Origin of the sequence: Brevibacterium sp. RIT 803 (assembly GCF_016892625.1) — a bacterium.
GTDB lineage: Bacteria > Actinomycetota > Actinomycetes > Actinomycetales > Brevibacteriaceae > Brevibacterium.
Map to the genome: position 1 here is coordinate 1 of NZ_JAFEMW010000006.1, position 57,671 is coordinate 57,671.

Consider the following 57,671-nt stretch of genomic DNA (forward strand, 5'->3'; position numbering starts at 1 on the left):
CGACGAGCCCGGCTTTGATGCCTGTGCCTCCTACATCGACTCCGATGGCGAAGCGTCCCTGCTGATCGTCTGTCATCTCAGTCCTGTCGGGTCATAGGCCCTGCAGCGATGGCTGCATCGGCATCGGGGAGGGTGAGGATATCGGCACCGGTCTCGGTGACGACAAGTGTGTGTTCGAACTGGGCGGAGCGCTTCCGATCCTTGGTAACCACTGTCCAGGCGTCGTCCCAGACGTCCCAGTCGACAGTCCCGAGGTTGAGCATCGGTTCGATGGTGAAGATCATCCCCGGCTCCATCACCTCGGCGTGGGCGGGTGCGGCGTCGTAGTGGGGAACGATGAGACCGGTATGGAACTCCCGTCCCACCCCGTGTCCGCTGTAGTCACGGACGACTCCGTAGTCGAAGCGCTTGGCATACTTCTCGATGACTCGACCGATGACGTTGATCTCGCGGCCCGGTTTGACGGCTTTGATTCCGCGCATCGTGGCCTCCCACGTCCGCTCCACGAGCAGACGGGACTCATCATCGACCTCGCCGGCAAAGAAGGTGTAGTTCGTGTCTCCGTGCATGCCGTCGATGTAGGCGGTGATGTCGACGTTGACGATGTCCCCGTCCGCGATGACCGTCGAGTCCGGGATGCCGTGACAGATCACCTCGTTGAGCGATGTGCACACGGACTTCGGGAATCCGCGATAGCCCAGTGTCGAAGGATAGGCGCCGTGGTCGCACATGTATTCATGGGCGACTCGGTCGATCGCATCGGTGGTCACTCCGGGTTCGATCATGTCGCCCACCGAGGCCAGAGCGTTCGCCGCGATCCTACCCGCCACGCGGACCTTCTCGATCTCCTCGGCGGAGTAGAAGTTGCTGCCCCTGCCTTCGTCGGCATCGGCGCGACCGACGTATTCGGGTCGGGTGATGTTCTGGGGGACACCCAGTTCAGGAGAGATGGTTCCGGGCGTGAGCAGGCGAGGCATATCAGTCATGGTGACTTCGATTCTAGAGCGGTTGTGTCCCGATATTCCACAATTGCACTGTCTGTCGGTGTGAGGGGGCCATCGGAGAGGAATTAGAGTGGAGACAGATATCGTCGCCTGCGTGTGCGACGACAGGTTGCCACAATTGACGAGATGAAACGGAAGGGGAAATGATGAACGAGCAGACTGCCTCGGTCGGTCCCGAGTTCTCCGGTCTCAGCGATGTAGTGAGTCTCACGAGCGCACCCCAACAGATCGCTGACCATATCCTCTCCGGCATCGCTGTGGGCGCGCTTCCCGAGGGCACACTGCTGCCCGGTGAACGAGCCCTTGCCGCCGATCTTCAGGTCTCACGCTCGAGTGTGCGCGCGGCACTGCTGCGGCTGGAGCGTCTCGGAGTCGTCGAACGGCGGCGTGGGCGCGGGGGCGGAACTTTCGTGTCCAGCGCGGAACCGACGGCTCTGGCCCCGATGGCCGATCGCATCGGCGAATTCCATGCCGAACGCAGAAATCTTCTCGATGCCCGTGCGATCTTCCAGAACAGTCTGGCCGCGACTGCAGCTCTGCGGCGAACCGAGGAAGAGCTCACGGAGCTCCGGGAGTTGGCACAGAGGTATTCTGAACGCGCCGAGGCAGGTGTGGCCAGAACGGCTGATGCGCAGTTCCACTTCGCCATCGCTCGGGCCGGGCACAATCCCGAGCTCGTGCGCATGGCTATCGACATCGACACCAGGATCAACGCAGGCTTCCGCCACGACCCCTTCTCCCACACGCTCTTCGACCATGCAGTGGCCGATCACGCAGCCATCGTCGAAGCGATCGCCGACCAAGATGCGCAGGCCGCCGGCCAGCTGTGCGAGGACCACTTCCGGTCGACGACGATGCCGCCGGCCAGTTGAGCTCATTCCGGCTCCGCCGCGGATTCCGGCGCCCGCCTCCCAGTCTTCCAGGACTGCCCTGGAACAATGCGGAAGGCTGACATCAGGATAATGATGTCAGCCTTCCGGGTATGTGCTTCAGACGAGGTTCACTCGAACTCGTGCGTTCAATTCGCCAGAGCGTGTGCGACAGAGACGGCCTCGAGACCGAAGGCCTCGGCAACGTTGTCGTTGGTGACGTGCCCATTGTGGATATTGAGTCCACGAGCCAGACCCGAATCCTTTGACAGGGCCGCGTGCCATCCCTGGTTGGCGATCTTGACTGCGAACGGCAGAGTCGCGTTCGTCAGTGCGGCCGTGGCCGTATTGGGCACCGCACCGGGCATGTTCGCCACGCAGTAGTAGATCGAGTTGTGCACCTCGAAGGTGGGATCATCGTGAGTGGTGGGCCTCGAGTTCTCGAAGCACCCGCCCTGGTCGATGGCGATGTCGACGAGCACCGAGCCCGGCTTCATCCCCGCGACCATCTCGTCGGTGACGAGCTTCGGCGCCTTCTTGCCGGGGATGAGCACCGAACCGATGACCAGGTCGGCAGAGGCCAGGGACTTCGTGATCTCGTATTTGTTCGAGACCTTCGTAGCGATCGCACCGGCAAAGGCCTCATCGATCTGACGCAGGCGGGGAATGTTGATGTCGATGACCTCGACGGCAGCACCCAGGCCCAGGGCCATACGAGCGGCGTTAGTGCCGGCGACTCCTGCACCGATGACGACGACGTTGGCCCGTTCGACACCGGGGACGCCTGAGAGCAGGATGCCGCGACCGCCCGAAGCCTTGAGCAGACTGTGAGCGCCGACCTGCGTTGACAGCCGCCCAGCGATCTCACTCATCGGAGCCAGCAGCGGCAGGCCTCCGCCGTCGGGCGCAACAGTCTCGTAGGCGATCGCGGTGGTCCCTGCACTCATCAGTGCCTGAGTCAGCGCTTCATCTGCGGCCAGGTGCAGGTAGGTGAAGAGGACCAGGTCCTTGCGCAGGAAACCGTATTCTTCGGCAATGGGTTCTTTGACCTTGAGGACCATGTCCCCGGCGGCCCAGGTGGATGCCGCGTCCGCAGCGATCGCGGCACCAGCATCGGTGTACTCATCGTCGGTGATGAATGACCCGAGTCCGGCACCGGCCTGAACCGTGACTTCATGTCCATGTGAAACGAGCTCGTGGACACCGGCAGCGGTGATGGCGACGCGGAACTCGTTGTTCTTGACCTCGGTGGGCACTGAAATGCGCATAGCTTTCCTTCTCTCATGTTGCCCCATGGGCAGTTCCAGCCAAATCGAACTGTGGCTGAGGATACAACTCACTGTATTCCTTTGAAGGTCTGCAGGGCAAACCTTTATCGCCAGGATTCGTGCGCGTTCCTACGGATTCGGTGGAATATCGACCACACCAGTGCGAAAAAACCATATTCTGTTGCATTCAGACACAGAAGCGGTCCAGTTTTTGGAAGTCACAGACGTGTGCGGGCGAAGTCGTGCGTTGAGGTCCTGGCGGCGACAGGCAGAACCGGTAAGCTGAAATCTGTCAGGGATTCACCACACCCACGATGAAGGGTTCGACATGGGACTGTTCAAAGATATCGACGATGCCGATTCGAAGTACTACTTCAATCTCAAGACCAACTCGGTTGAGCGTGGCCTGGTCAGCGATGCGGACCACCGCATGGGCCCCTACGAGACAGAGGAAGTGGCTCGAGCCGCCCTCGAGCGGGCCCAGGCCCGCAACGAAGAGTGGGAAGAAGACGACAAGAAGTGGAACGGCTGAGGAATGTCGCGTCAGGAAGAATTCGTTCTTCGCACCGTTGAAGACCGTGAAGTCCGCTTCATCCGCCTATGGTTCACCGACGTCCTCGGCGGGCTGAAGTCGGTCGCAGTGGTTCCGGCAGAGCTCGAAGGGGCCTTCTCCGAGGGAATCGGCTTCGACGGATCCGCCGTTGAGGGACTCTCACGGGTCTATGAGGCAGATATGGTCCTCAAACCCGATCCCTCCACGTTCTCGCTGCTGCCGTGGCGTGGCGAGAAGGAACCTACCGGGAGGATGTTCTGCGATATCCACGTGCCCGGGGGAGAGCCTGCGCAGGCTGATCCCCGCAACGTTCTCAAGCGGACGCTGGCGAAGGCCGCGGAGAAGGGTTTCTCCTTCTATGTTCACCCGGAGATCGAGTTCTACCTGTTCAAGACGGACAACCTCGATCCGGGCACCGGAATCCTCGAGGGAACCAGACCCATCCCCGTCGACACTGCCGGCTACTTCGACCATGTCAACGGCGGTACCGCCAACGACTTCCGTCGCTCCGCGGTCACCATGCTTGAAGCCATGGGGCTGTCCGTCGAGTTCTCCCATCATGAAGCCGGTCCTGGGCAGAACGAGATCGACCTGCGCTACGCAGACGCGCTGACCATGGCCGATAACATCATGACCTTCCGATCGGTGATCAAGGAAGTTGCGATCTCTCAGGGCGTCTACGCATCCTTCATGCCCAAGCCGCTCAACGATCATCCGGGCAGCGGAATGCATACACATGTCTCACTCTTCGAAGGTGAGAACAACGCCTTCTTCGAGCCCGGAGCCATGTATCAGTTGTCGAAGACCGGCAAACAGTTCATCGCCGGCCTCCTCACCCACGCAGCAGAGATCACCGCGGTGACGAATCAGCACGTGAACTCGTACAAGCGTCTGTGGACAGGTCACGAAGCCCCGTCATACATCTCGTGGGGACACCGGAATCGTTCGGCTCTGGTCCGCGTGCCGCAGTACAACTCGGGGAAGTCCTCCTCCGCGCGCATCGAATACCGGGCGCTTGATTCCTCAGCCAATCCGTACCTGTCCTATGCCCTCATGCTCGCGGCCGGGCTGAAGGGCATCGAGGAAGACTACGAGCTGCCTGAGGAGGCCGAGGACAACGTGTGGCAGCTCTCGGACACCGAACGCCGGGCGATGGGAATCCAAGCACTGCCTTCGAGTCTGTCCCACGCTCTTGAGATCATGGAGCAGTCCGACCTGGTCGCGGAGACGCTGGGCGAAGAGGTCTTCGACTTCTTCCTGCGCAACAAGCGGCGGGAATGGAACGACTACCGCGCTCAGGTCACTCCGTTCGAGCTCAGCAAACACTTCACCTCGATGTAGTCTCATGGCCCGGATCACTTCGCGCACCTCGGTCGTCACCGAGTCTGCCGCTCGCTTCCTCGACGAGATCAATGAACTCCTCGGCCAGCCTCTGGCCACCGACTCACGCTTCATCGATCTCCTCGAGGCGACACCGGATCCGCACGCGGCCGCCCTGGGTCTGCTGCGGGTCCTGGAGGCCGCAGGTGAGACCGCGCCGCAGTTCCTCGATGCCATCCGTTCGGGGACCGAAGCAGAGCTCGCCGAGGATGAGATCGACCGTGCTCTGCTGCGACGGGTGCTCGCAGTCATGGGCACGTCCGAGGCGATGGTCGACCACCTCGTGCGGCATCCGGAGTCCCTGCCGCAGCTGGTGGAGCGGTCTCCGTTCCTGATGATCTCCACTCCCGCGGCCTCGGCGGCATCGCTGCGCAACGATCTGCTGGCCAGTGTGGGTGCCGATCCTGATGATCCGGCACCCACGGCGGACCACCTCGGCGAGGAGGCGATCAAAGATCTTCGTCGCACCTATCGCGATGCACAGCTGCGGCTGGTCGCCGATGATCTCGTCGCCGAGGCGCCAGAGGAGATCGTCGATCATGTGATGGCCGTGCTCTCGGACCTGGCAGCCGCTGCCATGGATGCAGCTCTGGCCATCGCCAGGGCAGAGCTCGATCCTGAGGGCACGGTGCGCATCGCTGTGATCGCCCTGGGCAAGACCGGGGCGCGCGAGCTCAACTACGTCTCCGACGTCGACGTGGTCTTCGTCCTCGATTCGTCGACGAGTGATGAGCAACGCGATCTGGCCACGGAGGTTGCCCAAAGAATGCGCGGCATCCTCTCCGATGCCGGCGCGGAGCCAGCGCTGTGGGAGGTTGACACGGCACTGCGTCCCGAGGGCAAGGCCGGGGCACTGGTGCGCACGATGTCCGAATTCACCCGCTACTACGCGGACATTGCGAAGAACTGGGAGTTCCAGGCTCTCCTCAAGGCTCGGCCAGTGGCCGGTGACGTCGGGGTGGGCGAAGAGTTCGTCGAGGCGCTCCTGCCGCTTGTGTGGGAGGCCGCCAGCCGTCAGGGGTTCATCGACGGCATCCGCTCGATGCGCCGTCGCGTGGTCGATCTCATCCCTGCAGCCGAGGCGCCTCGACAGATCAAGCTGGGACGTGGAGGCCTGCGCGATGTGGAGTTCTCGGCACAGCTGCTCCAGCTGGTCCACGGGCGCACGGACGAGGAGATCCGCACACCCAACACACTCGTGGCTTTGGAGGAGCTGGGCGAGCATGGGTACATCGGAAAAGAGGATGCCTTCGTCTTCTCCGCCGCCTACCGGTTCATGCGCGTGGTCGAACACAGGGTCCAGATTCCGCGGATGCTGCGCAACGCACTTATTCCCGACGACGATGAGAAGCTGCGCATCCTCGCCCGGTCGGTCTTCACCTCCGGCTCACGAAGTGGATCCCGGCTGGAAGAGACCCGCAAGGACTACGCGAAGCAGGTCACCCGGCTCCACGATCAGATCTTCTACCGACCCATCCTCGACGCGGCAGTCGGAGTGCACGGCGCCGTCGTCGACGCGCACAACCGGGGCAGCAGCATGCAGGCTGCCGCCGACCGACTCCAAGCCTTCGGCTACCGCGACCCACAAGGCGCTTTGTCTCACATCAAGGCGCTGACCTCCGGCATGTCACGCACCGCACTCGTCATCAAACAGGTGCTGCCGGCGCTGCTGGACTGGTTCTCCGACGGAGTCAGCCCCGATGCCGCGCTCCTGGCCTTTCGCCGACTCACGGATTCGCTGTCATCCTCCGGCTGGTTCCTCAAGATGCTCCGTGATTCCGGTCTGGCGGCGAAATCGGTGGCCGATGTCCTCTCGCTGTCCGGCTATGCCAGTGAACTGCTCCTGCGCCAACCCGCCGCGGTCGCCTGGTTGGACAATTTCGACAACCTCACACCCCGTGATCCGAAAGCCCTCGAGGCCGAAGTCGGGGGTCTCCTCAAACGACATGAGGCATCTGCGATCACGCCGATCCGTGAGACGTACAGCCGTGAGCTCCTGCGCATTGCTCTGCGTGACGTCCTCGATGTCGGGGACCGGGCGGAGGTCCCCGGTGACCTCTCGGCACTGATGGATCTGGCAGTCAGCGGCGCACTGCAGGCCGTCCGCATGGACCTCGACCAGCCCGATACCCCGCGGTACGAGTTCGCGATCATCGCAATGGGCCGGTGGGGCGGAAATGAGATCGGCTACTTCTCCGACGCCGACGTGACGTTCGTCTACCGCTCTGTCGGTGAGGAGCTCGGTGCCGAGGATAAGGCGAAGCTGAGCAAACACGTCAACAAGCTCGCTCTCGGTCTCGGCAGCCGACTCAAGGCCAGCGACGCTGCGCAGGGCATCGATCTCGATGCGGATCTGCGACCCGAGGGTAAGAACGGGCCGCTGGTCCGAGCCCTGTCCTCCTACCGGGCCTACTATGCGAAATGGTCTCAGCCATGGGAAGCACAGGCGCTGCTGAGGGCTCGTCCGGTCGCCGGTGACTCCGGCCTCATTGAGGACTTCACCGAACTCATCGATCCGCTGCGGTATCCGGTGGAGATGCCGACGAAGGCGCTGACCCAGGTCCGCACGCTCAAGGCGCGGATGGAGGATGAGCGCCTGCCTCGCAATGCGGACAAACGCCGACATCTCAAACTGGGTCGGGGGAGTCTCTCCGATGTCGAGTGGACGGTCCAGCTCCTGCAGCTGCAGCACGCCCATCAGATTCCCGGCCTGCGGACAACCTCGACATTGGCAGCGCTGAGTATCGCAGCCGGCGAAGGGCTCATCCCCACGGATGATGCCGAAGAGCTCGCGGCCGCATGGCAGTTGGCAACCGATGTTCGATCAGCCGTCATGCTGTATCGGGGACGCACCGCCCAATCGCTGCCGGAGGAGCATTTCGAACTGGAGGCCACGGCCCGACTGCTCGGATATCCGGCGGGCGGCGGGCACGAGCTCGAAGACGACTACCTGCGCACCACCCGCCACGCCAGGAACATCATGGAAGAGCACTTCTACGGCTTCTGAGAAACGCGGTCAGTTCCGATCGAACTCAAGGCCCAAGAGCGCATTCTCAACGACCTCGGGCAGAGCCGGATGAATCCAGTACTGCCGCTTTGCCACCTCGTCTGCGCGCTGTCCGAACGCCATGGCCTGGATCAGTGGTTGGACGATCATCGACGCTTCGTGACCGACGATATGGGCACCCAGGATCTGATGCGTCGTTTTGTCCGCGATGAGCTTCACGATGCCGGGGTCATCGGCCATCGCCCACCCATACGCCACGTCGGAAAACTTCTGCACCTTCACGCTGACATCGTGACCGGCCTGCCGGGCCTCCTCCTCTGTGATGCCGACGTAGGCGACCTGAGGTGAAGTGAAAACGGCCCCGGGAACGGCGTGATGGTTGACCTCCCGCAGATCCGCCTCGGCGGCGCTGCCCGGTTCTCCGGCCGCTACGTCGACGGCGAGATTGTCACCGACGACATCGGCCTCGTGATTGGCCACGTGTTTGAGCTGGTGCGGGGAACTGATGTCGCCGAGGGCGAACACGCCGGGGACCGGCTGTCCGTGGGTGAGGACACGCTGGCGTGAATCGACGCTGAGACGGCCATCATCAAGAACGTCGAAGCCGGTGTCGACCACATTCAGACCTCTGGTGTTCGGCGTCCGTCCGGTGGCGATGAGAACCGCATCCGCGTCGATCTGCGAGGGAAGATCGACTTCGCCGAGGCGGCCGCTTTCCTTCAGCGTCAACGAAACCTGGTCGTCATCGAAACTGTACGAGGCCACCTCGGCTCCGCGGTGGACCGTATGGGTGCGTTCGAAGAGGTCCGTGAACTCCTGTGAGACCTCCTCGTCGATGTTGCCGAGCAGGCGGGGGCCACGTGCGATCACGGTCACCTCGGTGCCGAACCCGGCGAAGACATGGGCGAACTCCATGGCGATGATGCCGGATCCGACGATGACCAGCCGTTCGGGCCTCTCAGGGATGCGCATGATCGAGTTCGACGTGAACACGGGATAGCCATCGGTGTCCACAAGCTGCGGATCCAGGCCTTCGGCGTCGGGGATGACAGGGGAGGCGCCGGCCGCGATGACGATGCGATCGGCAGTGATGTCCTGACCCGAGGCGGTTCGCACCGTCTTGGCCCCTGTGAAGTGAACGTGTTCTGCCACGACAGTGACATTGGGTTGGCGATCACCGCTGCGGTAGCCCCGGCCTCCGGCTTCGATGGCGTCGACACGGTCGAAGATGCGCTTCTGCAGCGCCGGCCAATCGACGCTGTTGAACTCCGTAGAGAGATTGTAGGCCTTCGCGTCGGCCGCCTGTTCGGCGATCGTGGCGGGATAGACGAACATCTTCGTGGGAATGCACCCGACGTTGAGGCAGGTGCCGCCGAAGTGCCACTCCTCAGCAATCGCCACGTTGAGGTCGGAGAATCGGTCGTCGAGGAACATGTTCCCGGAGCCTGTGCCGATCAGAAGGAGATCGAAATGCGTCATTGTCCATCCCTGTATCAGTTGTGGTCGCCATAGAAGGCCGCCCTGCTCAGAAGCACTGAAGGGCGCCACGGGTGACAACCCGTGACGCCCCCACTGTATTCCCAGCAGCTGCGGTCACACATTCCTTGCGGCAATCCGCGGGCCCTGGGGCCGTGGCTCAGAGTCCGTAGTAGAGCTCGAATTCTGTCGGAGTCGGACGCAGACGTGCAACGTCGATCTCGTTCTCCCGTTTGATCCGAATCCACGTCTCGATCAGGTCGGAGGTGAAGACGTCGCCCGCGGTGAGGAAGTCGTGGTCCTTTTCGAGCTCGATGAGCGCCTCATCGAGGGAGCCGGGGACCAGCTTGATGTCCTTGGCTTCCTCTGGTGGGAGCTCGTAGAGGTCCTTGTCGATGGGCTCCGGGGGCTCGATGCGATTGCGGATTCCGTCGAGGCCGGCCATCAGCTGGGCCGAGAAGGCCAAGTAGGGGTTGGTCGACGGGTCCGGCACGCGGAACTCGAGACGCTTGGCCTTCGGCGAGCTGCCGGTGACCGGGATGCGGATCGCGGCGGAGCGGTTGCGAGCCGAGTAGACGAGGTTGACGGGAGCTTCGTATCCGGGCACGAGACGACGGTACGAGTTGATCGTCGGGTTGGTGAAGGCCAGCACTGCGCCTGCGTGTTCGATGAGGCCGCCGATGTACCAGCGAGCCAGATCGGAGAGCCCACCATAGCCGTTCTCGTCGTAGAACAGCGGTTCACCGTTCTTCCACAGCGACTGGTGGCAGTGCATGCCCGAACCGTTGTCATCGAAGAGCGGCTTGGGCATGAAGGTGGCCGACTTGCCGAGTTCGTAGGCGGTGTTCTTGATCACGTACTTGAAGTCGAGGAGCTGATCGCCGGCATGCTGCAGGGTCTTGAACTTGTAGTTGATCTCCTGCTGACCTGCGGTGCCGACCTCATGGTGGGCCCGCTCCATCTCGAAACCGATCTGCTCCAGCGTCAGCGACATCTGATCGCGGATGTCGGCGAACTTATCCTGGGGTGAGACAGGGAAGTATCCGCCCTTGAACGGGGTCTTGTAGCCGAGGTTGCCGCCGGGCTCGTCTTCGCCCGTGTTCCAGGCGGCTTCCTCAGAGTCGATCTTGTAGAAGCTGCTGCCCGGGGTGTTCTGGTAGCGGATGGAGTCGAAGAGGTAGAACTCTGCCTCGGCGCCGAAGAAGACGGTGTCGGCGATGCCGGTGCTCTCGAGGTAGGCCTCAGCCTTGGCCGCAACCTGGCGAGGGTCACGAGAGTAGGGCTCATCGGTGAAGGGATCGACGATCGAGTGCGTGATGACCAAGGTCTTGGCCTCGCGGAAAGGGTCGATGTAAGCCGATGAGACATCGGCGAGCAGCTTCATGTCCGATTCGTGGATGCCCTGGAAGCCCGTGATTGAGGAACCGTCGAAGAGCAGACCTTCGGTGATCTCTTCCGAGCCGTACGAGGCTGCAGGAAGGTTGAAATGCTGGACGACACCGGGGAGGTCGCAGAAACGGACGTCAACGAATTTGACGTCGTTCTCCGAGATGTAGTTGACGAGTTCTTCAGCAGACGAGAACACTTAGTCTCCTAGTTAGATTATGGTGGTCGTTTGTCTTGACCATTGCCAATCTTAGTTGCAAGCAGGTGAAGTGGTGATGACGTCCATGTTTCGGGCATGTTTCCTGAGGGGTCGTCCAGGTTCGATTTGGGTAAGCTGGGTTCGTGATTAATCGTGATGACCTCGGTTCCTGGCTTGAGGGACCCAAGATTGAGCGTGAAGACGGCGATTGGCCGGGCAGGCGCTTGGGTTTGCCGGAGACCGGCTCACATTCGCTCGCTCCCGCCTGGCGCAGACTGCTGGGCCTCCTGGTGGATTGGTTCTTGTGCCTGGCCATCGCCAATCTCATCGGCTCGTCCAATCCGCTTCTGGCTCCGGGCATATTCGCACTGGAGCACTTCCTGCTCGTGTCCACGCTCGGATACACGGTCGGCCACAGGATATTCGGAATCGAGGTCCGTCGCCTTGACGGTCATGTGCCGGGGTTCGCCAAAACACTCATCCGCACTGCTCTGGTCGTCCTCGTCATTCCCGCGCTGATCTTCAACCGCGACAATCGCGGTCTCCATGATCTGGCTGCCGGCACACTCATTCTCAAACGCTGAGGCATGTCCCGGCTGAGGACCGCTCGTCCTGGTTGAGAGCTCTTTGTGCAGAAGCGAAACTGCAGACCAGTGGGGCACCGACTCGATCGAGTCGGTGCCCCACTGGTCTTACTGTGACTGCTAATAGTGCGTCGGTGTGGACCACTGCAGCGCCTCGGTGTGTGAGCGCAGAGATCAGCGTCCGCGCATCGCCTTATGGTTCGGGCGAGCCTTGTTCGGGTCAATGCCCTTCGGGATCGGAGGACGAGTCCCCTGGGTGCCGAGAGCAGCGAGACGATTGCGCACGGCCAGCACTTCGTTCTTATTGAGTTTGCGCGGAAGCTTCTGCACGGCCGGCACAACCTGCTTCATCTTCAGCTGGCCATCCTCGTTGCCTCCCTGGAACGTGTGAACCGGGACATTGGGCAGAATGCGCTCATGGCGTTTGCGCTCTTTGGCCAGCAGCTTCGCACTGCGACCCTTCGGTCCTTCGCTGAGCAGAACGACTCCCGCGCGACCGGTCGAGCGGAACACGAGGTCGCGGCTCTTCGGGTCGATGGCGATGGGCTTGTCGTCCATGAGGTAACCGCGGCGGGCGGTGTTGAGGACGGCACCGAAGGCTCCGGGCTGTCCGTCCATCTGCGCGAAAGCTGCGGTTTCGGCAAACCGACCGAGCATGAACATGCCGAGCAGCAGACCCACCATGAAACCGAGGATCGTTGTGAAGACCGCTCCGCCGAACAGAAGTCCGGCCAACAAGCCGATGAGCGTGCAGCCGAGGATCGCCGCGGCCAACAGCCACGGGGTGGCCTTGTTGTGCCTGGCCGACAGTTCGTAGACCTGCTTCATCTGCGCCAGACGTCCTGGCTTCTTGTTCGGATCCTTGGGCTTCCGGCGGAAAAGTCCCTTGCGCGGTTCTTCGCTCATGCTCTCACTTGCTCTTGAATGGCGTATCGGCGTCGGGGCTGGGCCCCGAGCGCTCTCATTGCTCAGCAGTCAAGTCTACCTCTTCGCCCGGACCGAATGTATCCACAACGGCCTGAGCCTCCTGCTTGGCAGGAGTGTGCTTATCAAGGTGGGACAGGTGGGCGGGGATCTGCTCCCCACGGTGGCGCATAGCGGTCGCCCACAGGCGGCCGGCACGGTATGAGGAACGCACCAGGGGGCCGGACATGACGCCTGAGAATCCGATGTCCTGCGCGGCATCGCGCAGCATCACGAAGTCGGCCGGCTTGACCCACCGGGTGACGGGGTGGTGGCGGGGGGAGGGCCTCAGGTACTGGTTGATCGTGATGAGATCACACCCAGCCGCGTGCAGGTCACGCAGAGTCTCAATGATCTCGTCGTTCGTCTCACCCATGCCCAGCATGAGGTTGGACTTCGTGATGAGTCCGGCCTCGCGTGCCCGGGTGATCACGGACAGTGACCGCTCGTAGCGGAAGGCCGGACGGATCCGCTTGAAAATGCGGGGGACGGTCTCAACATTGTGAGCCAGCACCTCCGGACGTGAGGAGAAGACCTCTGCCAGCTGATCGGGTTCAGCGTTGAAGTCAGGGATGAGGAGTTCGACGCCCGTACCGCTTCCATCGGCGCTGTTGAGATTGTGGATCTGACGCACGGTCTCGGCATACAACCATGCGCCGCCGTCGTCGAGGTCGTCGCGGGCAACTCCGGTGATCGTCGAATAGCGCAGGCCCATCTCTCCGACGGAGGCTGCCACGCGGCGAGGTTCATCGGCATCGAAATCGGCAGGCTTGCCTGTATCGATCTGACAGAAATCACAGCGTCGTGTGCACTGTTCGCCGCCGATGAGGAACGTCGCTTCGCGGTCTTCCCAGCATTCGAAGATATTGGGGCAACCGGCTTCTTCGCAGACAGTGTGCAGCTCCTGCTTGCGAACCAGTGATTTCAGAGACGTGTATTCGGGGCCGATATGGGCCTTTGCCTTGATCCAGGCTGGCTTGTCTTCGATCGGCGTCTCTGAGTTCCGTGCTTCGACACGGAGCATGCGACGGCCTTCTGGCGCTATGGTCACGTCTGATCTCCTAGGCTGTGATGTGGTTGTGCAGGATCTCGTCAAGGCGGTTCGCGACATCCTCAGGTGTCACGCTTCGGCCAAGCTCTGCACTCATGGTGGTGGTGTCGGCGTCCGTGATCCCGCAGGCGATGATCGATTCGTATGCGTCGAGGTCATTGCTGCAGTTCAGTGCCAGACCGTGCATGGTCACGCCTTCGTGGATGCGGATGCCGATTGCGCCGATCTTCCGGTCACGGCGGGTTCCGTCTCCGAGGATCCACACACCCGCGCGCCCCTCGATGGTCGTGGCTTCGATGTCGTATTCAGCGAGAAGTTCGATCATCGAATCCTCGAGCTGAGAGACGAACAGTCTGACCTCTTTGGTGTCGTTGAGCTTGTACACGAGGTAGGCGACGAGCTGACCCGGCCCATGCCAGGTGATCTTCCCTCCACGGTCGACATCGACGACCTCAGTGCCGTCGGTCGGCCGCTCATGGTCTTCTGTGCGTTTTCCGGCAGTGTAGACCGGCGGGTGTTCGAGCAGGAGAATCGTTGATCTGCGATCCCCAGCGAGCACTTCTTCGTGATACTTCTTCTGCAAGTCCCAGGTTCGCAGGTAGTCCGAGTAAACGGGTGCGAAGCCCAGTGTTTCGGTGACCAGAGGCATGCCTCCAGACTATGTCCCTTCACCCGGGGGTTCAATTTCATTGAAGATGAGCCTCAACACCTTTGGGCACTCTGACCCTATTGACATAGATCGGTACATCAAACACTATTAAATAGAATCAAACATACTCATATTGCACTATTAATGCCGCGCAATCCATCGACGGAGATGACGAACAATGACGTGGGAACTCCAAGCCCCGATCTCTGACGACATTCATCGACTGGTGAATGCTCAGGGGCAGACGCTCTGGGGAGTCGCCCATGGCGGCTTCGACGCAGATCATCCGGATGCTCTCGGCATCGCCGAGGTCGATCTTCCTACCGGCCCCACCTCGCTTCTGCTCGTGAAACCACTTGCCGGCGGCCTCGTCCTCGACGCCATACGTTCCTACCAGGGGCTGGTGGAAGGGGAGTTGGCCACGCTCTTCCTCGGCGTCGTCGACGAGCTGCGGGGGAGCAGCCATGCGCAATCCCGTCTCTGCCTCGAGAGCATCGGCCTTGATGCCGATGGCCACCCCCGGATCATTCCCGGAATCAGGCGAACATCGCCGGCTTCGACCCGATTCGCGGTCGGAGAGATGATCTTTCACGCGGCGCACGGTCGTCCGTGGGAGCAGAGTCCCCTTCCGGTCTCCGTCGCCCTGGACGGCTGCTCCCAGCCGCTGCAGACGTTGGTCGCACAGCTGCTTGGCGACCCGCGTGCCGTCTCCGGTCTCAATGACATCCTCGACGAGGTGGGCGCGGCACTACATCGAACCGGGGCCGCCAGTGCGCTCCCGCTGCTGCCTGCTGAAGCCGACCTCGACCCCGGACAGGCCCTGACGGCCCGCTTGCGAGCAGCCAAGTCATCGGTGCCCGGGCGTCGGGCCGATACTGCAACGGCGCCCGGTCGATCCGAGACCACAGGCACTGCGGGTCGGCTGCGGGCAGCCAGCCGCGAAGGTGTTCGCAGGAGGCACCGAGGACTTCACCGAGGCCCAGCGAGTCCGAACTGGTTGACCCGTCTGTCATCAACGTTCGGTGAGGGATGTCGCAGGCTGCTGGATCGGATGCAGACTGTGGAACGACGACCACAGAAGCTGATGACCGGGCCGCGAGCTTGGGCTCTCCTCGCAGTTCTCGTGACGATCCTCGGCGGGTCCGTCATGGTCAGGACGTGGACCACGGAGGGAACCGCCGCCTCGGTGAGTTCGCCGGAGGACTCAGGGCGGACTTCGGCAGAGGGCGCCGTGCCGGGAACGAGTGAGCCGGACGACGACGCCTGGAGGATGTCGGACAGCCAGATCTTTGCCCTGCTGGACGATCTCTGCCGAAAGCGCTCTGATGCGTTGAGTGCCGGCGATGTACAGGCTTTAGCGGCACTGACCGTCCCCGACTCCTCAGCTGCAGCGGCCGATGAGCTGCTCGAACTCCGCGCCTTCGTCGGCCATGACTACACGATCGAGCTGGATGATCCAGTCGTCACAGAGCACACGGACGACCACATATTGGTCCGGGCCCGCATGTCGACGAGCGTCACGGCCGGAGGGAAGGAGTCAGGGTTCGGGCCCACACACGTCGAGTTCGAGTTGGTGCCCCACGGCAGTGCCGTCAAGATTCTCGCAGTCACGGAGATCGACGGCTGATTGGAGGGGAGGTCCGGTTGCTTGGGGATAGGTATGAAGGAATGGGAAAGCCGGCCACATCAGTGACCGGCTTTCCCATCTCCCTGGAGAGTCTGGCGACTCACCTCAGGAACTGCTCCTGGTACATATCAGAGCTCGAGGTCCGCTTCGAAGTTGCCTTCTTCCAGACGCGCCTTGATCGTCTGCAGGAATCGTCCTGCATCCGCACCGTCAACCAACTGGTGGTTGTAGGTCAACGGCAGGTAGACCATGTCGCGGATGGCGATGGACTCTTCCCCGTCTGCAGTCTTGACGACGATCGGACGTCGCACGATCGTACCGGTGCCCAGAATGCCCATCTGCGGCTGATTGATGATCGGAGTATCGAACAGTGCACCCACCGAACCGATATTGGTGATGGTGAACGTTCCACCTGAGAGCTCATCAGGCATGATCTTGTTGTTGCGAGTCCGGTCCGCGACATCGTCGATGGATTTCGAGATCCCGGCGATGCTCAGGTCGCCAGCGTCTTTGATCACCGGCACGAGGAGTCCACGGGGGGTGTCCACCGCGATCGCCAGGTGCTCATGATCGAAGTACGTGATCTGCTGAGATTCCAGATCGTACTGTGCGTTGACCTTCGGGTGCTGCTTGAGCGCCTCGACGACGGCCTTACCGAAGAACGGCAGGTAGGTCAGCTTCGAACCGTGCTTTTCCTGGAAGGCCTCTTTGTTGGCCTTGCGCAGTTTCACGACCTGAGTCATATCGACCTCGACCACCTGGGTCAGCTGAGCCGATACGTCGAGGGACTCGCTCATCCGCTTGGCAATCGTCTGGCGGATGCGCGAAGCCTTCTCCGTGGTGCCACGAAGCTTCGCGGCTTCCTCGGGAATCTCGAGCTTGAACGGTGCCTTCGCACCGCCGGCTGTCGGAGCTGCCGAACTCGTCGCTGCCGAACCACGATTCGCGGCCGCGGCGACGACGTCCTGCTTGCGGATGCGTCCGCCCACACCGGTGCCGGTGACCGAGCTCAGATCGACTCCCTCATCGCGTGCCAGACGGCGCACGAGAGGGGTCACATATGCGGCATTCTCACCAACGGTGTCAGCAGCGGCGGGAGCAGATGCTGAGCTCTCAGAGTTCGCCGCAGCAGGCTTCGAAGCGGCCGGGGCAGAGGTCTCCTGCTTCGGTGCTTCTTCTGCGGGTGCGGACTTCTCGTCTTCGGCAGGTGCTTCTTCCGCTGGCTCCTCAGCAGGGGCTTCCTGAGGCTGTTCGGCCGGAGCTTCCTCTTCAGCGGCGGAGGACTCTGCCTCAGCCTCCTCTGAATCGGAGGGTCCCGAGTCGGAGGAGGCAGGAGCGCCTGAGCCGACGCGAGCCAACGGTGCGCCGACCTCGACGGTCTCGTCCTCTTCGGCCAGGTGTGCCTGGACTGTGCCTGCCACGGGCGAGGGAACCTCGGTGTCGACCTTGTCGGTGGACACCTCAAGCAGAGGTTCGTCGACCTCAACCTCTTCGCCGACCTCTTTGAGCCACCGAGTGACGGTGCCTTCGGTCACGGACTCACCGAGCGCTGGCATGGTGATCTCCGTGCCTTCGCCTTCGGAATCCGACGAGGCCGGTGCTTCAGCTTCTGATTCGTCTGCCGAGTCAGAAGCTTCTTCCTCGGCGTCCTCTGCTGCTGCGGGCTCGGATTCTTCGGCTGCTTCAGAGGAGTCCTCGTCGGAGGAGTCCTCTGCCTCGGTCGAGTCTGCGGAATCGGATCCGCTGCCGTCGCCGATGTAGGCAAGGTCTCCACCGACTTCGACGACATCGTCTTCGTCGGCCAAGATCTTCTCCAGAACACCTGCGTACGGGCTGGGGATCTCCGTGTCGACCTTGTCGGTCGACACCTCGAGCAAGGGCTCGTCTACTTCGATTTCTTCACCGACGGACTTCAGCCAGCGGGTGACTGTTCCTTCGGTCACCGACTCACCGAGAGCCGGCATCTGCACGGAATTCGACATGTCTTTCGTCTCCTCGGATCTTAAGAGTGGAAGTGCAGGGGTTTGCCGGCAAGGGCCAGGTGGGCCTCGCCGAGTGCTTCATTCTGCGTCGGGTGAGCGTGAATGAGTTGCGCAACTTCCTCTGGGAATGCCTCCCAGTTGACGATCAGTTGGGCCTCGCCGGCCTGTTCGCTCAGTCGAGCGCCAATGCCGTGGACGCCGACGACGGGTCCGTCCTTCTCACGGATGACCTTGATCAGACCCGTGGTATTGAGGATCACGGACTTGCCGTTGCCGCCCAGGTTGTATTCGATGGATTCGACGCTGTCGGCTCCATACTGCTCTTCGGCCTGCTTGGACGAGAGTCCGACAGAGAAGATCTCGGGTTCGCAGTAGGTCACGCGAGGAATCCCGGATTCCAATACAGGAACCGGGTTGAGTCCAGCGATCTCCTCGGCGATGAAGATTCCCTGACCGAAGGCACGGTGGGCCAGCTGAAGGCCGGGAACGATGTCGCCGCAGGCGTAGATGTTCCCGACGCCGGTGTGGAGCCGCTCGTTGGCCAGGACGAATCCGCGGTCCATGGGGATGCCCTGCTCTTCGAAGCCGAACCCGTCGGTGACTGGGCCGCGGCCGACAGCGACGAGGAGGTACTCGGCTTCGAGGACCGAACCGTCTTCGAGGGTCACCTTGACTCCGTCGGCGGTCTCTTCGACGCCCTTGAACATGGTGCCGAGCTTGAAGCCGATCTTGCGCTTCTTGAAGGCGCGTTCGAGGTTCTTCGAGATCGTCTCGTCCTCGTTGGCCACGAGGTGCTTGAGTCCCTCGACGATGGTGACCTTTGCGCCGAACGACGACCACACGCTGGCGAACTCGACGCCGATGACGCCGCCGCCGAGGACGATCGCTGAGCCGGGAACCTTGTCGAGCTCGAGAGCCTCGGTGCTCGTGATCACGCGCTCGGTGATGTCGAGGCCGATGGTCTTCGACGTCGACCCTGTCGACAGGAGAACATTGGTGCCGGTGACGGTGTGCTTGCCGTCTTCGCCCTCGACCTCGACCGTATCCTTGCCGACGAGTTTGCCGGTGCCGAAGTACGTGTCGATTCCACGTGCTTTGACCAGACCCTGCAGGCCCTTATAGTTGCGAGAAATGACATTGTTCTTGTAGTCGAGGACTTTCTCGATGTCGATGCCCTTGAATTCGACCTCAATGCCGAAGTTGGACGATTCCTTCGCTGTGTCGGCGACTTCTGCAGCGTGCAGAAGCGCCTTCGTCGGAACACAACCGCGGTGCAAGCATGTGCCGCCAACCTTGTCGCGTTCGATCAAAGCAACCTTCATGTCGAGCTCTGCAGCGCGCAGCGCGGCAGCGTAGCCGCCGGTTCCGCCGCCGAGAACGACAAGGTCGTAGGTCAATGAGTCACTCACGGATTACTCCTCGTAGCTGTGAATAAGCCTGCCTTACGCAGCTTTCCTTCTATCTTTCCACTTTTCTCGCCAAGGGCGAAAGCACACGCTGTCTGTTTGGACACAGGTGGCGATGATCACGTCAAGATCGACAGCGTGTAGAAACTGGTGTGTCAGTTCACCTGCTTCGCTGCTTGGATGAGGGTCCGAACTGCCGCGCCGGTGGCGGCGAGCGGTGTGTAGCCGAATGCGGACCCGGTGTTGAAGCTCGGTCCGGCGATGTCGATGTGCGCCCAGTTCGCGTCCTCGCCGACGAATTCCTGAAGGAATGCGGCGGCGGCGAGCATACCGCCGTGGCGGGGACCGGAGTTCTTCAGGTCCGCGGCGTTGGAGTCGAAACCGGAGAGCATCTCCTCGGGGATGGGCATTGCCCACATCTCTTCGCCGGCTTCAATCGCTGACGCGGTCACCAGCTTGCGTGCAGACTCTGCGCCCATGACGCCTGACGTCCGATTGCCCAAGGCGACGACCTGCGCACCTGTCAGTGTGGCCACGTCGATGAGCAAGTCAGGATTCTCAGCACCGGCGTCTGCCAAGGCGTCGGCGAGGACCAATCGGCCCTCGGCATCGGTATTGGTGACTTCGACGGTCTTGCCGCCGCGCATATGCAGCACGTCGCTGGGACGAGTAGCCGATGATCCGGGCATGTTCTCAGCCAGGGGCAGCCAGGCAGTCGCGCGGACTGGCAGTCCCAGGTCTGCGATGGCGAACAGGGCCTGGACCACGGCTGCCGCACCGGCCATGTCGGACTTCATATCCTCCATGCTCGCTGCGGGTTTGAGGGAGATGCCGCCGGAGTCGAAGGTGATGCCCTTGCCGACGAAGCTCACGTGACGCTCGGCACCCTTGGGGGAGTATTCGACCTTGACCAGACGCGGGCCGCGGGTTGATCCCTGGCCGACACCGATGAGTCCACCGTATCCACCAGCCTGGAGTTCCTTCTCGCCGAGGACGCTCACTTTGAGTTTGCGTTCCTTGCCCTGCTCCTTGACACGCTGGGCGAAGGATTCGGGGTAGAGATCGAGAGGAGGGGTGTTGACGAGGTCGCGAGCCCGATTCGTCGCTGCGGCGATGATCGCGCCGTTCGAATGTGCTGCCGAGTGCTCTTTGCTCTTGGGCCCGAGGATGGTGACGTCTCCGGGCACCTTGTCTGCGTCCTGGCTGCGGTAGTCGATGAAGCGGTAGGCGCCGAGGCCAGCACCGATGGTGATGGCTTCGACTGCCTGGGCGGTGATGGCCGGCAGGCCCACAGCGATCGAATCCACACCGTCGAGGGCACGCAGGGCACTGCCTGCGGCGCGACGGAGGACTTCGTGCGACTTCGCTGCGGCGTCAGTGCCGGACGCTGTGGAGTCGAAGGCGCCGAGACCGACCAGCAGGATGCTCGAGGAGGAGAAGCCCTTGGGTGCGGCTACTCGTGCCGTGGACCCGGCCTTTCCGCTGAATTCGATGGCGCGGACCACGTCCTCCAGAGCGGTGCGTGCGGTCTTCGCAGTGTCGAGGCCGAGAACCTTGTCGTCAGCGACTCCCAACACCAGAACGGAAGCGGTGGCTTTCACGAGTGTGGTCGAAGAGTAGCTGGTGGGCGTGGATGCACTGGGCATATATTCCCTTTCATCGTCTTTGAACGTTGAATCGATCCTAATGCCATTTCACGGGGGATGGATAACGGTGACAGTTCTGAGCAGGGATCTGCGTGAATTGCCGATGTCTGTCAACCGTGCCGCCCTTCGGCCGATCTCTCACCTGACATATTCTGGTGGTGTGTACTCACTTATCTTCAAACTCTTCTTCGCCCCTATGGATGCCGAACGCGCACATCATGTGTCGTTCACAGCGCTGAGAATCCTCGACTCCGTTCCAGGTCTGGGACGTCTCCTGCGTGTGGTTCTGGCCCACGGCACCCGCGATGAGGTGGATGTGCTGGGCCTGCGCTTTCCCAATCGCCTCGGACTCGCAGCTGGTTTCGACAAGAACGGTGAAGGGATTCGTGCCCTGTCTGCGCTGGGCTTCGGCCATATCGAGGTCGGCACCATCACCGCTCATGCTCAGCCCGGCAATGACAAGCCTCGACTATTTCGCCTGCGCGACAACCTCGCGCTGCTCAATCGGATGGGCTTCAACAACCAGGGTGCCCGGCAGGCTGCTTTCAACATCGAACAGCAGCGGAGGTCGATTGCCTTCCTGCCTGATGCCCAGCGTCCGATCATCGGGATCAACATCGGCAAGACCAAGGTCGTCGACGCTGCCGATGCGGTCGAGGACTATGCGAGTTCAGCGCGGTTCTGTGCGCCTCTGGCTGATTACCTCGTCATCAATGTGAGTTCGCCGAACACTCCGGGTCTGCGTGACCTGCAGTCTGTGTCGAGTCTGGAGCCCATCATCGACGCTGTGCGCTCTGCCGCCGCCGAGGTGGTCGCGACTCCTCGTTCCACGCTCGGTCATGTGCCGCTGCTGGTCAAGATCGCACCCGATCTCAACGACGCCGATGTCGTCGAGATCTGTGATCTCGCGGTGCGTTCAGGTGTCGATGGCCTCATCACCACCAACACCACGATCGATCGCGACGTGCTGAGTGGTCAGGAAGCTGACTTCGCTCGCGGCGAGGCTGGTGGAATCTCAGGCCGACCGTTGGCCCGCCGGTCGATGGAGGTCCTGCGGTTGGTCAGGTCCACCGTCGGGCAGAACTTGAGCATCATCTCGGTCGGCGGAATCGCTGATGCCAATGACATCAGCGCCCGACTTGCGGCGGGCGCTGATCTTGTTCAGTCCTATTCGGAGATGATCTACTCCGGACCGTTCTGGCCCGGACGGACCATCCGCGCCAGGTGTGCGCGGACTCTGCTCACTCGGGGTACTGGCGGCGCTTGACCTGAGGCTTCGGCATGCGCAGCGGACGGATCTGGACGCTGCGCATGATCGCGTAGAAGGCCAGGCCTCGTTCGACGGTTCCGAACTTGGCTTTCAACCGTCCCTTGAGGATGTAGTTGACGATGACGCCGTCGAGGATGACCAACGCCAGCAGGCCCCAGACCGCGTAGGTGAAGTACTGCTGAATGGCGACCGGCTGTGTGAATGCCACAACCAAGATCAGAATCGCGGCGGGGATGAACAGTTCTCCGATGGAGAAGCGAGCATCGATGTAGTCGCGAACGTAGCGACGCTGGGGACCTTTGTCGCGGCGTGTGAGGTACTGCTCTTCGCCATTCATCATGCCGATGCGGGCACGATCGCGGTCCTTGCGTGTCTGTTCCTTGGCCCTCTGGTTCGCCACCTTGCGATCCTTCGAAACCAGCGGCTGCTTACGCACCGATTCCTGCTGACTGCGCTTGGGCGTCGGCCGTCCTTTCTTCTGCTCAGCCTCACGCTGCGGGGCAGCACCAGGGTGTGAACCGTCATCGTTCACCGGTCGATTGTCGGAGGATTGCGCATCCTCATGAGATTTTTTGCTTCCGAACACCTAATGAATACTACCTTTGGAGAATGAGCGAATCGACTTCAGCACTGGACAGTGCACAATTGCATGCCGAACTCGACACCATTTTCGACGAGGTCATCGACCAGTTGACCGATCTCGTGGCGATCCCCTCGGTCGCCTGGCCGAGCTTCGATCCCGCCTACGTTCGAGCCAGCGCCGAAGCAGTCGCCGGCCTCGCCCGCAATCTGGGCCTCGACGTCGACATCCTGAGCGCGGCACAGGAGGACGGAACGGATGGGTACCCGGCTGTTGTCGCCTCGGTGCCGGCTCCAGCAGGTGCACCGACCGTGCTGCTCTACGCCCACCACGATGTCCAACCTCCGGGCAAGCCAGAAGCGTGGGAGACCGAACCCTTCATCGCCACCCGCACGGGGGATCGGCTCTACGGTCGCGGAGCTGCCGACGACAAGGCCGGCATCATGGTCCACCTCACCTCGCTGCGGCTCCTTGCAGACCGCCTCGGTGTAGGGGTGACTCTCTTCATCGAAGGCGAGGAAGAGGCTGGCAGCCCGAGCTTCCGCAACTTCCTTGAGACCTACCAGGACAGACTTGCTGCCGACGTCATCGTCGTTGCCGATTCCGGGAATTGGGCGGCCGGCACTCCAGCTCTGACAACGAGCCTGCGGGGCATGTGCGCCGTCGAATTCGAGATCTCCACACTCGATCACGCGGTGCATTCGGGAATGTACGGCGGAATCGTCCCCGACGCGATGCTGGCTATGACGAGGGTCCTGAGCAGCCTCCACGATGAGAACGGCTCCGTTGCTGTCAAAGGACTCAAGTCACAGGCCGACAGCGACATCGACTACGAAGAGTCAACGATCCGCTCCGACTCCGGTGTTCTCGAATCGACTTCACTCATCGGTTCCGGACCCTTGGCTTCCCGACTGTGGTCCCAGCCTTCGATCACGGTCATCGGACTCGACATCCCCGACGTCGAAGTCTCTTCGAACACTCTTCAGTCGAGCTTGCGGGCAAAGCTCTCGATCCGCTTGGCCCCAGGAGACACACCCGAGGATGCGGCCCAGGCCGTCGAAGAGCACCTGCACGACAATCTCCCCTTCGGCGCCACCCTCACCATCGGAGACACAGAGGGCGGCAGCCCATGGCAGGCAGACTTGAACGATCCCGTGGTGCAGACCGCGCAACGCGCCCTCACCGAAGCATGGGGGCGGGAGTCCGTGACCATGGGCATCGGCGGTTCGATCCCGTTCATCGCCGATCTCCTCGAGGTGTTCCCGCAGGCCTCCATCCTGGTCACTGGAGTCGAAGACCCGGACGCCAGGGCGCACAGCGCAAATGAGTCGTTGTATCTTCCCGATTTCAAGGCGGCAATCGTTGCCGAAGCGCTCCTTCTGCAGAAACTGGCAGTCGGCTGAGGATGACTCGGGAATAGGTTCATCGTCGATAGCGTTGTGGGCGGTGTAGCCTGGAGACAGGCAGGATCGAAATAAGGAGTAACCATGACTGTGACGAACGAAGCGATGGCCACGCACGAAGTCGAACTGTCGAGCACGGCGGCCGACAAGGTGCGCAGCCTGTTGCAGCAGGAAGGTCGCGACGACCTGCGTCTGCGTGTGGCCGTTCAGCCCGGCGGCTGCTCTGGTCTGATCTATCAGCTGTACTTCGACGAGCGTCAGCTCGACGGTGACGCAGTGCGTGACTTCGACGGAGTCGAGGTCATCGTGGATCGGATGAGCGTGCCCTACCTCGGTGGCTCGACCATCGATTTCGCTGACACCATCGAGAAGCAGGGCTTCACGATCGACAACCCGAATGCTGGCGGCTCCTGCGCGTGCGGCGACTCGTTCCACTGATGTTCTCCCGCTGAAACAGACCTGAAAGTCACTGAGATGGACCTGGAGGATCTGCGCGCCGTGTCATACACGGCAACGCAGCCCCAGGTCCTCTCTTCGTATCGGGCCGGACTGTTCCCCATGGGCATCGGCAACGGCGGCACCGGACGAATGGGATGGTGGGCTCCGCGACGTCGCGGTGTGCTCTTCCCAGGAGACCTCAAAGTCAGCAAGAGCCTGCGCAAATCGATGCGCGGCTTCGAATGCAGCGTCAACACGGATTTCGAACAAGTCATCCGCGCCTGCGCGGATCCCAGCAGGCCTGGCAGCTGGATCACCGAAGACATCATCGGTCTCTACTTGGGTCTCCACGCAGACGGATGGGCCCATTCTGTCGAAGTCAGATCAGAAGGCGCCCTCGTGGGGGGTCTCTACGGTGTGGCCATAGGTTCGTTCTTCGCCGGAGAATCGATGTTTCACACCCAACGAGATGCCTCGAAAGCAGCGCTTGTTCACCTCGTCTCCCTCCTCGATGGAACGACGGCTCCACCACCTCCCAGCGCGGTGGACAAAGATGACGACGCGGATGGATGGCTCATCGATACGCAGTGGCAGACGTCACACCTGGCAAGCCTCGGCGTGTCGGAGATCAGCGGTCTCGACTACTCCGCTCGGCTAGATTCCGCTCTCCGCGGGAATCGTTGTCAGGTTATTCTCAACAAATGATCATTTGCATGTGAATTTCTACCGCCTGTAGCGGTACTCTGGTAACTGACATAGTAAGAATTCGTCCTTCGGGCATCCGGAGGACGAATAAGGTTGTGAAAGGCTGCACGTGGATTCTCCGAATCAGGCAGGACCGGGAAGGTCCTGGGCGAAGCGGCTCGGCACTCTGGGCGCCGTCGCTGTACTGGCGTTGCTGTCCGGCTGCACGAAAGAGCAAGTCTCCACAGGATTCTTCCCCGCCGAATCGAAGGGCGCCACCAACCACACCGAGGCCTACACCTCACTGTGGAACGGCGCATGGATCGCCCTGCTGATTGTGGGGCTGATCGTCTGGGGGCTCATCCTGTGGGCAATGGTCGCTTACCGCCGCCGCAAGAACGATCGCGGACTGCCTGTGCAGCTGCGCTACAGTATGCCGATCGAAATCCTGTTCACGGTCACCCCAGTCATCCTGGTTCTCGGATTCTTCTTCCAGAGCGTCCAGGTCATGGAGAAGACCACCGACGACACCACTCCCGGTGAACAGGTCATCGAAGTTGCCGCTAAACAATGGGCGTGGGACTTCAACTACGTCAATCAAGACGTGTACTACGCAGGTACGCAGGTGCACCTCGATGGCTCTGAGAAGCCAGGGGAGAAGGCACCGACTCTCTACCTTCCGGTCGACACCGACCTCGAGATCAAACTTCGTTCACGCGATGTCATCCACTCGTTCTGGGTCCCCGCATTCCTCGAGAAGCGCGACATGATTCCTGGTCACGACCAGAGTCTGCATCTGCGCGCCGAGAAAGAAGGCGAGTACGTAGGCAAGTGCGCCGAGCTGTGCGGTGAATACCACTCTGAGATGCTCTTCAACGTGAAGGTCGTATCCAAGGCCGAATTCGAGGACTACACCAAGTCCCTCGGCGACGAAGGCAATAAGGGGCAGCTCGGTCCTGAGTACGATCGCAACTGGTACCCGAAAGAAGGTGCTGAAAAATGACCGCAACGATGAATCAGCCGGCTCTTGATGCCCCTGTTGTTCCTCGGAGCAAAGGAAAGGTCATCGTCGACTGGATCACGTCGACAGACCATAAGACGATCGGCTACATGTATCTGATCGCGTCGTTCATCTTCTTCTGCGTCGGTGGCGTCATGGCGCTCATCATCCGGCTCGAGCTCTTCGACCCGGGCATGCAGATCATTGAGACGAAGGAACAGTACAACCAGCTGTTCACCATGCATGGCACGCTCATGCTGCTGATGTTCGCGACTCCGTTGTTCGCTGGCTTTGCCAACGTGATCATGCCGTTGCAGATCGGTGCCCCAGACGTGGCTTTCCCTCGTCTCAACGCCTTCGCCTTCTGGATGTTCCTCTTCGGTTCGCTGATCGCCCTGTCCGGATTCCTTACGCCTCAGGGTGCTGCCTCGTTCGGATGGACCGCGTACGCGCCTCTGAGCAATACAACGTTCACTCCCGGTGCCGGAGGCAACCTCTGGGTTCTCGGCTTGGCGTTGCAGGGTGTCGGAACGATCCTCGGCTCGGTCAACTTCATCACCACGGTGATCACGATGCGTGCCCCTGGTATGACCATGTTCCGCATGCCCATCTTCACCTGGAACGTCCTCATCACCGGCATCCTCGTCCTGATGGCTTTCCAGCCCCTCGCGGCCGCTCTGCTCGTGTTGGGCGCCGACCGAATACTGGGATCACATGTCTTCAGCCCCGGCAACGGGGGACCGATACTGTGGCAGCACCTGTTCTGGTTCTTCGGTCACCCAGAGGTTTATGTCATCGCGCTGCCCTTCTTCGGCATCGTGACGGAGATCTTCCCTGTCTTCAGCCGCAAGCCCGTCTTCGGCTACAAGGAACTGGTCTTCGCGACGATCTCGATCGCGGCGCTGTCTGTGACCGTGTGGGCCCACCACATGTATGTCACCGGTGTTGTCGCCCTGCCGTTCTTCGCCTTCATGACAATGCTCATCGCAATTCCGACAGGAGTGAAGTTCTTCAATTGGGTCGGAACGATGTGGCGAGGGTCGATCACCTTCGAGACTCCGATGGTCTGGTCCATCGGGTTCCTCGTCACATTCCTCTTCGGTGGTCTCACCGGTGTCATCCTGGCCAGCCCTGCTCTTGATATGCAGGTCTCTGACTCCTACTTCGTCGTCGCTCACTTCCACTACGTGGTCTTCGGCACCGTCGTGTTCGCGATGTTCGCCGGATTCTACTTCTGGTGGCCGAAGTGGACCGGCAGGATGCTCAACGAGAAGCTGGGGCACATTCACTTCTGGATGCTGTTCGTCGGCTTCCACGGAACCTTCCTCGTCCAGCACTGGCTGGGAGTCGACGGAATGCCTCGCCGTTATGCCGACTACCTCCCTCAGGACGGCTTCACCTGGATGAACCAGGTGTCGACGGTCGGTGCAATGCTCCTCGGCCTGTCCATGGTTCCCTTCTTCTGGAACGTGTGGATCACCGCTCGCAATGCGCCGAAGGTGACAGTAGATGACCCTTGGGGTTACGGCGGGTCACTGGAATGGGCGACTTCCTGCCCACCACCTCGCCACAACTTCACCTCGTTGCCGCGCATCCGTTCCGAGCGCCCGGCATTCGATGTGAACCACCCGGAGCTGCTCGAGTACGCCGGGCACGGTACCGCAGAGCCGCAACTCACAGGAGGTAACGTCAAGTGAAATCCTCGATCTATGTCTTCGTGATCTGTGGCATCTTCTTCGCAGCCGTTGGAGTCTTCTACGGGTTCTACACGGACTTCTCCGAGATGGTCGGATTCCCGGCATTGCTCCTCGTCGGTGCGATGTCCTTGATGATCGGCGTCTACCTGTGGCTGACAGACCGTCGAGTCGGTCGCCAGCCCCAGGATAATGAGCATGCAGAGATCTCCGATGCCGACGCGGACTACGGCTTCTTCAGCCCATGGAGCTGGTGGCCGATCGTGTGTGCCGGTGCGGCCGCTGTGTCGTTCTACGGAATCGCCATTGGTTGGTGGATCTTCCCCTTCGGTGCCGTACTCGGCTTGGTAGCTCTGGTCGGACTGTCGTACGAACACGATCGTGGGGACCACGCCCACTGATTCGTTCCTGTCGGAACACCGATATCGGATAGCGCTGATGGCCCGGACTCTTCTGAGTCCGGGCCATCGCTGTGCTCACGTACTGTCTCCGGCCCCAGTGCCAGCGGCCCGGCCACCACACTGTCGAGTTCTTCCGTGGCAATGGACTGCCAGGTCATCTTCCAGATCGCTGTCAGCGCCTCGGGCAAGCAGGAGTGTCTGCAGACTCCCGAGATGACCAAGCGGACGGGCGCAGCACTCAGCTCCTCGCTTCGACCACCCTGCGCTCCTGCTGCGCGACGACTCGGAAACATGACGAGTTGTTGAACCGTCACCCGGGCGATTCTGCGAAACTCTCGCTGCTCGACTACATAGGCCAAATGGCCGCGGCTCATGACGAGGACCTCGAGCGTATTCTGAGAGCGTCGACCTGGTGGCATTCGGTGCCTGATAGTGCGTCGGCGGCCGTCACAGCCCCCGAGCTGTGCTGATCCCGGATGCACCGCAGCGTTCCACACGGTGCTCCGCATCGATCAGACGTCTGGATGCCAGGATTCATCTCGCATGAGGTCTCCGGAGCAGAACAGACGCTGCAACGTCACAACAGCGGCCAAGTGGCCCGATTCAAAAGGAGTCGGAGGCACCGCAGCTATCCGCGCGCCCGTGACACACTGTCGAACCTTATCGATGACCGTTTCGACGCAATTCGATCGGACACGCAGGGGAGTGGGGTCGCCACCAGAGGCTACGAGGTCTCTCTTGCTGGAGCTCAATGAACGTCCGGTGGCGAGTGTCGGAACCTCGCTGTTGGGGCGCAGTTCGGGTGCCGAGACTGATTGCAGGTGGAATGAGCGAACAGGTCGAACAGTGGAGGTCCGCGATTCGCGCCGAGATCAATCCGATGGGACACGCGAGCACCACCTCGGTGATGGTGAAGGCGACAGTACGCACGGCCGACCCTCACCCACAGAATGATGACGACTCAAACACCCAGTTCGAGTGTTCGGCGGCGCACGATGACGGTATGACGGAGGGGCCCAACACCAACTGTTGGGCCCCTCCGTCATACCGTCGACTCGTCAGAGTCACATTTTCTGGACGATGTCTCGATCAGTGACCGATCTGGTTGTGAGTGTTCGACTCAACCGAATCATGGTCGTGGTGTGATGCTTCGAGCTCCTGCTTCGTCACTGGCGCTACACGGTCCTCGAAGAAGAACTTAGAGAGCTTCGCACGGAACTTCTCAAGTCCGGTGATCTTACCGTCCGCATTCGGCTCCGCAGGTGTGTGCGTGGGTGACTCGAACGCTGTCAGCTTCCACAGCTTATGCGGAGGCAGAGCTTCGTGACGCTCAAGGAACTCGCCATGGGGGAGACGGATGATGTTGGCCGTCTCACGTCCATGCAGTGCGATCTCACGATCCTTGCGCTGCAGACCGATGCACATTCGCTTCGTGATCATGTAGCCGATGATCGGTCCGAGGAAGAACACGATGCGGAATATATAGATCATGTCGTTGAGTGACATTTGGAAGAACACGGCAATGATGTCGCCCGAGGCTGCAGCCCACATGTTGCAGTAGAAGATGATGCCTGCAACACCGATGGCAGTACGCGTGGGATTGTTGCGCGGGCGATCGAGGATGTGGTGTTCGCGCTTGTCCTTGAGCAGCCAGGACTCGAAGAACGGATAGATGAACATCGCTCCGAACACGCCGCCCATGACAATGACTGCGCTGTTGATGTTCAGGGAGATCGGCCAACCGGCAATGTAGAACTCGAGCCAGCCTGGAACGATGCGCAGGAATCCGTCTGCCCAACCGATGTACCAGTCGGGTTGTGTGCCTGCAGACACCGGTGAGGGGTCATAGGGCCCGTAGTTCCAGATCGGGTTGATCGTGAAGAGGGCTGAGATCAGTGCCAGCAAGCCGAAGATGAGGAAGAAGAATCCTCCGCCCTTGGCTGCGAATGTCGGCAGAACAGGCTCGCCCACCACATTCTTCTCGGTGTTGCCGGCACCTGGGTACTGCGTGTGCTTGTGCACGACGACGAACACCAGGTGGATGCCGATCAGAGCGATCAGCAGCGCGGGAACGATCATGATGTGAAGGGAGTAGAGCCTGGCGACGATGTCGGTGCCTGGGAACTCACCGCCGAAGATGAAGAAGGAGAGATAGGTTCCGACCAGCGGCAGTGATTTGACGATTCCGTCGATGATTCGCAGACCGTTGCCTGAGAGCAGATCATCGGGCAGTGAGTAGCCCGTGAAACCTGCCGCCATTCCCATGATGACCAGAAGCACACCGACGATCCAGTTGAGCTCGCGGGGGCGACGGAAAGCGCCGGTGAAGAACACGCGCAACATGTGGATGCTCAGTGCGGCGACGAACAGCAGTGCGCCCCAGTGGTGCATCTGACGGATGAACAGGCCACCGCGAATCTCGAATGAGATCGCCAGAGTCGAGTTGTACGCCTCTGAGATCTCGACGCCGCGCAGCGGCGCCCAAGGTCCTTCATAGTGCATCTCACCCATTGCAGGAGTGAAGAAGAAAGTCAGGAACGTTCCGGAGAGGATAACGATGACGAAGCTGTAGAGAGCGACCTCACCGAGCATGAACGACCAGTGGGAAGGAAAGATCTTGCGTCCGAACTCGCGGACGAGGACAGAGGCCCCGACTCGAGTCTCGGCGAAGTTCGCGGCCTTCCCGATGGTGGTTGTGGGTTGTGTAGTACTCATGGGTGATTGATCTCCCAGAACGTAGGTCCGACGGGCTCAGGGAAGTCCGACTGTGCGACCAGATAGCCTTCGCTGTCGACCGAGATGGGCAGCTGCGGCAGTGGACGCTTGGCCGGGCCGAAGATGACCTTGCAGTGTTCGGTGACATCGAAGGTCGACTGATGGCACGGGCAGAGCAGGTGGTGTGTCTGGTGCTCATACAGTGCGACAGGGCAACCGACATGGGTGCAGATCTTGGAATAGGCGACGATGCCGTCGTGTGACCAGTCCTTGCGATCCGGATCCTCTTTGAGTTCCTTGGGATCGATGCGCATCAGCAGAACGGCGGCCTTTGCCTTCTCTTCCAACGGGTGTTCGGCGTTCTCTTCATCGCCGATGCCCGACGGCAGCACGTGGTAGGCCGAGCCGATGGTGACGTCATCTGCCTTGATCGGGCGCTCGGATTCCACTGATGGAATGCCGCCCGGGTCCTGGATCAGACGAATGCCTTTGCCCCAGAGTGTGTGGAACAGCTTGTCCCCAGGCAGTGGACCCAGGTCACGGAACACGAGGACTGCGGGCAGGGGAGCGATGGCCAATGCCGCAATCAATGTGTTGCGCAGAAGAGGACGTCGGGCGATTCCCGATTCTTCCTTCGCCTGATGAAGGATCTCAAGGGCAACTGCCTGGTCCTCTTCACTGCCACCGATGTCGTGACGCTCATCGATTCCCTCGTGATCACTCATGAGGTTCTTCGCCCACAGAACGGCGCCGACGCCGATGGAGAACATCGCTACCGCGGCACCAAGGCCGATGGAGGTGTTGTGGAGCCGAATGCTCTGCATCGTCTCGCCGGGAGAGAACAGGAAGTAGGCGACGATGAACCAGATGGTTCCGACCATCGACAGCACGAACCACAACGCCACCTGGCGTTCGGCGACCTTCGCGGCCTTCGGATCTCCGTCAGCAAGCCGAGGCTTGTGTTCCGGCAGCCCCGGGTTCGTGAACCCATTCAACTCCTCGAGCTGGCTGCCGCCGCCGAAGTGGTCTTTCGAGGTCATTGAATTCCCCGTCTTTTCTCGTGGTGATTACTGAACGACATTGGCTGACTCACTTTGCCCTGGATGACAGCCATACTGTCAGTCCGATGACTGCGCTGAGGCCGAAGAACCAGATGAAGAGGCCTTCAGCCACCGGTCCCAGGGATCCCAGCTTGAAACCACCGGGCGAGGGAGTATCCGAAACCTCTTTGACATAGGCGATCACGTCGCGCTTGTCATCGGGAGTCAGGTTAGCGTCGTTGAAGATTGGCATATTCTGCGGACCGGTCTGCATCGCCTCGTACAGGTGCTTTTCGGAGACATCCGCCAGGTTCGGTGCATATTTGCCTCGGGTCAGAGCACCGCCGGCGCCGACCACGTTGTGGCACATGGCGCAGTTGGTGCGGAAGAGACTACCGCCTGCAGCGGGATCGCCCTTGGACGCATCGAGGTTCTCGTCTTCAGGGACGGCGGGGCCAGGGCCCAGCGAAGCGACATAGGCAGCCAGCTGAGCTGTCTGCTCTTCGTCGAACTGGGGTTCCTTGGCGCGTGCCTGCGGCCCGTTGGACTGCAACGGCATGCGTCCGGTTCCGACCTGGAAGTCAACTGCTGCTGCACCGACTCCGATGAGACCCGGTCCGGCTTTCGAGCCCTCGCCGTTGAGTCCGTGGCATGTTGCACAGTTCGCAGCGAAGAGCTTCTTGCCTTCGTCGACATCCGATGCACTGGCAGTATCTGCCTTGGCGCTCGAGGTCTGAGTGAAGAGGGCGTAGGCTCCGCCAGTCATCAGCAGGCCCACCAAGAGCAGCACAACCAGTGCCATTGGATGCCTGCGGCGATCTGCTAAAAGCTTCACGTGATCGTCCTTTGCTTTGAATGTTGTAAGTCCGAATGGCCGAGCATCTCGAGCCGACTACTGGAGCAGGTAGATGACTCCGAAGAGACCCACCCAGACGACGTCGACGAAGTGCCAGTAGTAGGACACGCAGATCGCGAATGTGGCCTCATGATGCCCGAACTTCTTGGCTCCATAAGCTCGTCCGATCACGAGCAGGAAGCAGATGAGCCCGATAGTCACGTGAATACCGTGGAACCCGGTGGTCAGGTAGAAGACGGAACCATAGCCGTCAGTGTTGATGGCAATGCCCTCGCTGACCAGCGTGGCGTATTCCATCACCTGGCCGGCGACGAAGACCGCGCCAAGGAGGAAGGTGAGGTAGAACCACTCGACCATGCCCCATTTGGCGATGTTGAACAGAGAACCCGTCCGGCGGGGACGGAACTTCTCCGCTGCGAAGACGCCCAGCTGGCAGGTGAATGAAGACGACACCAAAATGAGCGTGTTGCCGAGCGCATATGGAATGTCGAGGACCTCAGTCTGGGTCTCCCACAATTCCGGCACGACGGATCGAATGGTGAAGTACATGGCGAAGAGCGCGGCAAAGAACATCAGGTCGCTCGCGAGGAACACGATGAAGCCCACCGTGGTCACATTCGGACGATTGACAACCGGATGTGCTGGCGCTGTTTGAGATGCAGTGGCAGTTGACACAACCCCATTATTACTCGTCTCGGGGTGAGTTTTCATCTTTTACCCAGCTTTCGGTGAATATTTTTCTACACGGTGTAGCGAAAACCTTGATTTGGTGCCGGAATCTCGTATTCGGACCGCCCTGCCCCCGCGTGTCGAAGACAGGATAGGATGCCGCAGGTAAGTTCCATCTCGTGTTCAGAGGTGGTGGAAGTCCCTTAAGGAGAGTTCATTCGGATGACGGAGACACCGCGTACGACAAGCCCGGAAACACTGGATTCCGGGCTCCGAACCACACCTCAGGGCACCACCTACAGCTGGCCCGATCTGCTCATGACGCTCATGCACCAGCAGGATCTCGACGAGGCCGCCGCCGCCTGGGCTATGGACCAGATCATGTCGGGACAGACGACCGATGTGACAATGGCCGCATTTCTCGTGGCACACCATACAAAGGGCGAGACCGTCGCCGAGATAGCCGGTTTGGTCTCGGCGATGATGGACCACGCCGTGCCACTGCCAGACCTCGAGGATTCGGTCGACATCGTCGGCACCGGCGGCGATCGGGCCAAGACTGCCAACATCTCCTCAACGGCAGCGATGATCATCTCCGCGAGCGGGCAGCGCGTCGTCAAGCATGGCAACCGTGCGACGTCATCAGCCTCCGGCTCTGCCGATGTGCTCGAAGCTCTCGGTGTCCGCTTCGACATCACGCCGGAGCAGACAGGCATCATCGCGAAGGAAGTCGGCCTGGCATTCTGCTTCGCCAATGTGTTCCACCCATCAATGCAGTTCGTGGCGGCAGTGCGTCGTCAGATCAGCGTCCCGACCGCGTTCAACATCCTCGGACCGCTGACGAACCCGGCCCGTGCCCGTCACACCGCTATCGGTGTCGCTGATGCTCAGATGGCACCCTTGGTCGTCGGCACCTTGGCCAAGCGCGGTCACCAGGCAGTCGTCTTCCGTTCGAGAGACGGGTTGGACGAACTGAGCAACACCGACGTCAACGACGTGTGGGAGATCCGTCACGGCGAGGTCGAGCACATGACCTTCGATGCCCTTGACCTCGGCTTTGACCGTGTCACAAAGAACGATCTGCGGGGCGGCGGGCCCGAACAGAACGCTGAGATCACCCGATCGGTGCTCAACGGAGAGAGGTCAGCGGTACGCGACATCGTGCTCATCAATACAGCAGCGGCACTCGTTGCAGCCGATGAGTCTGCTGTGGGCAGCCTGACCGAGCGGCTGGCGGCGAAGGTGAGCATTGCAGAGGAGACGGTAGACGCCGGCCTCGGTGCGCAGAAGCTCGACCAGCTCATCGCGGTCTCACACAGAGTCGCCGAGACTAATCGTTCCTGATTCCTGCGCGTGAAAGTTGGCCCCGCTGCGGGGGAGCGACCATGCTCCCCGCATCGCGGTCAGTGTCGCCGACTGCAGCCATTGGGACAGGAGCCTGGTCTCTTCGGCCAGCGAGTCGGATGCTGCCGGAAGCTTCCCTGGTGCAGGAACCCATTCCGCGGTCGCACGAATGGCAACGAAGGCTTCGTCGAGTCCCCGCGAGCCACGGGAGTGTGCACCGGCGGCCAGCTTCCCATGTCTGATGACAGCGAGATCGAATCCCCCTTCGGGCCCCGGGGCGTACGCAAGGATCTCAGGGATAGCTCGCAGAGCACGAACGGACTCGGCTCGTGCGGCGTTTGCCAGTCCCGAGCGCATGGCATCGCGCACCTCGGCGGCTGTCTCATACCTGGCTTCGGTGGCCAATCTCGACATTCTCTGCGTGCACAGATCACGCAGCGTTGAGAAATCACCGTCCATGACCGCGACCAGATCGCTGATGTCGGCCAGGTACTCCTGCCTGTCGGTCACACCGGCGCAGGGACCTCCGCACTGACCGACCTGGGAACTCACGCACGGGCGGTGCGATCCGAGATTGGCGGAGGTGATCTTCGCCGTGCACCGTTTGACGGGATAGAGGGTGTCGAGAAGCTCCTTCACCGCTTGGGCCGTCTTGCGCGACCGGAACGGGCCCATGGGTGCTGCGGGCGACTTCTCCAATGCGGTGTTCGAACGGACGACCGACAGCCTCGGATATGCCTCATCGCTGAGAACGATCCAGGAACTGCGTTCGGGGTTCTTCGACCGACGGTTATACGGTGGGGCGAGTTCTCCGATCAGTCGAATCTCTCTGACCTCCGCCTCGAGCGCGTGCGCGCATGGCAGACAACTGACCTCTTGAGCTGCGGTGATCATCTCGGCCATCCGACCGCGGTTCTCCGAAGCGTTGAAATACCCCCGGACTCGCCGCGCCATATTGCCGGATTTTCCGATGTAGAGGACTCGTCGAGTTCCATCCAGGAACATGTAGACGCCTGGCTCAGCCGGAACCCCCTTGGCCAGATGAGATTTGGCTTGGCGCTTCGCCCATCCGGCCTGGCGCACCGTGGCCAGCTCTTCGAGAGTGGTGATGCCATAGCCGCCGAATCGCTCCAGCACCCGGTGCAGCAGCTCTCCGGTGGCTTTGGCATCGGAGAGTGCCCGGTGGTCGGGGGAGACCTCGGTTCCGAAATGAGCGGCGAGTGTCGACAGTTTGTGATTGCGGACCTCATCGCGACTGACTACGCGCCGAGACAGGGTGACGGTGTCGAGGACAGTCGGCTGAGGCCAGTGGTAGTCGAGCTTTTCACACGCGGAGCGGAGGAAGCCGATATCGAAGGGAGCATTGTGAGCGACCAGGACCGCACCAACAGAGAACTCCAGAAAGCTCGGCAGCACGGAGCGAATCGAGGGAGCATCATCGACCATGGCGTGTGTGATGCCGGTCAGTCGCGCCACGAACGGACTGATCACCGATTCCTCGGGCTTGACCAGAGATTGAAACTCTCCGAGCACCTCGCCGCCGCGCATCTTGACCGCACCGATCTCCGTGATCTCCGACTTTCCGGCAGTTGTACCGGTTGTCTCCAGGTCGACTATCACGAATGTGACCTCATGGAGCGGAGTGCCAAGACTGTCGAACGACAACTGCGAGGAGGCGATTGCTGACGGCGCTCGGTCGAATGGGGTGGACATGCGCCTCAGTCTTTCACTCGCCTCTGACACAGGAGAAGGTCCGACGTTCGACTGCGGCATCAGACCGAAGCGCCATTGTCCTCGTCGGGAAAACGGTTGGTCGGGAGATGAAAGAACAGGCCGACTGCTCCGCCGAGGCCGACTGCGATGCCGATCAACAGAAACCAGCCGGGCAGTGGGCGGAAGAAGATCGCACCGAGGACCAACAGCAGGACAGCGCCGAACGTCGCGACCACAGAGAGCATCAAAGTCGGCGAGGCAGTGCGCCAGCCGATGGGTTCCGCTGGCCCGGGCTCCCAGCCCTCTTCCTCTTCAAGCCTCTCCCTGACCTCTTCAACTGGCATATCACCCATCACGGCGCTGGGCTCTGCTATCTGATTGACCAGATCCTCCCAGTGACTGTCACTGATGCGCGAAGAATCACCGAGCCGCTCGGACTCGGGAACGTCGTCACGCCAGTTCTCGTTCTTCTCGTCGTCCATGTCCTCTATCAGCAATCTTCTCGGCGTCTCTATTCCCTGGTTCCAGGGGTTCCTGCCGGGAATCGATCGGCGGATGTCGCCTTGTCCAGGATCGCCTCGGCGATGATGTTCGCGTCATTGTCCAAGGTGGCTACGTGCCGGGATCGACGCAGAGATCGGATCGTCGGCCGCTGGGGCAGACGTGATCGCAAGGTTCGCAGGGTCCGCGGCCCGACCACTCCGTCGCCGCCGGAGACGAAGAGGGTGACTGGGCATTCGATCCGCCAGAGGTCTTCGCGAAGAGTTCTCTGTGCCGAAGCGAACGAGGTGATAGCGGCGACAGGGGTGCGATCGTAAGCATATTCGCAGCGATCCGGATGCGCGATGTCGCCGGCGATCGCTGGCACAGAGGCGACCACGTACTTGATGACGGGCAGAAACGGTGTCAGTGGGGAATCGATGTGAAGGGCAGGATTGATCAGCACGAGCTCGTCAGGGGGAGAATCCCCGGCGCCCAATGCCAATGACAGGGCACCGCCCATTGACAGACCGGCCACCACTACTCGGGAGTGAGTTCGAGACAGTACCTGAAGCTCCGCCTTCGCTGCGTCGAGCCATTCGGACCAGGGCGTGGAACTGAGATCCTGCCACCGGGTGCCGTGGCCCGGAAGCAGCGGCACGCTGACGCTGATTCCATGATGACTCAAGCTCCGGGCGATGGGGAACCACGCGGCCGGAGAGCCGGTGATCCCATGGAGAAACAGCACCGCAGACTCAGAGTCCGGGAGGATCTGCCGGTAAGGTGCAGTCGGCACCGATTGTGGTGAGTAGTCGATCTCCATAGGTTCAGCATGGCATGAATGTGCGTTGATGGTGACGATATATGATGTCCGAGGACGACAAAGAGTCGTGACAGGGAAGGGTGCTCGTGTTCTACTGGTTTCTCAAGCGAGTTGTGGCCGGACCCATATTGCGGATCCTCTTCCGTCCCTGGGTGCGCGGGTTGGACAACCTCCCGTCTGATGGGCCTGCGATCATCGCGGGAAACCACAATCACTTCATGGATTCGATCTTCGTCCCCCTTCTAGCGCCGCGGCCTGTCGTCTATCTGGCGAAGAAGGACTATTTCACCGGTCGCGGCCTCAAAGGTGCTGTCACCCGGTGGTTCTTCAAACTCAACAATCAGCTGCCGATGGACAGAGCAGGGGGCTCCGGTTCTCAGGCCTCGCTGGAATCCGGGCTCAAGGTTCTGAGAGAGGGGAACTCTCTGGGCATCTATCCCGAGGGAACACGTTCACCGGACGGCAAGCTCTACCGCGGCCGCACGGGTGTGGCCCGCCTTGTGCTCGAATCTGGGGCCCCGGTGATACCCGTCGCCATCATCGGCACCGATAAGATTCAGCCTCCTGGGCGCCTGATCCCGAAGTTTCGACGCGTCGGAATAGTCTTCGGATCCTCCATGGACTTCTCGAAGTACGAGGGCCTTCCCCACGACAGGTTCCTGATGCGATCCGTCACCGACGAGATCATGTACGAGATCATGCGGCTCTCCGGTCAGGAGTACGTCGACAAGTACGCGTCGACCGTCAAAACGAAGCTCCTGACCAGCGCTAAGCCCAAGAAGGCCGAGGATCGAAAGTCCGAGGACGACAAGCCACAGGGATCCACTGGTGCCAAGGACGAACAAGCGCATCCCGAGACTGAGTGAGCGGGCTCCCAGAGGGGCATCGAACGATCCGTCTGTGCGTGAATCACGTGTTCGAATACTGCGATAACGGCGACACGCAGAAATTGTTACCTTGAGGTGTTTGTCCTGGAAGGCCCGGGAGAATAGCTTGGAGATGTTGAATCCCACTGTAGGTTCGCTGAGAAGAGGGCTAGAATAGTTATGTTCTCTGCTCTTCAAAGCGACCTCGCTTCCCCCAGGGACTATAAGGAGGAGTCGGTGTGAACCGCTCAAGTCATGAAAGCGTCGAGCCGACGCCAATACCACCAGCCGCCCAAGGACTGTTGTTCGACGACGATCTGCCAGTCCTCGATGAAGAGGCCGGCTACCGCGGTCCGACCGTGTGCAAAGTCGTCGGCATCAGCTATCGTCGGCTCGACTACTGGGCACGCACCGACCTGGTGACCCCGTCGATCCGCAACGCCACGGGATCGGGCAGCCAGCGGCTCTACAGCTTCCGTGACATCCTCGTTCTCAAGATCGTCAAGCGGCTTCTCGACACCGGCGTCGGACTGCAGTCGATCCGCACCGCGGTCGACCACCTGCGTTCGCGCGGTGTTCGGGATCTCTCCCAGATCACTCTGATGTCCGATGGGGCCAGCGTCTTCGAATGCACCTCACCCGATGAGGTCGTTGATCTTCTGCAGGGCGGACAGGGCGTCTTCGGCATTGCCGTCGGACGTGTCTGGAATGAAGTTGAAGGCAGCCTCTCCGAACTGCCGAGCGAACGTCTTCCCGAAGATGACTCCGCCGTCGTCGAAATGGATGAGCTCGCACAGCGAAGAGCACAGAAGCTCGGCTGAACAGCTATCGCCCGGATACCGGGCAGTCCCTGACCGGGACACCATGGGGGATTGAAGAGTGTGGCCCGTCCGAAAGGACGGGCCACACTTATCTTCATCAAGAAGAATCAGGCTTCACGGCGAGGCAGCTCGGCATCACAGCAGATTCGGCACCCCGACACCGTCGATGCCCGCATGTCGAAGAGACCCAGAGTCCTCTGGCTCACGAGTTTGAGGCTGAACCTCATGAGAAGGCGGACTCACAGACGAGCCAGTTGTCACAGGACGTGGCGTTCGACGCCTACTGCTTCTTCGGTCCTACTGCTTCGGGGTACTGCGCGAACGGATGTTCTCCGAGCGCAGAGCGCGTTCCAGCAGCGTGTCGAATGAGGTCGCTACTTCCTCTGCCGGCTTCCCGGGCCACGTGTGAATTGGACGGGCAGAACCCTGAGCCTGCTGCATTACGGCACGTTCGGCCAATGGCGGATTGAGCACCAGCGGCCCGAACATCTCCCGCATCTCAGTGATGCGATAGTCATGTTCGTTGGAACCGGCGCGAACCCGGTTCACTACGAGACCCAGTGGCTGGATGTCCGAAGTTCCTCGCTGGCGCAGTTCGTCTGCGGCCCGCAGGGCGCGATCCGCAGCTGCTACGGAGAACAGGCTGGGCTCGGTCACCACCGCAACACGGTTGCTGGCCGTCCACGCTGTGCGAGTGAGCCCGTTGAGACTCGGCGGACAGTCGATGAGAACTAGTCGGTACCCTTTGGCGACGCGACTCAGCGCGTCTTCAAGGCGACGGAGGTACTTCTCCGACAATGAGGGTCGATCGAACTCCGCAGCTCTGGGGGAACCGGAGATCACGTCGAGCTGGCCGAGCTTGTCACCCACCCACCCGGAGGGGATGATCGCCTCGGACAGGATTTTCTGGGACTTGGGAGCAGCGAGCACATCGGCGATATCGACACGTGTCGACGTCGGGACATCAAGGCCGGTCGATGAGTCCGCTTGCGGATCCATGTCGACGACCAAGGTCGGAATTCCTCGGTTATAAGCGGCCGAGGCAAGACCGAGTGTCACGGACGTCTTACCGACTCCGCCTTTGAGGCTGCTGATACTTAGGACAAGCACCCTCCCACGTTAACGTATCCAACCGGGCTGAGCAGTCACGACCACGCCGGGCGTGCCAGCAGAGTCGAAATCAGACCCCCTGTATTCGAGTGCTCTAGGTCACTGAGTAGAGTGGTTCCTCGACAGCCCGTCGACTATCGCCCCTAGGCGATCGATACAGAAGTGAGAGACACAGATGTTCTCTAAAGTTCTTGTGGCAAATCGTGGAGAGATCGCCGTTCGCGCATTCCGTGCAGCGTACGAACTCGGCGCCTCCACTGTCGCTGTTTTTCCCTATGAGGATCGGAACTCCGAACACCGAATGAAGGCCGATGAGGCCTACATGATCGGCCAAGAAGGCCACCCTGTTCGCGCGTACCTCAGCGTCGAAGAGATGCTGCGCGTCGCCAAGGAATCGGGAGCCGACGCCATCTACCCCGGCTACGGCTTCCTGTCGGAGAACCCCGACTTGGCGCGAGCCTGCCAGGAGGCAGGCATCACGTTCATCGGCCCCAAGGCCGATGTTCTCGAACTTGCCGGCAACAAGGTGCAGGCTCTGACAGCGGCACGCAACGCCGGTATTCCAGTACTCGATTCGACCCGTCCTTCTGCTGACATCGCTCAGCTGCTGGCCGATGCGGACTCCATGGAGTACCCGCTCTTCGTCAAGGCTGTGGCCGGTGGCGGCGGACGCGGAATGCGCCGAGTTGCCGAGTCCTCACAGTTGGAGGATGCGCTCAAGGCTGCCATGCGCGAAGCCGAAGGCGCTTTCGGAGATCCCACGGTCTTCATCGAACAGGCCGTGCAGCGTCCGCGTCACATCGAGGTCCAGGTCCTTGCCGACAACGACTCGAATGCCATTCATCTCTTCGAACGCGACTGCTCTGTCCAGCGTCGTCATCAGAAGGTCGTCGAGATCGCACCGGCGCCGAACCTGGATCCGTCGATCGCCGGCGCACTGCACGCAGATGCCCTGAAATTCGCTGCGGCACTGGGCTACCAGAACGCCGGAACCGTCGAGTTCCTCCTCGAGACCGACGGCCCGCGCAAGGGTCAGCACGTCTTCATCGAGATGAACCCGCGCATTCAGGTCGAACACACGGTGACAGAAGAGATCACTGACGTCGATCTGGTCGCGTCTCAGATGCGTGTCGCAGCGGGGGAGACCCTGGCAGAGATCGGCCTGGCTCAGGACGACATGCGAATCAAGGGCGCCGCCCTCCAATGCCGCATCACCACCGAGGACCCGGCGAACGCCTTCCGTCCCGACACCGGAACCATCACTGCCTACCGGTCTGCCGGCGGTGCCGGTGTCCGGCTCGACGGTGGAACGGTCCACGCAGGAGCCGTAGTCAGCGCGCACTTCGACTCGATGCTGGTCAAACTCACCTGCCGCGGTCGCGATTTCGAGCAGGCAATCTCTCGTGCACGACGTGCCCTGGCCGAGTTCCGAATTCGCGGCGTATCGTCGAACATCGGGTTCCTGCGGGCTGTGCTTGAAGATGAGTCATTCATCGCCGGAGATCTCGCAACCTCATTCATCGAAGAGCGTCCCCATCTGCTCGACGCTCGTGTCAGCGCGGATCGTGGTTCGAAGATCCTCGACTACCTGGCCGATGTCACCGTCAACCGTCCCAATGGCGAGCCCGGCCTGCGCATCCGTCCGGGGGAGAAGCTTCCCGATATCGATCTCGACACGGATCCGACCCCTGGAAGCCGCGATCGACTCCTCGAGGTCGGCCCGACCAGTTTCGCTCAGGCACTGCGGAGCCAGACTCCGCTGGCCGTCACGGACACCACATTCCGCGACGCTCACCAGTCTCTGTTGGCGACCCGAGTGCGCACCCGAGATCTTCTGGCCGTCGCCGGGCATGTGTCCCGGATGACGCCGGAGCTGCTCAGCATCGAAGCCTGGGGAGGTGCGACCTATGATGTGGCGCTGCGCTTCCTCGGCGAGGATCCCTGGGAGCGATTGGCCGCACTGCGCTCTGCTGTGCCCAACATCAATCTCCAGATGCTGCTGCGCGGTCGCAACACCGTCGGCTACACTCCGTACCCGACCCAGGTCACCGATGCCTTCGTCGATGAGGCTGCGCGCACTGGCATCGACATCTTCCGCATCTTCGACGCCCTCAACGACGTCTCACAGATGCGTCCGGCCATCGAAGCGGTTCGGGCCACGAACACCACCGTCGCCGAGGTCGCCCTGTGCTATACCTCCGACATCCTCGATCCGCGGGAAGAGCTCTACACGCTCGACTACTACCTGAAGCTCGCAGAAGAGATCGTCGCGGCCGGTGCCCATGTGCTCGCGATCAAGGACATGGCCGGACTCCTTCGCCCTGCCGCTGCGACGAAACTCGTCACGGCGCTGCGGGAGAACTTTGACCTGCCTGTCCACGTCCACACCCACGACACCGCCGGTGGCCAGTTGGCCACGCTCTGTGCTGCGGCAGCAGCCGGTGCCGACGCGGTCGATGCGGCATCTGCGGCCATGGCCGGGACCACCAGCCAGCCGAGCTTGTCGGCTCTGGTGGCAGCATTTGAGAACACCGAACGCGACACCCAGATCAGCCTGAACGCGGTCAGCGACCTCGAACCGTATTGGGAGTCCGTCCGCAAGGTCTATGCCCCGTTCGAATCCGGACTGGCCGGACCGACCGGCCGCGTCTACCGCCACGAGATCCCGGGCGGACAGCTGTCCAACCTGCGCCAGCAGGCCGTAGCGCTGGGTCTGGGGGAGCGGTTCGAGGACATCGAACGCATGTATGCGGCAGCGGACGCGATTCTTGGCCACCTCGTCAAGGTCACGCCCTCGTCCAAGGTCGTCGGCGATCTCGCGCTTCACCTCGTTGGTGCCGGCGTCGATCCTCAGGAGTTCGCAGAGAATCCGGACAAGTTCGACATTCCGGACTCGGTGATCGGCTTCCTCAGCGGCGACCTCGGTGATCCTCCAGGCGGATGGCCCGAGCCGTTCCGCACGAAGGCCCTGGCAGGGCGCAAACACAAGGCTGTGTCCGAGGATCTCCTGGCAGAGGATGCTGCTGCCTTGGAGACGCCGGGCGCCGCACGTCAGGCCAGGCTCAATTCGCTCCTGTTCCCCGGGCCGACCAGGGAGTTCGAGCAGATGCGAGCCAACTACGGCGACTTGTCCGTCGTTGAGACCTCGGAATACCTCTATGGTCTGACTGCGGGCGAGGAGCACGCGGTTGAGCTGTCCAAGGGCAAGGACCTCCTCATCGGGGTGCAGGCAATCAGCGGCACAGACGAACGCGGAATGCGATCGGTGATGTTCACCCTCAACGGTCAGCTGCGTCCGCTGCAGGTTCGCGACCGTGCGGTCGAAAGCGATGTCAAGACTGCGGAGAAGGCCGATCCGTCGAACTCCGGTCACGTGGCCAGCCCCTTCGCCGGCGTGGTCACACTGCAGGTCGCAGAGGGGGACCGGGTCGAAGCCGGCGCTACAGTCGCGACGATCGAGGCCATGAAGATGGAAGCCTCCATCACCACACAGGCGGCCGGCACCGTCTCCCGAATCGCCATCGGCAACGTCCAGCAGCTTGAAGGCGGCGACCTCGTCGTGGTCATCGATGGCTGAGCGCGATATCCGCCTGTGGGGTGATCCGGTGCTGCGCAGTCCGTGCGCACTGGTCACCGTCTTCGACGAGGGGCTCAAGGCGTTGGCCCAAGACCTCGTGGACACGTCTCTGCCGGAGGGGCGGGCCGCTGTGGCGGCGCCGCAGATCGGTGTGGGCGTGCGGGCATTCGGCTATGACCTCGACGGTCGCACGGGGTATGTCATCAACCCCGAGGTCGTCGAGGTCGCGGGAGAGCTGCGCGATATCGAGGAAGGCTGTCTCTCGGTTCCGGGTCTGTTCTTCCCCACACCGCGCTACGAGTTCGCTCGTGTGCGCGGTGTGGACGCGGAGAACTCTCCGGTGGAGCTTTCCGGCACGGAGGTCTTCGCACAGATGCTCCAACACGAGGTCGCGCACCTCGACGGTCAGGTCTATGTTCAGACCCTGCCCAAGGAACGTCGGCGAGAGGCGATGAAGGCCATTCGCGGTTCCGATTGGTTCCTCGCCAGGCAGCCATGACACCCATGACGAACAGACACTTCAACACAAGGAGCAGCAGATGAGCATTCAACGCACCGCAGTCATCGGAAGCGGACTCATGGGAGCCGGCATCGCCGAGGTGCTCGCGAAGTCGGGTCTCGACGTCATCGTCCGCGAGATCAACGACGAGGCCTCCGCAGCCGGCCGTGCTCGCATCGAGAAGTCACTGGCACGTGCGGTCGAGAAGGGGAAACTCGATTCCGAGGCGCGTGACGCGGCCCTCGGCAGGCTGAGATTCACCACCGACATCGGTGAACTCTCCGATCGTCAGCTGGTCATTGAGGCCGCAAGTGAGAACGAGGACATCAAGAAGTCGATCTTCGCCGAACTCGACAAGGTCGTGACTGATCCTGAGGCGATCCTCGCTTCGAATACGTCGTCGATGCCGATCGTCCGGTTCGCACAGTCGACCTCACGTCCGGAGCGTGTTCTCGGGGTTCATTTCTTCAATCCGGCCCCGGTCCAGCCACTCGTCGAGATCGTCTCCTCGGTGCTCACCGCCGATTCGGTGCGTGACTCCGTCACGGAGTTCGTCGCCGAGGTGCTCGGCAAGAATCCGGTCCAGGCCCAGGACCGTCCCGGGTTCATCGTCAATGCGCTGCTCATCCCTTACCTGTGCAGCGCGATTCGCATGCTCGAGTCCGGGCTCGCCACCAAGGAAGACATCGATGCCGGGATGGTGGGCGGCTGTGCGCACCCGATGGGCCCGATCAAACTTGCCGACATGGTGGGTCTTGACACGTGCCTGTACGCGGCTGAGAGCATCTACTCGGAGACCGGCGATCCTGCTGCCAAACCTCCGGTGCTGCTCTCACGTATGGTCGACGCCGGCCTGCTCGGAGTCAAATCCGGCCGCGGCTTCTACGAGTACTGAGGCCAGAGGCACCAGCACAGACAAAGAACTCCTGGTCGGTGATTGCACCGACCAGGAGTTCGCGTATTCACGCTGCTGACCGTGAGCCGGAGGCTTCAGCCGGCGAGGAGCTTCTCATAGCTGGCAAGCTTCACACAGGCCACGAGCCCCTGCGCGGCCAGTTCCACGTCTTCGACTGTCGGCATGGTCGGAGCGATGCGGATGACGTTGTTGTGTGGATCCAAACCATAGGGATGGGTGGCACCGGCCGGGGTCAGTTTGACCCCCGCCTCGGCGGCCAATTTGACGATCCGGTCCGCGGTGCCTTCCAATGTCGTCAGGGTGATGAAGTAGCCGCCGTCCGGCTCAGTCCACTGCGCCAGGTCCTTGCCGCCCAGTTCCCGTTCCAAGGTATCCAGCACAGCGTCGAATTTCGGTGCGATGATCTTCGCGTGCTGTCGCATGTGCTCTTCCACGCCCGCAGGATCGGAGAAGAAGCGCAGATGACGCAGCTGGTTGACCTTATCTGGACCGATCGAGATCTTCGACAGATTCGCCCGGATCCAGTCAACCGTCTCCGGTCCCGCCCCGAAGAATGAGACACCGGCACCCGCGTGGGTGATCTTCGACGTCGAGGCGAAGATCCACGGGCGTTCCGGGTGTCCGGCCTCGGCACAGATGTCGAGGATGTCGAGTACCTCGGGATGCTCGTCCCGGAGGTGGTGGAGTCCGTACGCGTTGTCCCACAGCAGCGTGAAGTCGGGTGCCGCTGCCGGCATCGCCGCGAGTTCTTTCGCTCGTTCTTCGGTGATGGTGATGCCTGTCGGGTTCGAGTACATGGGCACCAACCACATGCCTTTGACCGTCTCGTCCTCTGCCAGACGCTGGGCCTCGGCGACGACTGGACCCTCGGAGTCCATGGGGATGCTGAGGAGTTCGAATCCCAGCGACTCGGCTAACGTGAAGTGTCGGTCGTAGCCGGGGACCGGGCAGATGAGCTTGTGAGGTCCCTGGCCCCAGGGTCGTGAATCACTGACGGTGCCGTGCAGGAGAGCAAAGGTCAGGGCCTGGGCCATCAGGGTCAGTGAGGCGTTGCCGCCCGCCAGCAATTGGTTCGCAGGGACCTTGAGCAACGGGGAGAAGAGCTCACGCAGCTCGACGATTCCGTCCAATCCGCCGTAGTTGCGGGTATCGACTCCACTGGGAGTCAAGACGTCATCGGGTGTCACCGCTGTCAGAAGCTCTGCCGCCAGGTCGAGTTGCGCGCTTGCCGGCTTGCCTCGCGTGATATCGAGTTTCAATCCGCGGGAAGCGAATTCCTCATAGGCGCCAGAAGCGCTCTCCAGCTCTGCCTGCAGCTCGGACGTGGGGGACATCGATGCTCCTTGTCACTGTTGTTTGACCGGTACAACCATCCTAGTCACTTCCCAGTCCAGGTGCGGGCCAGCGCCGCGGGCGAGACCAGTTTTGCTGACGAGTTAGAGTTGACCACGATCGATCAACTTCACGAGTCGGGGTGGGCAAACTGTGAGACCACGTGCGCAAGCAGCTCATGGACGCAGCTTCGGCCAGCTGGCCGGAGTCTATGACGAAGTGCGTCCCCGGTATCCCGATGCCGCCATCAACCTGGTGGGCAGAGACTGGAGCGCTCTCGAGATCTGTGACCTGGGCGCTGGGACAGGCATTCTCAGCAGTGCGCTGCTCGACCGTGGTGCGAATGTGATCGCCATCGATCCTGACGAGGTGGCGTTGGCCAACAATCCCGCACGAAGTCTCGTGGGCAGCGCAGAGGGTACGGGTCTGCCGGACGCCTGCGTCGATATCGTCACCGTGGCACAGGCATGGCACTGGTTCGACGAAGCCGCGGCTGCGACCGAGATCAGGCGAATTCTGCGACCCCGTGGGCGTCTGATCATCCTCATCAATCAGCTCGATGTGCGTATCGATTGGGTGCTGCGTCTGAGTCGGATCATGCACGCCGGCGACGTGTACCGTCCCGCGTACCGTCCGAGCCCTGCAGGCTTCGACCTCATCGACCATGAGCTGGTTGAGTTCACCACACCGCTCCCGTTCGAGGGCATCGTCGATCTGGCCAGGACCCGTTCCTATTGGCTGCGGTCGAACCAGACGACGCGGTCTCGGGTCGAGTCGAACCTCCGTGAGTACTTCTCCCTCGAGCATCCATTCGACGGTGAGCTTGACCTGCCCTACATGTGTCTGGCCTACGTTCTCAGACCTGACGACTGAGCCACAGCGAATTTCAGGGCACAGACTCTCTCAGCCTGAAGAAGCGGGCCGCACCCATTGGTGCGACCCGCTTTCAACGCCTGGGTCTGTCGATCAGGCGCCAGCCGGATTCTCATCCTGTGCTGGGGAGGTTTCGACGACCTCGGTGACTCTGGTGGGGTTGGAGTGTGAGACGTTGATCTTACGTGGCCGCGCTTCCTCTGCCACAGGGATTGTCAGCGACAGCACGCCGTCCTGGTAGTCAGCCTGGATCCGGTCGAGTGCGACCCGGTTCCCGAGGGTGAGCTGGCGGGCGTAGGTGCCGGTCGTACGTTCCCGAGTCAACCACTTCACATCCTTGTCAGCGACCTCTGACTGTCGCTGAGCGCGAACCGTCAGCGTACGATCTTCGACGTCGACATCGATGCTCGAGGGATCCACACCCGGCATGTCGATACGTGCGACGAAGACCTCTCCGTCGCGGTAGAGATCCATGGGAAGCGAAGTGGAGTTCGGGGTGCGAGTCACTTCCGAGAAGAATCGATCGAGGTCACGGATGGGGTCAAAACGTGTAGCCATGAGCTTCCTTTCGTTAGGTCGTTACATTGAGTCAAACACACTCAACTTTGAAATGATTCCCATCTCATGAAATTCTCAGTCACGTGAGTCTCGTTCCGGTTCTTCTCGCCCTTATTCCCGTCGTCGTCTTGATCATCGGCGGCATCGGACTCAAACGACTCCCAGGTTTCACGAATTCCGAATTCTGGTCAGGAGCGGAGAAACTCTCCTACTATGTTCTGCTGCCCGTGCTGCTGTTCTCCTCGGTCGCCGAGGTCAGCGTCGCACATGTACCGCTCGGGCGGTTGACGGCGGGCCTCATCGCCCCGACAGTGCTCGTGTCGATCCTCATCATTGCGCTGCGCCGGTTCGTGGCTCGTGACCTGCCGTCCTTCACCTCGGTGCTGCAGGGTGGGATTCGATTCAACACGTATATAGGACTGTCGATATCGGCGAGTCTGTTCGGGGTCGAAGGCAGTGCCCTGGCTGCCATCGTCGCGGCCGTTCTCGTACCCACGGTGAATATCGTATCCAGTCTCGGATTCGAGTTTCTGCGTACCGGACCCAGCTCCATTGTCGGCATCCTCCGCGTCGTCGTGACGAATCCGCTGGTCATCGGGTGCGCGGCCGGTGGACTGTTCAATCTCACCGGTGCAACGGTTCCGGCTGTCGTCGACTCGGTTCTGTCTCCGCTGGCGGCTGCGGCTCTGCCGATCGGACTCCTGTGCGTCGGCGCGGGTCTGCGGCGGTTCCCGTTGCGGGCGCAGGTAGCCGCCATGGTCAATTCGACCGTGGTCAAGCTCATCGTCTTACCTGCACTGACCTTGCTCGCCTTGGTTCTGCTCGACGTTCCCACCACGCCTGCCCTGGTCGCCATGATCTTCCAGTCGATCGCCACGGCAAGCTCCGGCTATGTCATGGCCCGCCAGCTGGGCGGAAATTCGCAGCTGATGGCCGCCCTCATCGCGGTCCAGACCGTACTCATGCTTCTGACTCTTCCTTTCGTCCTGCTCGTCTCCCAAGCTGTGCTCGGAACCTGAGGACACCGACTTCGTACCCCGAGAGCTGAGCGCGACGATAGCTGAGAGCGGCCGGACCCAAGTTGGGTCCGGCCGCTCTCAGCAGGTCCGACGGTGACCAGCGGTCACTCGTCCATGATCAGCATCGGTCGATCACTCGTTGTCAGCCTTGATTTCAGGGTGACGTGATCCGAGCTCGGAATCGATCCGGAGCAGTCCGGAACCGCTGTCGGCAACGCGCTCCAGGCGACCGATGATCTCCGAGATGGTCGATTCCTCCTCGACCTGCTCGTCGATGAACCAGTGCAGAAGAGGCAGGACGTCGAGGTCGCCCTCCGACTGCGCGGTACGGTACAGATTGCGGATCGACTCGGAGACCTTCTCCTCATGTGCCAAGGCTGCCTTGAAGTAGTCGATGGGCTGTGAGCCCGAGACCTTCGGTGCAGCGATGTCACCGATCTGGGGAGCGAAGTCGCGATCCTGGCAGTGCTGGATGAACTTCGCGGCGTGGACCTGCTCCTCTTCGGCCTGCGCACGCATCCAGCGTGTCATGCCGGGAAGATCGAGATCGTCGAGTTGGATGGACAGCTGCAGGTAGACCATCGACGCTTCGAGCTCGAGAGTGACCTGCTCGCCGAGGACCTTCTGCATAGCGGGGCTCAACTGCATATGTTTCTCCTTCGCGATACGAGACGGATTCGTTCCGTCCTCATGTTCCATAGCCTGACACCTTTTCTAGAATGGTTCCAGTGTGGGAAGGCTCGGCAAACAATGCTGAGGCATGGCATACCTGACCCAGCAGATTCGGCGAGTTTATCGATGCCGTGACTATGGACTTGCAACTCTGGCCGGTGCCAAGCTGGTTCCATGCAGAACCGAATTGACGAACTCAAGCAATGGCAATCAGCCGACGACGCACTCCATGCACGATTCCTGACAGGATCCTTCGTCAGCGGAGTCACGTTCATCAACGCGATCGCCGACGCCGCGGAAGCCGCAGGCCACCACCCGGATGTGGACCTGCGGTTCCCGCACGTTGATATCTCCCTGACCACCCATGATGCCGGGTCGATCACCGACAAGGACATCGATTTGGCTGCAGAGATCTCACAGATCGCGCAGACTCAGGGCACCGACGCCGAGAGCTGAGGGCGGCGGCGATGGATCTGAGTCGCTGCTTCGAAGGCATGCGCCATGCGCAGCAGGTCCACGTCTGCACCCGGCTTCGCGACGAGTTGGACTCCCACTGGCAGTCCTGACTCCGAGAAGCCGGCAGGCACGGAGACTGCCGGACAGCCAGTGGCCGAGATGAGGCACAGGGCTCGCATCCAATCGAGATAGTTCTCGAGCCCGACCCCGTTGATCTCTGTGGGATATTCGATCGTCGCGTCGAACGGAAGTACTTGGCAGGTGGTGAGCACCAGGAGGTCGTGCTCTCCGAAGAACCGTTCGATCTCTCCATGCAGACGCGCACGAGCACGGTCGGCGGAGACCACCTCAGTGCCGGTGAGCTTGAGTCCCATCTCGATGTTCCAGACCACGGAATCTTTGATCTGATCCGGATGCTTCTCGAGCAGAGGACCCCAGGAGTAGACGAAATCCAGCGCGCGACGAACGTTGAAGACCTCATCGGCATCGCCGAGGCTGGGGATCGTGTCGACGACGCCCGCCCCGAGTGAGGAGAGCACGTCGGCTGTGCCTGCCACGATCTCGTGCACCTCGCTCTCAACGGGAAGCAGCCCGTTCAGGTCCGGGCTGAATCCGATCTTCACACCGCTGAGGTCGGGGTCGATGTCGGCTCCCAGGCCAAACTCGGGCAGATCGAAGACGCTGCCCGGCTCGCCGATCGAACGAGGTCCACCAGGCTCTGGTCCGGACGCCGCACTCATCGCAAGCGCCACATCGGAGACCGTGCGCGCCATGAAACCGCTCTGTGCCAACCATGCGAACGGGTTGCCGAGAAGTGTGTGCGGGATTCGCCCATTCGATGGGCGGAAACCCACGACATTGTTGAACGAGGCAGGGGAGCGCAGCGAACCTCCCATGTCCGAGCCGTCTCCAGAGGCCTGGATGCCGGCCGCTAAGACTGCGCCGACTCCTCCGGATGAACCAGACGCGGATTTGGACGTGTCATAGGGATTGACCGTGGTGCCGAAGACCGGGTTGAAGGTGTGGGAACCCGCCGCGAATTCCGGAACATTGGTCTTGCCCGTCGTGTTGACGCCGGCAGCCTTGAGACGGGAGATGATCAGCGAGTCCGAGTCCGGAACTCGATCAGCCATGATGGGCGAGCCCCAGGTGGTGCGCAGGCCCGCGGTGTCGTGTGTGTCCTTGTGCGTCATCGGCACTCCGTGCAGCGGTCCGATCGGCTCGCCTTTCGCCACCGCTTCGTCTGCAGCGCCGGCGCGTGCCAGCGCAGCTTCGTCATCACGGGTGACAACCGCATTGATGGCCGGGTTGAGGGCATCGATGCGAGCCAGATGATCGTTGAGAGCCTCCCTGGCGGAGATCTCCTTCGTCGCAATCTTGGCTGCCAGCTCACGGGTGGACAACCAGCGCAGTTCCTCGCTCACCGGCTCACTTCCCAACCGTGCCGAGAACGGCGCTCAGACCCGCACGAATGCCGGTCTCCAGAGTGGTTTCGACATCATCGGGGGCGAAGAACGGGGAGTGATTTCCTGCCGGCGGTTCGTCACCGTCGAACTTGGCGGGGGAGTACCCTCCGAAGAACCAGTACACGTATGGCACGTCGATGTCGTCACCGAAGGCCCCGAAGTCCTCGCTGCCTGTCACGGCCCGGTCCAGGTGCACTTGTTCCTCGCCGAGCTCGGCTCCGAGCACCTCGAGGAACTGATCCGTGGCTGCGGGGTCGTTGTAGCAGCGCGGGAAGCGGTACATCTCTTCGATGATCGGCTCGGGAGCTCCGGAAGCCTGAGCTTCTGCGAGAATGATCCGTTCGACACGGTTGAGGACGACTTCACGCACTTCCTCGTTGAAGGTGCGGATGTTGAGTTTGAATTCAGCGGAGTCGGGAATGATGTTCTCCTTCAGGCCGCCGTGGAAGGTACCCACTGTGACCACAGCCATGTCGCGACCTGAGATCTCACGCGACACGATGGACTGCAGCCGAGTGATCATGTAGGCGCCGAGGACGATCGGGTCGACCGAGCTCTCAGGCTGTGAGCCATGAGCCTGCTTGCCCCTGACCGTGACTTTGAGACAGTCGGACATCGCCATGGCGGTCTCTTTGGCCACGTAGACGTGTCCAGCCTTGCCGGGCCACACATGCTGTCCGTAGATGACCTCCGGTCTGACGATCGATTCCCAGAGACCGTCGTCGAGCATCGCCCGCGCACCTTCGCCCGTCTCCTCACCCGGCTGGAAGATCATGACCACGCTTCCTGACCACAGATCCTTGTGCTCGACGAGGTAGCGGGCAACATACAGCCCGACGGTGATGTGCGTGTCGTGGCCGCAGCCGTGCATAACCTTAGTTGTCGACCCGTCGGGAAGTGTTCCCTCCGCAGTCGATGCATAGTCGTATCCCGTGTCTTCGGTGATCGGCAGTCCGTCGGTGTCGGCCCGGTAGGCCACGACAGGTCCTTCGCCGTTCTCGATGACGCTGACGATGCCGGTGCCGCCGAACGTGCGGGTCTCAAGTCCCAGTGCTTCGAGCGTGGAACGAATGGTGGCGGCTGTCTGAGTCTCCTGCATGGACAGCTCAGGCGTGCGATGGAAGTCCTTGTAGTCAGCGACCGTCTGAGCGAGGTTGGCCGAAATGGCGTCCCTGAGGGAGGTATTGAGCGACATGATGTCCTTTCACGGTGGGTGTCTTCGATGATCTCAGTTATTCGGGGCTGAGCGCCGAGGTGACCGTCAGTTGATCCCGACGTTATCGCCGTCGCTTGGTCCCTTCTTATCGGTCATAGCCTTATTGCGTGTGAACCAGGTGATGGCGATCGTCACGATGACGACGATGGCAACATCGCCTGAGGCCAGGACCGGGACGAGCGGAATGAGGACGAGTATGACGAGCGCGGCCGCACCCAAAGCGATGAGCGTGGATTTGACCTGTCTCAGTGAGGCGATGAGCTGGACCGTGACTCCGCCGAGGATGGCCGGCAGGATGTAGAGCTTGGCCACGAGAGTCACCGGCTCGGGGATGATCGAGACCAACCAGGTACCGAGGATTCCGACGAAGAGCACCATCGATGCCACGTGGATCAACGCTGCGCCGCAAATGGCCATGGTCGCGGCATATTCGCCTTTGCGTGTGCCCGGCTTCACCCCGATGGTGTCCTGGGCGACGATCGCCGACGGCAGCAGCTTGTTCGAGATGTTGCCGATCAGGAACGCCTGGTACATGCCGGCCGGCCCCAGGATCGGGAAGTAGGTCAGCGGTTCGACGATATAGAAGACGCCGTAGACGGCGAAGACGGCCAGAAATCCCTTGAGGATTTCGCCGAGGTTGACGTCGGCATCCGCAACGAACAAGAGGTAGAACGGCACCGAGGTGGCGATGAGGAACCCGATGAACAGCGTGAGAGAACCCCACTTCGTCGTCGTCCGCTCGAAGGCCGCGTGTGAGGGTGACGTGATGATGTTCGACATGATTTCTCCTCAGGCTTCGGGTGCGCCGAGACCGGCATAGTGGGCGAAATAGGACGCAATCAGGCCCACAAGCAGGGAGATTCCAAGTCCCCATTCCTTGAGCCACGGCTGTTTCAAGGTCTTGGCGAGGAAGAGACAGATCGTCATCACCACGGCGGAGACGAGGATCGCGATGACGTGTGTCGGAGATTTCGGGAGCTCCCGGAAAGTCAGCGCGGCAAAGGCCGCAAGCAGCGCCGCGCCGGGGATGATGGACATCAGTGCAGGGTTGACCTTCTCGAGCTTGTGGGAGCTGCGCTTGAAGACCGGAGTCAGGAGCAAGGTCGAGATCATCCACCCGGCACCCGAGAGGCTCATCGCCATGAGTGCGACGATGAAGACGCCGCGAGTGAACGTCTCATCGCCGAGACTCGAGCCCATGGTGCCGGCCGCGATCGAGGCCGAGGCGACCTCCGTGGCTGCGGAGCCGATGAGACCGACGCGGACGACGACCGGGGGAGTGCCGAAGAGGGGCAGCAGTGCGATGGCGACGAGGACCACGGACAACGAGGGTCCGATCGCCGCAACTCCACCGGCCCTGAAAGCCGATTTGACCTCCTGTTGGCTCATTCCGGCCGATTCGGCGTTCTTCTTCACCGCATTCATATAGATGAGTGACTGAACGACGACGACACCCATGACTGCCATTGCCAGAATCCAGAGAACAGGGGCGTTCGCGAGGCCGAGATAGTCGGCCGATCCACTTGCCATCACCATAGCGGGGCTCCTCACTTCCTTGTCGGAGTTGCTCACAGTGACCGAACCACGTCGTTGTGGTCCGCATCACTTGTGTCAGTAATGTATACCGAGACGGACCCGGATAGATCGTCTTTGATGAGACTTCCCGATTGGCGAGAACTGACTTCTCAATGCCGACCATCAATGAATTCAATGTGTACCGTCAGGACCATACCAATCCGCGATCAGGAAGACTCGAACAATGGACGATCCTCTCATCGACAAGTATCTCGACCAGGCGGAGGTTTGCTGGGTCACAGCGCTGAAGAGAGTCTCGAAGGCGAACCTTCACTCGCCGAGCGGGTGTCGTGAGTGGACCAATGAACAGTTGATCAACCATCTCATCGGAGGTGGGCTGCGCTATCAGAAGCTGCTCGCCCAGGCCCCGCCTGCGGAGGTGGAGGCCACTCGGGGACAGGACCACCTCGGCGAGAATCTGATCGCGTCGTTCTGGACGCATGAACGGGCGTTCCGAAGGATCGCGGGGGAGAGCGACCTCGATAGAGAGGTGCACCATCGAATCGGACTGATCTCCGGCCGCCAGCTCGTGAATATGCGCATACTCGAGCTGGCGCTCCATGCAGCCGATCTGTCAATCGGAACCGGTGATGTGTGGCCGATCGATGACGATCTTGCCGAGTACATCTCCACACATCTCGGCGAACTCATTGCTGATTTGGGTTCTGCAGGGGGATACGCTGCGCCCAGGCCGGAGCCGGACGCCGGAGCCTCACACGCGCAGCGAGTTCTGAACATCTCAGGTCGCTGACCGGCGCACCCTTCGACTCGTGACTACCGCGCCTTCTTCCTGGAGACGTACATGGTGATCTCTGCAGAGACGAACACATTCCCATCAGCGTCCAGGACGTCGACCGGCACGACCAGATCCATCGGCTCCTCGCCGAACTCCGGGATCGGGTCGAGCCGGGCGATCGAAGTGACGCCGGTGGTGGCCCTGTCCTTGTATTCGACGGCCATGCCGGCGGGAATCCAGCGATGCGTGGACGGTACCGTCGCGTCGGTCATGATGCCACCGGCGATCTCCGCCATGTTGCATGATGCGATCGCGTGGTATGTGCCGAGGTGATTGCGCACTCCGCGACGATTGGGGGCGCTCACACGGCATAGTCCGGGCGACAGCTCGCGGATGAGTGGATGAACGGTGCGGAAATAGGGGACCTTGAAGCACACTGCTCGAGTGAAGAGCCAGGTGCCGAATGGCAGCTTCTCCAACGTCTTCCAGATCGTGAAGATCTTTCCGGGAGATGCGGTGTCGACGGTCATGGAATCGTCCTTTCGGTCGTGCGCCCTGGCGGATTCTGTGACATCGGGGCCACCTCGGATCGCTCCCTAGCCATGAGCTCTGTTACTCCACAGTAACGGATTGGGGGAGTCTCAGCTTATCGACGACTCCGACCAGCGCTGATGCCAGGTTCATCTTTGAGTGTCTGAGTGACGAGCCGGTCAAGATGATCAGCCCAGTTCGTTCAGCGTCGAGACAACCAGGACGACCGCCGTAGTGGACCCGGGGAAACAACAGGACGTAAGTTGGTGCCGTTGCGCGCTGGAGAGTACGCGCAGGGGAGTAATGGCGACGCATTCGCCGTCATCGCAGAGGATCTCAGCGGGCTCTGTGCCATCGGCCACGTCACAAAATACGCACGTCTTGTCATGGTCACAACCCATTTGCCCGCAGCGCCACCTCCTCGAATTTGCCTACGACGACAATTCTCGGTCGACCGGCGCGACTTCACGTCTTCGCGTCTGTCGCCTGCCTCGCATCGGAAGATTCGGAGGCTCACCATCCCGTCTCCGAATACGGGGGCACCAGCGGAAGGCGCGGTCACCACTGGTTGACGAAAAGCACACATGGCAGAACCCAATGCACATGACAGAACCCAAGAGGAGTGGTCCCGAGAACGTTTACTTAACATAATGTATATTATCGGCTTTACTGACACTCCTGCGCGGAGGAGTGTCACTGCAGGTCTACCCGAGCCACCGGACTCGCATCCAGCAGATCAATCCAACGGACGCCAACCAGGCATCAATGGCAACGGCCGCGGATGGCTTACGTGCCATCCGCGGCCGCCGATGTGCTCAACGCGCGTCAGCGCTGAGCATGTGTCAGCCAGCTGCATTCGCCTCAGCTGTCGACTCAGCTGCCGCCGAGTCCGACCTTTCCGTCATCCTTGGATCCGCCATCGTCCTTGGATCCGCCGCCGTCATCTGCGGCGCCGTTGGCCTTCGTCAAGCCGGCCTCTTCACCGCAGACCGGCCAGGCACCCGGGCCCTGCTCCTTGAGAGTCTTCTGAGCAACGTCGATCTGCTCAGCCTTGCTGGCCTTGTGAGGCATGCCCTCACCGCCGAACGCGTTCCAGGTCTGCTCCGAGAACTGCAGACCACCGTAATAGCCATTACCGCTGTTGATGTGCCAGTCACCGCCGGACTCGCACTCGGCGACCTTGTCCCAGACGCCGCCCGAGGACTGAGCTCCTGTGGAGGCCTGGGCTGGGCCGCTCATTCCCGTCAGTCCGGCGGCGGCAACCGCGCCGGCTCCTGCAACGAGGGCG

At 61.4% G+C, this 57,671-nt stretch carries 51 protein-coding genes (1 of these 51 running past the window's edge); 23 read left to right on the plus strand and 28 right to left on the minus strand.

Features of this window, described 5'->3' with window-relative positions; genetic code table 11:
- Positions 1-77: 77 nt before the first annotated feature.
- Positions 78-986 carry a type I methionyl aminopeptidase gene (gene map / locus JTF07_RS17980; protein WP_204235605.1) on the minus strand — a complete coding sequence of 303 codons (909 nt, stop codon included), beginning with the start codon at positions 984-986 and terminating at the stop codon, positions 78-80.
- A gap of 164 nt (positions 987-1,150) precedes the next feature.
- Between map and JTF07_RS17985 the strand changes: the two genes are divergently transcribed.
- Complete coding sequence (locus JTF07_RS17985) at positions 1,151-1,876, plus strand: FadR/GntR family transcriptional regulator (RefSeq protein WP_204235606.1); 726 nt, start codon at positions 1,151-1,153, stop codon at positions 1,874-1,876.
- Positions 1,877-2,022: 146 nt separating this feature from the next.
- Here JTF07_RS17985 and ald read toward each other — a convergent pair whose 3' ends face one another.
- Complete coding sequence (ald, locus tag JTF07_RS17990; protein ID WP_204235607.1) at positions 2,023-3,141, minus strand: alanine dehydrogenase; 1,119 nt, start codon at positions 3,139-3,141, stop codon at positions 2,023-2,025.
- Between the two features lie 328 nt (positions 3,142-3,469).
- Between ald and JTF07_RS17995 the strand changes: the two genes are divergently transcribed.
- The 3 genes from JTF07_RS17995 to JTF07_RS18005 are packed head-to-tail and all read left to right on the plus strand — an operon-like array spanning position 3,470 to position 8,081.
- On the plus strand, positions 3,470-3,673 hold the full coding sequence (locus tag JTF07_RS17995; RefSeq protein WP_143921611.1) for a hypothetical protein: 204 nt from the start codon (positions 3,470-3,472) through the stop codon (positions 3,671-3,673).
- Between the two features lie 3 nt (positions 3,674-3,676).
- Entirely contained in the window at positions 3,677-5,035 is a 1,359-nt protein-coding gene (gene glnA, locus JTF07_RS18000) for a type I glutamate--ammonia ligase (protein ID WP_143921612.1), read from the plus strand.
- Between the two features lie 4 nt (positions 5,036-5,039).
- Complete coding sequence (locus JTF07_RS18005; protein ID WP_204235608.1) at positions 5,040-8,081, plus strand: bifunctional [glutamine synthetase] adenylyltransferase/[glutamine synthetase]-adenylyl-L-tyrosine phosphorylase; 3,042 nt, start codon at positions 5,040-5,042, stop codon at positions 8,079-8,081.
- Positions 8,082-8,090: 9 nt separating this feature from the next.
- Here JTF07_RS18005 and JTF07_RS18010 read toward each other — a convergent pair whose 3' ends face one another.
- A complete protein-coding gene (locus tag JTF07_RS18010; RefSeq protein ID WP_204235609.1) occupies positions 8,091-9,560 on the minus strand; it encodes a mycothione reductase in 1,470 nt (489 codons plus the stop codon).
- Between the two features lie 157 nt (positions 9,561-9,717).
- On the minus strand, positions 9,718-11,142 hold the full coding sequence (gene glnA / locus JTF07_RS18015; protein ID WP_204235610.1) for a type I glutamate--ammonia ligase: 1,425 nt from the start codon (positions 11,140-11,142) through the stop codon (positions 9,718-9,720).
- 143 nt (positions 11,143-11,285) lie between these two features.
- Between glnA (JTF07_RS18015) and JTF07_RS20985 the strand changes: the two genes are divergently transcribed.
- Positions 11,286-11,726: an RDD family protein gene (locus JTF07_RS20985; RefSeq protein ID WP_204235611.1), complete on the plus strand. Its 441-nt coding sequence runs from the start codon at positions 11,286-11,288 to the stop codon at positions 11,724-11,726.
- 174 nt (positions 11,727-11,900) lie between these two features.
- Here JTF07_RS20985 and JTF07_RS18025 read toward each other — a convergent pair whose 3' ends face one another.
- From JTF07_RS18025 to lipB, 3 genes are read right to left on the minus strand one after another with little or no spacing between them, the layout of a single operon-like run.
- Entirely contained in the window at positions 11,901-12,632 is a 732-nt protein-coding gene (locus JTF07_RS18025; RefSeq protein WP_204235612.1) for a DUF4191 domain-containing protein, read from the minus strand.
- A gap of 55 nt (positions 12,633-12,687) precedes the next feature.
- Complete coding sequence (gene lipA, locus JTF07_RS18030) at positions 12,688-13,740, minus strand: lipoyl synthase (protein WP_204235613.1); 1,053 nt, start codon at positions 13,738-13,740, stop codon at positions 12,688-12,690.
- Between the two features lie 10 nt (positions 13,741-13,750).
- Positions 13,751-14,389: a lipoyl(octanoyl) transferase LipB gene (lipB, locus tag JTF07_RS18035; RefSeq protein WP_204235614.1), complete on the minus strand. Its 639-nt coding sequence runs from the start codon at positions 14,387-14,389 to the stop codon at positions 13,751-13,753.
- Positions 14,390-14,567: 178 nt separating this feature from the next.
- Here lipB and JTF07_RS18040 point away from each other — a divergent pair, with 178 nt between their 5' ends.
- Positions 14,568-16,016: a serine/threonine-protein kinase gene (locus JTF07_RS18040; protein WP_204235615.1), complete on the plus strand. Its 1,449-nt coding sequence runs from the start codon at positions 14,568-14,570 to the stop codon at positions 16,014-16,016.
- A gap of 128 nt (positions 16,017-16,144) precedes the next feature.
- On the opposite strand, the gene sucB is transcribed toward JTF07_RS18040, so the two are convergent.
- From sucB to JTF07_RS18055, 3 genes are all read right to left on the minus strand, one after another.
- A complete protein-coding gene (gene sucB / locus JTF07_RS18045) occupies positions 16,145-17,998 on the minus strand; it encodes a 2-oxoglutarate dehydrogenase, E2 component, dihydrolipoamide succinyltransferase (RefSeq protein ID WP_204235616.1) in 1,854 nt (617 codons plus the stop codon).
- Between the two features lie 20 nt (positions 17,999-18,018).
- Complete coding sequence (gene lpdA / locus JTF07_RS18050; RefSeq protein WP_204235617.1) at positions 18,019-19,407, minus strand: dihydrolipoyl dehydrogenase; 1,389 nt, start codon at positions 19,405-19,407, stop codon at positions 18,019-18,021.
- Positions 19,408-19,559: 152 nt separating this feature from the next.
- Entirely contained in the window at positions 19,560-21,050 is a 1,491-nt protein-coding gene (locus JTF07_RS18055; RefSeq protein ID WP_204235618.1) for a leucyl aminopeptidase, read from the minus strand.
- 160 nt (positions 21,051-21,210) lie between these two features.
- Between JTF07_RS18055 and JTF07_RS18060 the strand changes: the two genes are divergently transcribed.
- Positions 21,211-22,317 (plus strand): quinone-dependent dihydroorotate dehydrogenase, encoded by a 1,107-nt coding sequence (locus tag JTF07_RS18060; RefSeq protein ID WP_353844016.1) that lies wholly within the window; start codon positions 21,211-21,213, stop codon positions 22,315-22,317.
- Here JTF07_RS18060 and JTF07_RS18065 read toward each other — a convergent pair.
- Entirely contained in the window at positions 22,292-22,852 is a 561-nt protein-coding gene (locus JTF07_RS18065) for a DUF3043 domain-containing protein (RefSeq protein ID WP_353844017.1), read from the minus strand. The two genes, JTF07_RS18060 and JTF07_RS18065, sit on opposite strands and share 26 nt — an antisense overlap.
- A 77-nt stretch (positions 22,853-22,929) precedes the next feature.
- On the opposite strand from JTF07_RS18065, the gene JTF07_RS18070 reads away from it, so the two are divergent.
- The 6 genes from JTF07_RS18070 (at position 22,930) to JTF07_RS18095 (ending at position 28,520) form a co-directional block, all read left to right on the plus strand.
- Positions 22,930-24,303 carry a dipeptidase gene (locus tag JTF07_RS18070; RefSeq protein WP_204235620.1) on the plus strand — a complete coding sequence of 458 codons (1,374 nt, stop codon included), beginning with the start codon at positions 22,930-22,932 and terminating at the stop codon, positions 24,301-24,303.
- 84 nt (positions 24,304-24,387) lie between these two features.
- Positions 24,388-24,741: a HesB/IscA family protein gene (locus JTF07_RS18075; RefSeq protein ID WP_101618722.1), complete on the plus strand. Its 354-nt coding sequence runs from the start codon at positions 24,388-24,390 to the stop codon at positions 24,739-24,741.
- Between the two features lie 36 nt (positions 24,742-24,777).
- The gene (locus tag JTF07_RS18080) at positions 24,778-25,446 is read left to right on the plus strand and encodes a leucyl/phenylalanyl-tRNA--protein transferase (RefSeq protein ID WP_204235621.1); all 669 of its coding nucleotides are present in this window, start codon (positions 24,778-24,780) and stop codon (positions 25,444-25,446) included.
- 109 nt (positions 25,447-25,555) lie between these two features.
- Complete coding sequence (gene ctaC, locus JTF07_RS18085) at positions 25,556-26,428, plus strand: aa3-type cytochrome oxidase subunit II (RefSeq protein ID WP_143921628.1); 873 nt, start codon at positions 25,556-25,558, stop codon at positions 26,426-26,428.
- Positions 26,425-28,122: an aa3-type cytochrome oxidase subunit I gene (gene ctaD, locus JTF07_RS18090; protein ID WP_204235622.1), complete on the plus strand. Its 1,698-nt coding sequence runs from the start codon at positions 26,425-26,427 to the stop codon at positions 28,120-28,122. Before ctaC ends, ctaD begins: the two co-directional genes overlap by 4 nt.
- Positions 28,119-28,520 carry a cytochrome c oxidase subunit 4 gene (locus JTF07_RS18095; protein WP_204235623.1) on the plus strand — a complete coding sequence of 134 codons (402 nt, stop codon included), beginning with the start codon at positions 28,119-28,121 and terminating at the stop codon, positions 28,518-28,520. The genes ctaD and JTF07_RS18095 overlap by 4 nt, the downstream gene beginning before the upstream one ends.
- 1,089 nt (positions 28,521-29,609) lie before the next feature.
- On the opposite strand, the gene qcrB is transcribed toward JTF07_RS18095, so the two are convergent.
- Genes qcrB through ctaE form a run of 4 tightly spaced genes read right to left on the minus strand, consistent with a single transcriptional unit; the run spans position 29,610 to position 33,806 of the window.
- Positions 29,610-31,235: a cytochrome bc1 complex cytochrome b subunit gene (qcrB, locus tag JTF07_RS18100; RefSeq protein ID WP_204235624.1), complete on the minus strand. Its 1,626-nt coding sequence runs from the start codon at positions 31,233-31,235 to the stop codon at positions 29,610-29,612.
- A complete protein-coding gene (gene qcrA / locus JTF07_RS18105; RefSeq protein ID WP_143921632.1) occupies positions 31,232-32,275 on the minus strand; it encodes a cytochrome bc1 complex Rieske iron-sulfur subunit in 1,044 nt (347 codons plus the stop codon). Before qcrA ends, qcrB begins: the two co-directional genes overlap by 4 nt.
- A gap of 49 nt (positions 32,276-32,324) precedes the next feature.
- Positions 32,325-33,110 carry a cytochrome bc1 complex diheme cytochrome c subunit gene (qcrC, locus tag JTF07_RS18110; RefSeq protein ID WP_143921633.1) on the minus strand — a complete coding sequence of 262 codons (786 nt, stop codon included), beginning with the start codon at positions 33,108-33,110 and terminating at the stop codon, positions 32,325-32,327.
- Positions 33,111-33,167: 57 nt separating this feature from the next.
- Positions 33,168-33,806, minus strand: coding sequence for an aa3-type cytochrome oxidase subunit III (gene ctaE, locus JTF07_RS18115; RefSeq protein WP_502710971.1), 639 nt, complete (start codon positions 33,804-33,806; stop codon positions 33,168-33,170).
- Between the two features lie 216 nt (positions 33,807-34,022).
- Between ctaE and trpD the strand changes: the two genes are divergently transcribed.
- Complete coding sequence (trpD, locus tag JTF07_RS18120; protein ID WP_204235625.1) at positions 34,023-35,144, plus strand: anthranilate phosphoribosyltransferase; 1,122 nt, start codon at positions 34,023-34,025, stop codon at positions 35,142-35,144.
- Here the strand turns inward: trpD and JTF07_RS18125 are convergent.
- The 3 genes from JTF07_RS18125 to JTF07_RS18135 are packed head-to-tail and all read right to left on the minus strand — an operon-like array spanning position 35,112 to position 38,160.
- On the minus strand, positions 35,112-36,857 hold the full coding sequence (locus tag JTF07_RS18125) for a DEDD exonuclease domain-containing protein (protein ID WP_204235626.1): 1,746 nt from the start codon (positions 36,855-36,857) through the stop codon (positions 35,112-35,114). The two genes, trpD and JTF07_RS18125, sit on opposite strands and share 33 nt — an antisense overlap.
- Positions 36,858-36,916: 59 nt before the next feature.
- A complete protein-coding gene (locus tag JTF07_RS18130; protein WP_204235627.1) occupies positions 36,917-37,339 on the minus strand; it encodes a hypothetical protein in 423 nt (140 codons plus the stop codon).
- A gap of 29 nt (positions 37,340-37,368) precedes the next feature.
- Positions 37,369-38,160: an alpha/beta hydrolase gene (locus JTF07_RS18135; protein ID WP_204235628.1), complete on the minus strand. Its 792-nt coding sequence runs from the start codon at positions 38,158-38,160 to the stop codon at positions 37,369-37,371.
- A gap of 86 nt (positions 38,161-38,246) precedes the next feature.
- Between JTF07_RS18135 and JTF07_RS18140 the strand changes: the two genes are divergently transcribed.
- Together JTF07_RS18140 and JTF07_RS18145 are read left to right on the plus strand one after the other, a co-directional pair.
- Positions 38,247-39,026 carry a lysophospholipid acyltransferase family protein gene (locus JTF07_RS18140; protein ID WP_204235629.1) on the plus strand — a complete coding sequence of 260 codons (780 nt, stop codon included), beginning with the start codon at positions 38,247-38,249 and terminating at the stop codon, positions 39,024-39,026.
- Positions 39,027-39,265: 239 nt separating this feature from the next.
- The gene (locus tag JTF07_RS18145) at positions 39,266-39,847 is read left to right on the plus strand and encodes a MerR family transcriptional regulator (RefSeq protein WP_143921639.1); all 582 of its coding nucleotides are present in this window, start codon (positions 39,266-39,268) and stop codon (positions 39,845-39,847) included.
- Between the two features lie 297 nt (positions 39,848-40,144).
- Here JTF07_RS18145 and JTF07_RS18150 read toward each other — a convergent pair whose 3' ends face one another.
- Positions 40,145-40,957, minus strand: a complete 813-nt coding sequence (locus JTF07_RS18150) for a ParA family protein (RefSeq protein ID WP_204235630.1) — start codon at positions 40,955-40,957, stop codon at positions 40,145-40,147.
- A 175-nt stretch (positions 40,958-41,132) separates the two neighbouring features.
- On the opposite strand from JTF07_RS18150, the gene JTF07_RS18155 reads away from it, so the two are divergent.
- Genes JTF07_RS18155 through JTF07_RS18165 form a run of 3 tightly spaced genes read left to right on the plus strand, consistent with a single transcriptional unit; the run spans position 41,133 to position 45,928 of the window.
- A complete protein-coding gene (locus JTF07_RS18155) occupies positions 41,133-44,534 on the plus strand; it encodes a pyruvate carboxylase (RefSeq protein ID WP_204235631.1) in 3,402 nt (1,133 codons plus the stop codon).
- Positions 44,527-45,033 carry a peptide deformylase gene (locus JTF07_RS18160; protein ID WP_204235632.1) on the plus strand — a complete coding sequence of 169 codons (507 nt, stop codon included), beginning with the start codon at positions 44,527-44,529 and terminating at the stop codon, positions 45,031-45,033. Before JTF07_RS18155 ends, JTF07_RS18160 begins: the two co-directional genes overlap by 8 nt.
- Before the next feature lie 40 nt (positions 45,034-45,073).
- Positions 45,074-45,928: a 3-hydroxybutyryl-CoA dehydrogenase gene (locus JTF07_RS18165; RefSeq protein ID WP_204235633.1), complete on the plus strand. Its 855-nt coding sequence runs from the start codon at positions 45,074-45,076 to the stop codon at positions 45,926-45,928.
- Positions 45,929-46,023: 95 nt separating this feature from the next.
- Here the strand turns inward: JTF07_RS18165 and JTF07_RS18170 are convergent, their stop codons facing one another.
- Complete coding sequence (locus tag JTF07_RS18170; protein ID WP_204235634.1) at positions 46,024-47,283, minus strand: aspartate aminotransferase type Ic; 1,260 nt, start codon at positions 47,281-47,283, stop codon at positions 46,024-46,026.
- 151 nt (positions 47,284-47,434) lie between these two features.
- Here JTF07_RS18170 and JTF07_RS18175 point away from each other — a divergent pair, with 151 nt between their 5' ends.
- Positions 47,435-48,154 (plus strand): class I SAM-dependent methyltransferase, encoded by a 720-nt coding sequence (locus JTF07_RS18175; protein WP_204235635.1) that lies wholly within the window; start codon positions 47,435-47,437, stop codon positions 48,152-48,154.
- 93 nt (positions 48,155-48,247) lie between these two features.
- Here the strand turns inward: JTF07_RS18175 and JTF07_RS18180 are convergent, their stop codons facing one another.
- The gene (locus JTF07_RS18180) at positions 48,248-48,712 is read right to left on the minus strand and encodes an Hsp20/alpha crystallin family protein (protein WP_143921649.1); all 465 of its coding nucleotides are present in this window, start codon (positions 48,710-48,712) and stop codon (positions 48,248-48,250) included.
- 83 nt (positions 48,713-48,795) lie between these two features.
- Here JTF07_RS18180 and JTF07_RS18185 point away from each other — a divergent pair, with 83 nt between their 5' ends.
- Positions 48,796-49,731, plus strand: a complete 936-nt coding sequence (locus tag JTF07_RS18185) for an AEC family transporter (RefSeq protein ID WP_204235636.1) — start codon at positions 48,796-48,798, stop codon at positions 49,729-49,731.
- Positions 49,732-49,863: 132 nt separating this feature from the next.
- Here the strand turns inward: JTF07_RS18185 and JTF07_RS18190 are convergent, their stop codons facing one another.
- Positions 49,864-50,379, minus strand: coding sequence for a ferritin (locus JTF07_RS18190; RefSeq protein WP_204235637.1), 516 nt, complete (start codon positions 50,377-50,379; stop codon positions 49,864-49,866).
- 198 nt (positions 50,380-50,577) lie between these two features.
- On the opposite strand from JTF07_RS18190, the gene JTF07_RS18195 reads away from it, so the two are divergent.
- The gene (locus tag JTF07_RS18195; RefSeq protein WP_204235638.1) at positions 50,578-50,859 is read left to right on the plus strand and encodes a 4a-hydroxytetrahydrobiopterin dehydratase; all 282 of its coding nucleotides are present in this window, start codon (positions 50,578-50,580) and stop codon (positions 50,857-50,859) included.
- Here the strand turns inward: JTF07_RS18195 and JTF07_RS18200 are convergent.
- The 4 genes from JTF07_RS18200 to JTF07_RS18215 form a co-directional block, all read right to left on the minus strand.
- Complete coding sequence (locus JTF07_RS18200) at positions 50,835-52,283, minus strand: amidase (protein ID WP_204235639.1); 1,449 nt, start codon at positions 52,281-52,283, stop codon at positions 50,835-50,837. The genes JTF07_RS18195 and JTF07_RS18200 overlap by 25 nt on opposite strands.
- Positions 52,284-52,287: 4 nt before the next feature.
- Positions 52,288-53,520, minus strand: a complete 1,233-nt coding sequence (locus JTF07_RS18205; protein ID WP_204235640.1) for an amidohydrolase — start codon at positions 53,518-53,520, stop codon at positions 52,288-52,290.
- 66 nt (positions 53,521-53,586) lie between these two features.
- Complete coding sequence (locus JTF07_RS18210; RefSeq protein WP_204235641.1) at positions 53,587-54,321, minus strand: hypothetical protein; 735 nt, start codon at positions 54,319-54,321, stop codon at positions 53,587-53,589.
- Positions 54,322-54,330: 9 nt separating this feature from the next.
- Positions 54,331-55,077, minus strand: coding sequence for a DUF5058 family protein (locus tag JTF07_RS18215; RefSeq protein WP_204235642.1), 747 nt, complete (start codon positions 55,075-55,077; stop codon positions 54,331-54,333).
- 223 nt (positions 55,078-55,300) lie between these two features.
- Here JTF07_RS18215 and JTF07_RS18220 point away from each other — a divergent pair, with 223 nt between their 5' ends.
- On the plus strand, positions 55,301-55,867 hold the full coding sequence (locus JTF07_RS18220) for a maleylpyruvate isomerase N-terminal domain-containing protein (protein WP_204235643.1): 567 nt from the start codon (positions 55,301-55,303) through the stop codon (positions 55,865-55,867).
- Positions 55,868-55,890: 23 nt separating this feature from the next.
- Here JTF07_RS18220 and JTF07_RS18225 read toward each other — a convergent pair whose 3' ends face one another.
- Both JTF07_RS18225 and JTF07_RS18230 read right to left on the minus strand, forming a co-directional pair.
- On the minus strand, positions 55,891-56,382 hold the full coding sequence (locus JTF07_RS18225; protein WP_204235644.1) for a hotdog fold domain-containing protein: 492 nt from the start codon (positions 56,380-56,382) through the stop codon (positions 55,891-55,893).
- Positions 56,383-57,256: 874 nt separating this feature from the next.
- On the minus strand, positions 57,257-57,671 hold the 3' portion of the coding sequence (locus JTF07_RS18230; RefSeq protein WP_353844018.1) for a transglycosylase family protein. The gene runs 32 nt beyond the window's last position; only the last 415 of its 447 coding nucleotides appear in the window; its start codon lies beyond the right edge, outside the window — the gene reads right to left on this strand; its stop codon occupies positions 57,257-57,259.

What these genes read in the sequence shown, in the direction of transcription:
- map (WP_204235605.1), bottom strand. Translation starts at nt 986, where the DNA reads ATGACTGATATGCCTCGCCTGCTCACGCCCGGAACCATCTCTCCTGAA.
- JTF07_RS17985 (WP_204235606.1), top strand. Translation starts at nt 1,151, where the DNA reads ATGAACGAGCAGACTGCCTCGGTCGGTCCCGAGTTCTCCGGTCTCAGC.
- ald (WP_204235607.1), bottom strand. Translation starts at nt 3,141, where the DNA reads ATGCGCATTTCAGTGCCCACCGAGGTCAAGAACAACGAGTTCCGCGTC.
- JTF07_RS17995 (WP_143921611.1), top strand. Translation starts at nt 3,470, where the DNA reads ATGGGACTGTTCAAAGATATCGACGATGCCGATTCGAAGTACTACTTC.
- glnA (WP_143921612.1), top strand. Translation starts at nt 3,677, where the DNA reads ATGTCGCGTCAGGAAGAATTCGTTCTTCGCACCGTTGAAGACCGTGAA.
- JTF07_RS18005 (WP_204235608.1), top strand. Translation starts at nt 5,040, where the DNA reads ATGGCCCGGATCACTTCGCGCACCTCGGTCGTCACCGAGTCTGCCGCT.
- JTF07_RS18010 (WP_204235609.1), bottom strand. Translation starts at nt 9,560, where the DNA reads ATGACGCATTTCGATCTCCTTCTGATCGGCACAGGCTCCGGGAACATG.
- JTF07_RS18025 (WP_204235612.1), bottom strand. Translation starts at nt 12,632, where the DNA reads ATGAGCGAAGAACCGCGCAAGGGACTTTTCCGCCGGAAGCCCAAGGAT.
- lipB (WP_204235614.1), bottom strand. Translation starts at nt 14,389, where the DNA reads ATGCCTCTGGTCACCGAAACACTGGGCTTCGCACCCGTTTACTCGGAC.
- JTF07_RS18040 (WP_204235615.1), top strand. Translation starts at nt 14,568, where the DNA reads ATGACGTGGGAACTCCAAGCCCCGATCTCTGACGACATTCATCGACTG.
- sucB (WP_204235616.1), bottom strand. Translation starts at nt 17,998, where the DNA reads ATGTCGAATTCCGTGCAGATGCCGGCTCTCGGTGAGTCGGTGACCGAA.
- JTF07_RS18055 (WP_204235618.1), bottom strand. Translation starts at nt 21,050, where the DNA reads ATGCCCAGTGCATCCACGCCCACCAGCTACTCTTCGACCACACTCGTG.
- JTF07_RS18070 (WP_204235620.1), top strand. Translation starts at nt 22,930, where the DNA reads ATGAGCGAATCGACTTCAGCACTGGACAGTGCACAATTGCATGCCGAA.
- JTF07_RS18075 (WP_101618722.1), top strand. Translation starts at nt 24,388, where the DNA reads ATGACTGTGACGAACGAAGCGATGGCCACGCACGAAGTCGAACTGTCG.
- JTF07_RS18080 (WP_204235621.1), top strand. Translation starts at nt 24,778, where the DNA reads ATGGACCTGGAGGATCTGCGCGCCGTGTCATACACGGCAACGCAGCCC.
- ctaD (WP_204235622.1), top strand. Translation starts at nt 26,425, where the DNA reads ATGACCGCAACGATGAATCAGCCGGCTCTTGATGCCCCTGTTGTTCCT.
- qcrB (WP_204235624.1), bottom strand. Translation starts at nt 31,235, where the DNA reads ATGAGTACTACACAACCCACAACCACCATCGGGAAGGCCGCGAACTTC.
- qcrA (WP_143921632.1), bottom strand. Translation starts at nt 32,275, where the DNA reads ATGACCTCGAAAGACCACTTCGGCGGCGGCAGCCAGCTCGAGGAGTTG.
- trpD (WP_204235625.1), top strand. Translation starts at nt 34,023, where the DNA reads ATGACGGAGACACCGCGTACGACAAGCCCGGAAACACTGGATTCCGGG.
- JTF07_RS18125 (WP_204235626.1), bottom strand. Translation starts at nt 36,857, where the DNA reads ATGTCCACCCCATTCGACCGAGCGCCGTCAGCAATCGCCTCCTCGCAG.
- JTF07_RS18130 (WP_204235627.1), bottom strand. Translation starts at nt 37,339, where the DNA reads ATGGACGACGAGAAGAACGAGAACTGGCGTGACGACGTTCCCGAGTCC.
- JTF07_RS18135 (WP_204235628.1), bottom strand. Translation starts at nt 38,160, where the DNA reads ATGGAGATCGACTACTCACCACAATCGGTGCCGACTGCACCTTACCGG.
- JTF07_RS18155 (WP_204235631.1), top strand. Translation starts at nt 41,133, where the DNA reads ATGTTCTCTAAAGTTCTTGTGGCAAATCGTGGAGAGATCGCCGTTCGC.
- JTF07_RS18160 (WP_204235632.1), top strand. Translation starts at nt 44,527, where the DNA reads ATGGCTGAGCGCGATATCCGCCTGTGGGGTGATCCGGTGCTGCGCAGT.
- JTF07_RS18165 (WP_204235633.1), top strand. Translation starts at nt 45,074, where the DNA reads ATGAGCATTCAACGCACCGCAGTCATCGGAAGCGGACTCATGGGAGCC.
- JTF07_RS18170 (WP_204235634.1), bottom strand. Translation starts at nt 47,283, where the DNA reads ATGTCCCCCACGTCCGAGCTGCAGGCAGAGCTGGAGAGCGCTTCTGGC.
- JTF07_RS18180 (WP_143921649.1), bottom strand. Translation starts at nt 48,712, where the DNA reads ATGGCTACACGTTTTGACCCCATCCGTGACCTCGATCGATTCTTCTCG.
- JTF07_RS18190 (WP_204235637.1), bottom strand. Translation starts at nt 50,379, where the DNA reads ATGCAGTTGAGCCCCGCTATGCAGAAGGTCCTCGGCGAGCAGGTCACT.
- JTF07_RS18195 (WP_204235638.1), top strand. Translation starts at nt 50,578, where the DNA reads ATGCAGAACCGAATTGACGAACTCAAGCAATGGCAATCAGCCGACGAC.
- JTF07_RS18205 (WP_204235640.1), bottom strand. Translation starts at nt 53,520, where the DNA reads ATGTCGCTCAATACCTCCCTCAGGGACGCCATTTCGGCCAACCTCGCT.
- JTF07_RS18210 (WP_204235641.1), bottom strand. Translation starts at nt 54,321, where the DNA reads ATGTCGAACATCATCACGTCACCCTCACACGCGGCCTTCGAGCGGACG.
- JTF07_RS18215 (WP_204235642.1), bottom strand. Translation starts at nt 55,077, where the DNA reads ATGGTGATGGCAAGTGGATCGGCCGACTATCTCGGCCTCGCGAACGCC.
- JTF07_RS18220 (WP_204235643.1), top strand. Translation starts at nt 55,301, where the DNA reads ATGGACGATCCTCTCATCGACAAGTATCTCGACCAGGCGGAGGTTTGC.
- JTF07_RS18225 (WP_204235644.1), bottom strand. Translation starts at nt 56,382, where the DNA reads ATGACCGTCGACACCGCATCTCCCGGAAAGATCTTCACGATCTGGAAG.